Source organism: Streptomyces sp. NPDC096079 (genome assembly GCF_040303145.1).
GTDB lineage: Bacteria > Actinomycetota > Actinomycetes > Streptomycetales > Streptomycetaceae > Streptomyces.
This window is the reverse complement of record NZ_JBEOST010000019.1, coordinates 1-55,728: the sequence shown is the minus strand read 5'-3', so window position 1 is coordinate 55,728 and position 55,728 is coordinate 1. Positions and strand designations below refer to the sequence as shown.

The 55,728-nt window shown below is 73.9% G+C and carries 52 protein-coding genes and 1 pseudogene (1 of these 53 only partly in view); 20 read left to right on the top strand and 33 right to left on the bottom strand.

Features of this window, described 5'->3' with window-relative positions; all coding sequences use genetic code 11:
* The 4 genes from ABTY59_RS29575 to ABTY59_RS29560 form a co-directional block, all read right to left on the bottom strand.
* Positions 1-194: the 5' end (the start) of an acyl-CoA dehydrogenase family protein gene (locus tag ABTY59_RS29575; RefSeq protein WP_352022118.1), read on the bottom strand. Its footprint begins 907 nt before the window's first position; 194 of the gene's 1,101 nt are visible here — the first part of the coding sequence; the start codon lies at positions 192-194; its stop codon lies off the left edge, out of view.
* A complete protein-coding gene (locus ABTY59_RS29570) occupies positions 191-1,372 on the bottom strand; it encodes an acyl-CoA dehydrogenase family protein (RefSeq protein ID WP_352022117.1) in 1,182 nt (393 codons plus the stop codon). Before ABTY59_RS29570 ends, ABTY59_RS29575 begins: the two co-directional genes overlap by 4 nt.
* Positions 1,369-2,337 carry an NADPH:quinone oxidoreductase family protein gene (locus tag ABTY59_RS29565; protein ID WP_352022116.1) on the bottom strand — a complete coding sequence of 323 codons (969 nt, stop codon included), beginning with the start codon at positions 2,335-2,337 and terminating at the stop codon, positions 1,369-1,371. The genes ABTY59_RS29570 and ABTY59_RS29565 overlap by 4 nt, the downstream gene beginning before the upstream one ends.
* 69 nt (positions 2,338-2,406) lie before the next feature.
* Entirely contained in the window at positions 2,407-2,994 is a 588-nt protein-coding gene (locus tag ABTY59_RS29560; RefSeq protein ID WP_352022115.1) for a helix-turn-helix domain-containing protein, read from the bottom strand.
* Positions 2,995-3,061: 67 nt separating this feature from the next.
* Between ABTY59_RS29560 and ABTY59_RS29555 the strand changes: the two genes are divergently transcribed.
* Together ABTY59_RS29555 and ABTY59_RS29550 are read left to right on the top strand one after the other, a co-directional pair.
* The gene (locus ABTY59_RS29555) at positions 3,062-4,024 is read left to right on the top strand and encodes an NAD(P)/FAD-dependent oxidoreductase (protein ID WP_352022114.1); all 963 of its coding nucleotides are present in this window, start codon (positions 3,062-3,064) and stop codon (positions 4,022-4,024) included.
* A gap of 98 nt (positions 4,025-4,122) precedes the next feature.
* Positions 4,123-4,899: a VOC family protein gene (locus ABTY59_RS29550; protein WP_352022113.1), complete on the top strand. Its 777-nt coding sequence runs from the start codon at positions 4,123-4,125 to the stop codon at positions 4,897-4,899.
* A gap of 75 nt (positions 4,900-4,974) precedes the next feature.
* On the opposite strand, the gene ABTY59_RS29545 is transcribed toward ABTY59_RS29550, so the two are convergent.
* From ABTY59_RS29545 to ABTY59_RS29495, 11 genes are all read right to left on the bottom strand, one after another.
* Entirely contained in the window at positions 4,975-5,727 is a 753-nt protein-coding gene (locus tag ABTY59_RS29545; protein WP_352022112.1) for a PIG-L deacetylase family protein, read from the bottom strand.
* On the bottom strand, positions 5,724-6,656 hold the full coding sequence (locus ABTY59_RS29540) for an SIS domain-containing protein (protein ID WP_352022111.1): 933 nt from the start codon (positions 6,654-6,656) through the stop codon (positions 5,724-5,726). The genes ABTY59_RS29545 and ABTY59_RS29540 overlap by 4 nt, the downstream gene beginning before the upstream one ends.
* A 90-nt stretch (positions 6,657-6,746) precedes the next feature.
* A complete protein-coding gene (locus ABTY59_RS29535; protein WP_352022110.1) occupies positions 6,747-7,877 on the bottom strand; it encodes a substrate-binding domain-containing protein in 1,131 nt (376 codons plus the stop codon).
* 92 nt (positions 7,878-7,969) lie between these two features.
* Complete coding sequence (locus ABTY59_RS29530) at positions 7,970-9,277, bottom strand: alpha/beta fold hydrolase (protein WP_352022109.1); 1,308 nt, start codon at positions 9,275-9,277, stop codon at positions 7,970-7,972.
* Between the two features lie 44 nt (positions 9,278-9,321).
* Positions 9,322-10,272 carry an ABC transporter substrate-binding protein gene (locus tag ABTY59_RS29525; protein ID WP_352022183.1) on the bottom strand — a complete coding sequence of 317 codons (951 nt, stop codon included), beginning with the start codon at positions 10,270-10,272 and terminating at the stop codon, positions 9,322-9,324.
* 26 nt (positions 10,273-10,298) lie between these two features.
* Positions 10,299-10,973: an ABC transporter permease gene (locus tag ABTY59_RS29520; protein ID WP_352022108.1), complete on the bottom strand. Its 675-nt coding sequence runs from the start codon at positions 10,971-10,973 to the stop codon at positions 10,299-10,301.
* Complete coding sequence (locus ABTY59_RS29515; RefSeq protein ID WP_352022107.1) at positions 10,970-11,650, bottom strand: ABC transporter permease; 681 nt, start codon at positions 11,648-11,650, stop codon at positions 10,970-10,972. The genes ABTY59_RS29520 and ABTY59_RS29515 overlap by 4 nt, the downstream gene beginning before the upstream one ends.
* A 72-nt stretch (positions 11,651-11,722) precedes the next feature.
* A complete protein-coding gene (locus ABTY59_RS29510) occupies positions 11,723-12,118 on the bottom strand; it encodes a VOC family protein (protein ID WP_352022106.1) in 396 nt (131 codons plus the stop codon).
* A gap of 74 nt (positions 12,119-12,192) precedes the next feature.
* Complete coding sequence (gene nadE / locus ABTY59_RS29505; RefSeq protein ID WP_352022105.1) at positions 12,193-13,023, bottom strand: NAD(+) synthase; 831 nt, start codon at positions 13,021-13,023, stop codon at positions 12,193-12,195.
* A 76-nt stretch (positions 13,024-13,099) separates the two neighbouring features.
* Positions 13,100-14,251: a sulfite oxidase gene (locus tag ABTY59_RS29500; RefSeq protein ID WP_352022104.1), complete on the bottom strand. Its 1,152-nt coding sequence runs from the start codon at positions 14,249-14,251 to the stop codon at positions 13,100-13,102.
* A 199-nt stretch (positions 14,252-14,450) separates the two neighbouring features.
* Complete coding sequence (locus ABTY59_RS29495) at positions 14,451-16,559, bottom strand: ATP-binding protein (RefSeq protein WP_502995442.1); 2,109 nt, start codon at positions 16,557-16,559, stop codon at positions 14,451-14,453.
* Positions 16,560-16,732: 173 nt separating this feature from the next.
* Here ABTY59_RS29495 and ABTY59_RS29490 point away from each other — a divergent pair, with 173 nt between their 5' ends.
* Complete coding sequence (locus ABTY59_RS29490) at positions 16,733-17,953, top strand: GNAT family N-acetyltransferase (RefSeq protein WP_352022102.1); 1,221 nt, start codon at positions 16,733-16,735, stop codon at positions 17,951-17,953.
* Between the two features lie 17 nt (positions 17,954-17,970).
* Here the strand turns inward: ABTY59_RS29490 and ABTY59_RS29485 are convergent, their stop codons facing one another.
* The 5 genes from ABTY59_RS29485 to ABTY59_RS29465 form a co-directional block, all read right to left on the bottom strand.
* On the bottom strand, positions 17,971-19,569 hold the full coding sequence (locus ABTY59_RS29485) for a molybdopterin-dependent oxidoreductase (RefSeq protein WP_352022101.1): 1,599 nt from the start codon (positions 19,567-19,569) through the stop codon (positions 17,971-17,973).
* 56 nt (positions 19,570-19,625) lie between these two features.
* Entirely contained in the window at positions 19,626-20,528 is a 903-nt protein-coding gene (locus ABTY59_RS29480) for an amino acid ABC transporter permease (RefSeq protein ID WP_352022100.1), read from the bottom strand.
* Positions 20,525-21,190: an amino acid ABC transporter permease gene (locus ABTY59_RS29475; protein WP_352022099.1), complete on the bottom strand. Its 666-nt coding sequence runs from the start codon at positions 21,188-21,190 to the stop codon at positions 20,525-20,527. Before ABTY59_RS29475 ends, ABTY59_RS29480 begins: the two co-directional genes overlap by 4 nt.
* Before the next feature lie 10 nt (positions 21,191-21,200).
* Complete coding sequence (locus ABTY59_RS29470; protein ID WP_352022098.1) at positions 21,201-22,046, bottom strand: glutamate ABC transporter substrate-binding protein; 846 nt, start codon at positions 22,044-22,046, stop codon at positions 21,201-21,203.
* A gap of 75 nt (positions 22,047-22,121) precedes the next feature.
* Positions 22,122-22,877, bottom strand: coding sequence for an amino acid ABC transporter ATP-binding protein (locus tag ABTY59_RS29465; protein ID WP_352022097.1), 756 nt, complete (start codon positions 22,875-22,877; stop codon positions 22,122-22,124).
* A 215-nt stretch (positions 22,878-23,092) separates the two neighbouring features.
* On the opposite strand from ABTY59_RS29465, the gene ABTY59_RS29460 reads away from it, so the two are divergent.
* Together ABTY59_RS29460 and ABTY59_RS29455 are read left to right on the top strand one after the other, a co-directional pair.
* Positions 23,093-23,551: a Crp/Fnr family transcriptional regulator gene (locus ABTY59_RS29460; protein ID WP_352022096.1), complete on the top strand. Its 459-nt coding sequence runs from the start codon at positions 23,093-23,095 to the stop codon at positions 23,549-23,551.
* A gap of 130 nt (positions 23,552-23,681) precedes the next feature.
* Positions 23,682-25,025 (top strand): carboxyl transferase domain-containing protein, encoded by a 1,344-nt coding sequence (locus ABTY59_RS29455; protein ID WP_352022095.1) that lies wholly within the window; start codon positions 23,682-23,684, stop codon positions 25,023-25,025.
* Positions 25,026-25,115: 90 nt separating this feature from the next.
* On the opposite strand, the gene ABTY59_RS29450 is transcribed toward ABTY59_RS29455, so the two are convergent.
* From ABTY59_RS29450 to ABTY59_RS29440, 3 genes are all read right to left on the bottom strand, one after another.
* Positions 25,116-25,604 (bottom strand): ATP-binding protein, encoded by a 489-nt coding sequence (locus tag ABTY59_RS29450; protein WP_352022094.1) that lies wholly within the window; start codon positions 25,602-25,604, stop codon positions 25,116-25,118.
* Positions 25,597-25,995, bottom strand: a complete 399-nt coding sequence (locus ABTY59_RS29445; protein ID WP_352022181.1) for an STAS domain-containing protein — start codon at positions 25,993-25,995, stop codon at positions 25,597-25,599. The genes ABTY59_RS29450 and ABTY59_RS29445 overlap by 8 nt, the downstream gene beginning before the upstream one ends.
* Positions 25,996-26,093: 98 nt before the next feature.
* Positions 26,094-27,314, bottom strand: a complete 1,221-nt coding sequence (locus ABTY59_RS29440) for a serine hydrolase domain-containing protein (RefSeq protein ID WP_352022093.1) — start codon at positions 27,312-27,314, stop codon at positions 26,094-26,096.
* Between the two features lie 170 nt (positions 27,315-27,484).
* Here ABTY59_RS29440 and ABTY59_RS29435 point away from each other — a divergent pair, with 170 nt between their 5' ends.
* Positions 27,485-27,871 carry a hypothetical protein gene (locus tag ABTY59_RS29435; RefSeq protein ID WP_352022092.1) on the top strand — a complete coding sequence of 129 codons (387 nt, stop codon included), beginning with the start codon at positions 27,485-27,487 and terminating at the stop codon, positions 27,869-27,871.
* Between the two features lie 121 nt (positions 27,872-27,992).
* Positions 27,993-29,378 (top strand): MFS transporter, encoded by a 1,386-nt coding sequence (locus tag ABTY59_RS29430; RefSeq protein ID WP_352022091.1) that lies wholly within the window; start codon positions 27,993-27,995, stop codon positions 29,376-29,378.
* Between the two features lie 6 nt (positions 29,379-29,384).
* On the opposite strand, the gene ABTY59_RS29425 is transcribed toward ABTY59_RS29430, so the two are convergent.
* Positions 29,385-29,741 carry a hypothetical protein gene (locus ABTY59_RS29425; RefSeq protein ID WP_352022090.1) on the bottom strand — a complete coding sequence of 119 codons (357 nt, stop codon included), beginning with the start codon at positions 29,739-29,741 and terminating at the stop codon, positions 29,385-29,387.
* A gap of 342 nt (positions 29,742-30,083) precedes the next feature.
* On the opposite strand from ABTY59_RS29425, the gene ABTY59_RS29420 reads away from it, so the two are divergent.
* Entirely contained in the window at positions 30,084-31,859 is a 1,776-nt protein-coding gene (locus ABTY59_RS29420; protein WP_502995441.1) for an FAD-dependent monooxygenase, read from the top strand.
* Here ABTY59_RS29420 and ABTY59_RS29415 read toward each other — a convergent pair.
* Together ABTY59_RS29415 and ABTY59_RS29410 are read right to left on the bottom strand one after the other, a co-directional pair.
* A complete protein-coding gene (locus ABTY59_RS29415; RefSeq protein WP_352022088.1) occupies positions 31,836-33,485 on the bottom strand; it encodes a glycosyl hydrolase family 8 in 1,650 nt (549 codons plus the stop codon). The two genes, ABTY59_RS29420 and ABTY59_RS29415, sit on opposite strands and share 24 nt — an antisense overlap.
* 120 nt (positions 33,486-33,605) lie before the next feature.
* Positions 33,606-34,658 (bottom strand): AI-2E family transporter, encoded by a 1,053-nt coding sequence (locus ABTY59_RS29410; RefSeq protein ID WP_352022087.1) that lies wholly within the window; start codon positions 34,656-34,658, stop codon positions 33,606-33,608.
* Positions 34,659-34,795: 137 nt separating this feature from the next.
* Here ABTY59_RS29410 and ABTY59_RS29405 point away from each other — a divergent pair, with 137 nt between their 5' ends.
* Positions 34,796-35,494, top strand: a complete 699-nt coding sequence (locus ABTY59_RS29405) for a hypothetical protein (RefSeq protein WP_352022086.1) — start codon at positions 34,796-34,798, stop codon at positions 35,492-35,494.
* On the opposite strand, the gene ABTY59_RS29400 is transcribed toward ABTY59_RS29405, so the two are convergent.
* The 3 genes from ABTY59_RS29400 to ABTY59_RS29390 are packed head-to-tail and all read right to left on the bottom strand — an operon-like array spanning position 35,454 to position 37,225.
* Entirely contained in the window at positions 35,454-36,098 is a 645-nt protein-coding gene (locus ABTY59_RS29400) for a 4'-phosphopantetheinyl transferase family protein (protein ID WP_352022085.1), read from the bottom strand. The two genes, ABTY59_RS29405 and ABTY59_RS29400, sit on opposite strands and share 41 nt — an antisense overlap.
* Positions 36,085-36,315, bottom strand: coding sequence for an acyl carrier protein (locus ABTY59_RS29395; protein WP_352022084.1), 231 nt, complete (start codon positions 36,313-36,315; stop codon positions 36,085-36,087). The genes ABTY59_RS29400 and ABTY59_RS29395 overlap by 14 nt, the downstream gene beginning before the upstream one ends.
* 52 nt (positions 36,316-36,367) lie before the next feature.
* On the bottom strand, positions 36,368-37,225 hold the full coding sequence (locus ABTY59_RS29390; protein ID WP_352022083.1) for an aminoacyl--tRNA ligase-related protein: 858 nt from the start codon (positions 37,223-37,225) through the stop codon (positions 36,368-36,370).
* A gap of 295 nt (positions 37,226-37,520) precedes the next feature.
* Between ABTY59_RS29390 and ABTY59_RS29385 the strand changes: the two genes are divergently transcribed.
* Genes ABTY59_RS29385 through ABTY59_RS29370 form a run of 4 tightly spaced genes read left to right on the top strand, consistent with a single transcriptional unit; the run spans position 37,521 to position 42,901 of the window.
* Complete coding sequence (locus ABTY59_RS29385; protein ID WP_352022082.1) at positions 37,521-38,645, top strand: phytanoyl-CoA dioxygenase family protein; 1,125 nt, start codon at positions 37,521-37,523, stop codon at positions 38,643-38,645.
* The gene (locus ABTY59_RS29380) at positions 38,627-39,943 is read left to right on the top strand and encodes a DUF6271 family protein (protein ID WP_352022081.1); all 1,317 of its coding nucleotides are present in this window, start codon (positions 38,627-38,629) and stop codon (positions 39,941-39,943) included. Before ABTY59_RS29385 ends, ABTY59_RS29380 begins: the two co-directional genes overlap by 19 nt.
* Positions 39,940-41,634 carry a condensation domain-containing protein gene (locus ABTY59_RS29375; RefSeq protein ID WP_352022080.1) on the top strand — a complete coding sequence of 565 codons (1,695 nt, stop codon included), beginning with the start codon at positions 39,940-39,942 and terminating at the stop codon, positions 41,632-41,634. The genes ABTY59_RS29380 and ABTY59_RS29375 overlap by 4 nt, the downstream gene beginning before the upstream one ends.
* Before the next feature lies 1 nt (position 41,635).
* Entirely contained in the window at positions 41,636-42,901 is a 1,266-nt protein-coding gene (locus ABTY59_RS29370) for an MFS transporter (RefSeq protein WP_352022079.1), read from the top strand.
* 6 nt (positions 42,902-42,907) lie between these two features.
* Here the strand turns inward: ABTY59_RS29370 and ABTY59_RS29365 are convergent, their stop codons facing one another.
* A complete protein-coding gene (locus tag ABTY59_RS29365) occupies positions 42,908-43,714 on the bottom strand; it encodes a TSUP family transporter (RefSeq protein ID WP_352022078.1) in 807 nt (268 codons plus the stop codon).
* Between the two features lie 85 nt (positions 43,715-43,799).
* On the opposite strand from ABTY59_RS29365, the gene ABTY59_RS29360 reads away from it, so the two are divergent.
* Positions 43,800-44,567, top strand: a complete 768-nt coding sequence (locus tag ABTY59_RS29360) for an AraC family transcriptional regulator (RefSeq protein ID WP_352022077.1) — start codon at positions 43,800-43,802, stop codon at positions 44,565-44,567.
* Between the two features lie 44 nt (positions 44,568-44,611).
* Here the strand turns inward: ABTY59_RS29360 and ABTY59_RS29355 are convergent, their stop codons facing one another.
* Together ABTY59_RS29355 and ABTY59_RS29350 are read right to left on the bottom strand one after the other, a co-directional pair.
* On the bottom strand, positions 44,612-45,874 hold the full coding sequence (locus ABTY59_RS29355; protein WP_352022076.1) for an RICIN domain-containing protein: 1,263 nt from the start codon (positions 45,872-45,874) through the stop codon (positions 44,612-44,614).
* Positions 45,875-46,006: 132 nt separating this feature from the next.
* Complete coding sequence (locus ABTY59_RS29350) at positions 46,007-47,188, bottom strand: alginate lyase family protein (protein ID WP_352022075.1); 1,182 nt, start codon at positions 47,186-47,188, stop codon at positions 46,007-46,009.
* 255 nt (positions 47,189-47,443) lie between these two features.
* Here ABTY59_RS29350 and tpx point away from each other — a divergent pair, with 255 nt between their 5' ends.
* Positions 47,444-47,944: a thiol peroxidase gene (gene tpx / locus ABTY59_RS29345; protein WP_352022074.1), complete on the top strand. Its 501-nt coding sequence runs from the start codon at positions 47,444-47,446 to the stop codon at positions 47,942-47,944.
* A 69-nt stretch (positions 47,945-48,013) separates the two neighbouring features.
* On the opposite strand, the gene ABTY59_RS29340 is transcribed toward tpx, so the two are convergent.
* Positions 48,014-48,424, bottom strand: coding sequence for a Fur family transcriptional regulator (locus ABTY59_RS29340; RefSeq protein ID WP_352022073.1), 411 nt, complete (start codon positions 48,422-48,424; stop codon positions 48,014-48,016).
* 198 nt (positions 48,425-48,622) lie between these two features.
* Between ABTY59_RS29340 and katG the strand changes: the two genes are divergently transcribed.
* The 5 genes and pseudogenes from katG to ABTY59_RS29315 all read left to right on the top strand — a co-directional run.
* Entirely contained in the window at positions 48,623-50,848 is a 2,226-nt protein-coding gene (katG, locus tag ABTY59_RS29335) for a catalase/peroxidase HPI (protein ID WP_352022072.1), read from the top strand.
* A 216-nt stretch (positions 50,849-51,064) separates the two neighbouring features.
* Positions 51,065-53,854 carry a hypothetical protein gene (locus ABTY59_RS29330; RefSeq protein ID WP_352022071.1) on the top strand — a complete coding sequence of 930 codons (2,790 nt, stop codon included), beginning with the start codon at positions 51,065-51,067 and terminating at the stop codon, positions 53,852-53,854.
* 222 nt (positions 53,855-54,076) lie between these two features.
* On the top strand, positions 54,077-54,592 hold the full coding sequence (locus ABTY59_RS29325; RefSeq protein ID WP_352022070.1) for a toxin-antitoxin system HicB family antitoxin: 516 nt from the start codon (positions 54,077-54,079) through the stop codon (positions 54,590-54,592).
* A 97-nt stretch (positions 54,593-54,689) separates the two neighbouring features.
* Positions 54,690-55,532, top strand: coding sequence for a DUF4097 family beta strand repeat-containing protein (locus ABTY59_RS29320; RefSeq protein ID WP_352022069.1), 843 nt, complete (start codon positions 54,690-54,692; stop codon positions 55,530-55,532).
* Between the two features lie 80 nt (positions 55,533-55,612).
* Positions 55,613-55,728, top strand: a pseudogene (locus ABTY59_RS29315) (ABC transporter); the annotation flags it as partial.

Sequence of the window (55,728 nt, the reverse complement as noted above, 5' to 3'; positions counted from 1 at the left end):
TCCTCGGGGACGAGGAGCCCGGCGGCGCCGATGTCGCCCGCGAGGGACTTCCACAGACCGGGGACGTACGGATCGTCCGTCTCGATCCGGTCGAGCAGCACCTGGTGACCGGCCCGGTCGGCGAGCAGGGCGCGGACGGCGGCCCGCAGGTCGTCCTCGGTCTCGGAGTACAGGAGATCGGTCGGTGCGGTCATCGGGCCAGGTCCTTCCAGGCGACGTCCTTGTCGTTGCGGGGCTCCGGGGGCAGGCCGAGGACCCGCTCGGCGACGATGTTGAGGAGCACCTCGGTGGTGCCGCCCTCGATCGAGTTGCCCTTGGAGCGGAGGTAGCGGTAGCCGGCGTCACGGCCGGTGAAGTCGACGAGTTCGGGGCGGCGCATCTCCCACTCCCCGTACAACAGGCCCTCATCGCCGAGGAGTTCGACCTCCAGGCCGCTGATGGCCTGGTTGAGCCGGGCGAAGCCGAGCTTCATGGCGCTGCCCTCGGGTCCGGGCTGTCCGGCGACGAGCTGCTGCCGGAGGCGCTCGCCGGTGAGCCGGGCGACCTCGGCGTCCACCCAGAGGTCGAGGAGGCGCCGGTGCAGGTCGTGGGTGCGCAGTTCGGGACGCTCGCGCCAGGTGGCGGCGAGCTTCCCGATCATGCCGCCCTCGCGGGGGATGCGGGCACCGCCGATGGAGACCCGTTCGTTCATGAGGGTGGTCTGGGCGACCCGCCAGCCGTCGCCGACCTCGCCGAGGCGGTGGGCGTCGGGGATGCGGACGCCGGTGAGGAAGACCTCGTTGAACTCCGCCTCGCCGGTGATCTGGCGCAGCGGACGGACCTCGACACCGGGGTCGGTCATGTCGCAGACGAAGTAGGTGATGCCCCGGTGCTTGGGCGCGTCCGGGTCGGTGCGGGCGATGAGGATGGCCCAGCGGGCGAGGTGGGCGCTGGAGGTCCACACCTTCTGCCCGTCGATCACCCAGTCCTCGCCGTCCCGTACGGCACGCGTGCCGAGCGCGGCGAGGTCGGAGCCGGCGCCGGGCTCGCTGAAGAGCTGGCACCAGACCTCCTCGCCGACCCAGAGGGGCCGCAGGAAGCGGGACGTGACGTCCTCGGAGCCGTAGGCGAGGAGGGTGGGGGCGGCCATGCCGAGGCCGATGCCGATGCGGCGCGGGTCGTTGTCGGGGGCGCCCGCGGCGGCGAGTTCGGCGTCGATGACGGCCTGGAGGGACCGGGGCGCGTCGAGCCCGCCGAGGCCCACGGGGTAGTGCACCCAGGCGAGTCCCGCGTCGAAGCGGGCCTTCAGGAAGTCGGTGCGGTCGGTCGTGGCCGGCGGGTGCTCGGCGAGCAACGTGCGGACGAGGGAACGGAGTTCCTCGGCGTCGGTCATGCGTGGACTCCTTCCGGGAGGACGACCAGGCGGCCGGTCGTGGTGCCGTCGGCGACGCGCTGGACGGCGTCGGCGGCGCCGGCGAAGGGGACGCGCTCGCCGATGAGGGGCTTGACGATCCCCTTGGCCGCATAGGCGGTGAGGGTCTCGTGGCAGCGGCCGATCGAGGCGGGGTCCTTGGCCGCGTACAGGCCCCAGTGGAGGCCGAGGACCGAGTAGTTCTTCACCAGGGCGTGGTTGAGGGCGGGGGCCGGGACGGTGCCGCTCGCGAAGCCGACGACCACGATCCGGCCCTCGAAGGCCACGCACTTGGCGGACTGCCCGTAGGCCTCGCCGCCGACGGGGTCGTAGATCACGTCGGCGCCCCGGCCGCCGGTCGCGGCCTTGACGGCGGCGACGACGTCCTCGGAGCGGCGGTCGACCACCACGTCGCAGCCGAGGGCGCGGGCGACGGCGGCCTTCTCCGGGCCGCCGACGACGCCGATGACGGTGGCGCCGGCCGCCTTGCCGAGCTGGACGGCGGCGCTGCCGACGCCGCCGGCCGCCGCGTGCACGAGGAGGGTCTCGCCCTCCTGGAGGGCGGCGCGGCGGTGCAGGCCGAACCAGCCGGTCTGGTAGCCGATGTGCAGCGCGGCGGCCTCCGCGTCGTCGAGCGCGTCCGGGGCGGGCAGGAGCCCGGCGGCGTCGGCGAGGACGTACTCGGCGAAGCCGCCGTGCGGCAGGGCGGCGGTGGTGATGACCCGGCGTCCGCCCTCGGTCTCGGCGCAGACCTCGACGCCGGGGGTGAAGGGCAGCGGGGGCCGCACCTGGTAGTGGCCGCGGCAGAGCAGCGCGTCGGGGAAGTTGACGTTGGCGGCGCGGACCCTGAGGAGGACCTGGCCGTCACCGGGCACGGGCGGTGCCACGTCCTCGCGGCGCATCACCGCGCCCGGTTCGCCGTTCTCGTACACACGCCATGCCTGCATCCGGAATGCCTCCTCCGTACCGAGCGGTCGGTGGCATACTAAGCGGTCGCTTGCCCCTGGCGGAACCGGTCAGCCGGACTTCTTGGGGCGCGCCCGCACGTGCATGCGCTCGCCCTGCGGCCCGAAGAGGCTCAGGAACTCCACCGGCCCGTCCTCCGTGGGCCCGAACCAGTGCGGGACGCGGGTGTCGAACTCGGCCGCCTCCCCGGCGGCGAGCACGACGTCGTGCTCGCCCAGGACGAGCCGGAGCCGCCCGGACAGCACGTACAGCCACTCGTACCCCTCGTGCACACGGGGCTCGGGGGCCTCGTGCGCCTTCTCCTGGATCACCTTGTACGCCTGGAGCCCGCCGGGCTGCCGGGTCAGCGGGTACATCGTCCGGCCGTGGCGCACGATGGGCTTCGCCTTGACGCGGGGGTCGCCCACGGGGGGCGCGCCGACGAGCTCGTCGAGGGGGACCTGGTGGGCGCGGGCGAGCGGCAGCAGCAGTTCGAGGCTGGGCTTGCGCTGCCCGGACTCCAGCCGGGAGAGGGTGCTCACGGAGATGCCCGTGGCGGCGGAGAGCTCGGCCAGGGTCACCCCGCGGTCGCGGCGGACCCGGCGGAGCCGGGGGCCGACCTCGGTGAGGACGGCGTCGATGCGGTCGTCTTCTGTCATGGCTCCAGTCTTGCAGAAACGGCAAGATTCCTTGCGGTGCCGCCGGAAGCGGAACGAGGCTCTCCTCATGAAGACACACACACGGAACGCTCCCGGCCGGTACGACGCCGTGGTGGTCGGCGGCGGCGCGGCCGGGCTCAGCGCGGCGCTGGTCATGGGCCGCTCGCGGCTGCGCACCCTGGTCGTCGACGCGGGTGAGCCCCGCAACGCCCCCGCCGCCCACATGCACGGGGTCCTCTCCCGGGACGGGACGAGCCCCGCGGACTACCTGGCGGCCGGCCGGCGCGAACTCGCCGCGTACGGAGTGGACGTGCGCGCGGGCCGGGTGGCCGGAGCGGCACCCGACGGCGACGGCCTCCTCCTGTCCCTGGCGGACGGCACGGGCGTGGCCGCGCGACGGCTGGTGGTGGCGACCGGCCTCGTCGACGAGCTGCCGGAGATCGACGGCCTGGCCGAGCGCTGGGGCCGGGATGTCCTCCACTGCCCGTACTGCCACGGCTGGGAGGTCCGCGACCTGCCGTTCGGCGTGATCGCCCACCCGGCGATGCCCGCGCACCAGGCGCTCATGGTCTCGCGCTGGTCGAAGGACGTGACGCTCTTCCTGCACACGGCCGACGGGCTCTCCCCCCATGACACGGCGCTGCTCGACGCCGCCGGGGTCGAGGTCGTGACCGGCGAGGTCGCCGGACTCGCCGTCGAGGACGACCGGCTGACCGGCGTCCGGCTCGCCGGCGGGCGGATCGTGCCGCGCTCGGTGGTCTTCGTCGCGGCGCGTCGGCTCGCGGCGCGGGACGGGGTGCTGAGGGCGCTGCGAGCGGAGCTGCGCGCGACCCCGTTCGGGGAGTTCGTCGCGGTCGACGAGACGGGCCGGACGAGCGTCCCGGGCGTGTGGGCCGCCGGGAACGTGACGGGCCCGCAGGAACAGGTGGTCAACGCGGTGAGCCGGGGCTACCGGGCGGGCGTGGCGATCTCCCACGAGCTGCTGTTCGCGGATCTGGAGGAGGCGGCGGCCCGTCCGCCGGCCGGATGAAACGCGCCGGCTGGGGCTGCGCCGCGGGGGCCCACGGGTGAGGATCGGCCATGGTGGCCACATGCGGCCACGGACGACCTAAGGACGGGACACCTCCCATGCTCGGTACGGATTTCACCAAGGGCTCCCCCAACTGGATCGACCTCGGCAGCCCGGACACCGACGCGGCGGCCGCGTTCTACGGTGCCGTCCTCGGCTGGGAGTTCCGGTCGGCGGGTCCGGACGCCGGCGGCTACGGCTTCTTCCAGCAGGACGGCGCCACGGTCGGCGCCCTGGGGCCGCTCACCGAGGAGGGCGCGAAGAGCGCCTGGACGGTGTACTTCCAGACCCCGGACGCGGACGCCACCACCCAGGCCACCGAGCAGGCGGGCGGCACCGTGCGCGTCGCGGCCTTCGACGTCATGGACGCGGGCCGCATGGCCTGTCTCACCGACCCGGCGGGCGCCGAGTTCGCCGTCTGGCAGCCCGGGAGGATCAAGGGCCTGGACCGGACCTCCTCCGCGAACACGCTCCTCTGGGCCGAACTGCACGTCCCCGACCCCGAGTCCACCCTCGGCTTCTACCGGACCCTCTTCGGCTGGCGGTGGGCGTCGATGGACGCGCCCGGCATGACCTACCGGGTGATCTCCACCGCCGAGGGGGACCAGGAGGACACCTCCTTCGGCGGCGCGGCGGAGGCCCAGGAGGGGAGGGAACCGCGCTGGGTCCCGTACTTCGCGGTGGAGGACGTCGACGCGGTCGCCCGCACGGCCCAGGGCAGCGGAGGTTCGGTCGTGATGCCCGCCGCCGACGTCCCGGACGTCGGCCGCATCGCCTGGCTCGCCGACCCCTTCGGCGCGGTCTTCGCCGTGATGAAGCCCTCGCCGAGGGCATAGGGGGCGCCCCGGCCGGGGCGCCGCAGCGGCGTCGCGGACGGTCGCGGGGGATCGCCCCGCCCCGCCCGACCGGCCCTAGCGGGCGAAGAGTTCGAACGTCACCGCCGGGCGGTCGCCGAAGCGGCCCGAGGCGCGGGACGTCGCCGTGGTCAGGAAGTCGCGGACGTACGTCTCCGGGTCCTCGTCCGTCAGCGCCTCGATGTAGGCGCGGTGGCAGAGGAGGGAGCGGATCGCGCGGTCCAGGCCGGGCGCCGCGTCGACCGCGTGGGTCGGGGTGCTGGAGGCGGCCACCGCGACCCAGCGGACGCCGTTCCAGGGGTCGAGGCCCCGCTCGGTCAGCTCGGGGAAGATCCAGCGGTTCCCGGCGTCGGCGGCCGCGTCGAGCGTGGCCCGGCCGACCGCCAGGTGGTCGGGGGTGTTCCAGGGAGCGCCAGGACCGCCGCCCCAGGTGTCGCGGTGGTTCAGGGTGATCACGAGCTCGGGACGGTGACGGCGGATCGCGGCCGCGAGGTCACGGCGCAGCCCGAGCCCGTACTCGATCACGCCGTCGCGGTGGTCGAGGAACTCGACGGTGTCCACGCCGACGACGGCGGCGCTGTCCCGCTGCTCCTGCTCGCGGAGCGGACCGCAGACGTCGGGGGCGAGGGTGTCGATCCCGGCCTCGCCGCGGGTCGCGAGGACGTACGTGACCTCCTTGCCCTGGTCCGTCCAGGCGGCGACGGCCGCCGCGCAGCCGTACTCCAGGTCGTCGGGGTGGGCGACGACGGCGAGGGCGCGCGTCCAGTCGCCGGGCATCTCCAGGAGGTCCTGGGCATCTGTGTCGATCATGAGCGCAGGATACGTGTCGCGTCCGAGACCGTCGGGCGGAAGGCCCCGGCGAGGATCACCGAGCGGGAGACGTGGCGCGGGCGGTCGGGGTTCAGGCCGCGCCGCGCGGCGAGGGCCACCGCGAGCCGCTGGACGCGGACCAGGGCCGCGACCGGGTCGATCGCGTCGGCGGCGAACAGGGCGCCCGTGGACTCCACTTCGTCCCGCAGGCCCGAGGGCGCGGGGCCGAGGCAGCAGACCAGACTCGCCCGGTCGCTGATGCTGATCGGACCGTGCCGGTACTCCATCGCCGCGTACGACTCCGTCCAGGCGCGGGCCACCTCGCGCAGTTTGAGCGCCGCCTCGTCGGCGAGCCCCACGGTCCAGCCGGTGCCGAGGAAGGTGAACTGGCCGCGCCGCTCCCAGGCTTCGGGCAGCCGCTCGTACAGCACGAGTTCGGCGTCGGCGATCGCGGGGCCGAGGTCCACCCCGAGCCCGGCGCGCAGCAGTTGGAGGGCCGTGGTGGCGAACCGGGTCTGGACGACGGAGCGTTCGTCGGCGAAGCCGAGGTCGACGATCCGGTCCGCGAGCCGCCCGGCGGGGCTGTCGGGGACCCCGGTGACGACGAGGGTCGGGACGCGGCCGGCGGCGTGGGCGAGCAGGTCCACGACCTCGGTGGTGGTGCCGGAGCGGGTGAGCGCCACGATCCGGTCGTATCCCCGGCCCAGCGGAGTGGGGTCGGACGCGGGGAACGCGTCGGTCTCGCCCGCTCCGAGGGACTCCCGCAGGGCGGCGTAGGCGCGGGCGATGAAGTACGAGGTGCCGCAGCCGACAACGGCGACGCGCTCGCCGCGGGCCGGCAGCAGGCCGGTGTCGCGGGCCGCGATCTCGGCGGCGCGGCGCCAGCAGTCGGGCTGGCCGGCGATCTCCGCGCTGACGTGGGTGCTCATGGTCCGGGTCCTCTCCTCGCACGGGCCCCTCGCGGGTCCGGACCGAGTTGTATCCGTGCGCGACCAGAGCACACCATGAGCAATCCGTACTCATCGCTTGGACTTTTGTGGGTCCCCCTCCGTCCGCCCGCCGCAGGAGGCCCGGACCACCAGGCGCGGCCGCAGCTGCACCTGGTGCAGCGGGGACGCCTCGCCCTCGGCGAGCCGCCGGAGCAGGATCTGCGCGGCGAGCCGGCCGAGCTGGTACTTGGGGGGCGAGACGGCCGTGAGCGGGGTCTCGGCGACGTCGGCGAACTCGTTGTCGTAGCTGATCAGGGCGAGGTCCTCCGGCACCCGCAGCCCGGCGCGGCGGGCCGCGCCCAGCAGCAGGGCGGCCTCGCGGTCGCCGAAGCAGAGCGCCGCCGTCGCCCCGCCGTCCCGGAGCCCGGCGAGGGCCCGGTCGGCGCGGTCCGGGTCCCAGCGGGCCATGACGTCCCGCTCGTACGTCGCGGCGGGCAGACCGAGGTCGCCGAGGGCGCGGGCGAAGCCGGACTCGATGGGCGCGGTGGTGGGCGCGTCGGTGCGGGCGACCAGTCCGAGCCGCTCGTGACCGAGGGCCCGCAGATGGCGCACGGCGTCGTAGGCACCGCCCTCGTGGTCGGTGCAGACGTGCTCGGTGGGGTCGCCGGGCCCGTGGGCGGCGAGCCGGCGTTCGACGAGGACGGCGGGGACGGGCAGGGCCAGGAGTTCCTCGGCCCGCCGCCCCGGATCGGTCGCGGTGTGCAGGCTGGGGACGAGGAGCAGCCCGTGGACCCCGGCGGAGAGGAGCCGTTCGACGGCCGCGTCCTCCTCGGCGGGGTCGTAGTGCGAGCAGGCGAGGACGAGGCGGGCGCCGGCCGCCGCGAGCTCCTTCTCGATGCCCTGGAGGACGCGCGGATAGTAGAACGTGGTGTCGGGGACGAGGACGCCGACGATCCGGCGGTCGGCCAGGGCCCGCTCGGGCCGGTGGGCGGCGAAGGTCCCCGCGCCCTGGCGCCGCTCGACGAGTCCGAGGGCGACCAGGTCCTCGTAGGCGCGGCGGACCGTGGTGACGGACAGGCCCGTCTCGGTGGCCAGGGCCCGCTCGGTGGGGAGCTTGCTGCCGGGCGGCCAGGTGCCGTCGAGGATGCCGCGCCGCAGCTCCGCCATGAGGGCCCGGAACTTCAGCTCCCGGCCGGATGCCGGTGTCTCGCGTGCCGCCATCCGGGCCCCCTCGCGCGGCCGGGGCGCGCGTCCCCGGTGTCCTCGTGCTGTTCGATTGCGCGCCGAATCCTATGCCCGTCCGGGCGCGGCGGTCAGGCCTCGTCCCGGGCGAGCGCGAGCAGCCGGTCGAGGACGCGCGGGCCGCCGGCCCGCACCCCGTCGTGCTCGAACTCGTCGGTCACCCAGGTCCGCAGGCCGCGCACGGCCCGCGCGGTCTCCAGGGAGTGCGCGGTGTCGACGTACATGTCGTCGTGGTAGACGGCGGCGGCCACCGGGACCTGGTTGGCGGCCAGCCGCTCGGGGTCGTACAGCGGGGTCCAGTCGGTGCGCGCGGCGAGCAGTTCCGCGGTCTCGCGGAGCGGGCGCAGCGCGGGGTCGGTGGTGAAGTGCCAGGGGTGGACGGTCTCGCCGGTGAGGAGCGGGGTGGCGCCCTCGGCGAGCGCCGCCCTGGCGTCGAACTCGGGGTGTTCCGCGCGGACCCGTTCGGCGGCCCAGTCGGTGGGCCCCTGGCCCTGGGCGTAGATGGCCTCGTGGAGGACGGCGTAGAGCGGGTGGCCCGCGTACGAGAGGTGTGCCTGGACCTGTTCCAGGAAGGTGTCGGAGAGCGCGGGCCCGCCGGGGGTCGGCACGAAGGCGCCTTCCAGGAGCAGATGGAGCTGGTGGGTGCCGTCGCCGGAGCCGAGGAGGATGCCGAGCGACTGGAAGGCCTCGACCGTGAGGATCCCGCCGCCGGGCAGCGTGACCTCGTGGCCGAGGAGGTGGGCGGCGATCGCGCGGACCCGTTCGGCGTCCTGGGGGTAGCGGGTGAAGTGGGCCTCGTTCTTCCGCCGGACGCGGGGGTAGGCCGCCCGGTAGACCTCGTCGGCGGTGGCGTCCAGGGAGGGCAGACCGCCGGTGACGAGGACCCGCTCCAGGCCCTCGGGGGCGGTGGAGAGGTAGTGGACGGCACAGAAGCCGCCGAAGCTCTGGCCGAGGACGGTCCAGGGGGCGCCGCCGGTGAGCCGGCGGCGGATCAGTTCGCAGTCCCGGACGATGGAGTCGGCGCGGAAGTGCGCCAGGTAGTCGGCCTGCTCGGCCGGGCCGCCGCGCAGCGGCAGGGTCTGGCGGTTGGCCGGGGTGGAGCGTCCGGTGCCGCGCTGGTCGAGCAGGAGGACCCGGAACTCCCGGACGGCGCGGCCGAGCCAGGCCTGCGGACCGATGAAGCGACGGGCCCCGAAGCCGGGCCCGCCTTCCAGGTAGACCAGCCAGGGGAGCTTCTCGCGGTCCGGTCCGGTGTGGCCGCTCGCGACGACCTCACGGCCGAAGACCTCGATGCGCTCGCCGTCGGGGCGGTCGTGGTCGAGGGGGACGGGGAAGCGGTGGTCGGTGAGGACGAGTCCCGGCTGACGGTAGGTGGTCAACGCTGCTCCTGCTCCTGTTCGTACGCCCCCGCGAGGACAGTGGATCACATGGGGTGCGGCGATCGGCGCGGGAGGAGGCCCTTGTCCCTGAGGTAGGTGCGCGCCACGTCCTCGGGGAGCCGCCGCCAGCTGTCCACCTGCTCGTTGAGGTGGGCGAGGTCGGTGGTGGTCAGGACCGTGTTGAGCCGGGCGAGCGCGCGGGTGACGCCCTCGGTCCCGGCGCGGGCGCGGTTGACGACGGGCACGATGAAGTCGGCGTTCTGGAGGTCCTTGTCGTCGGCCAGCAGCACGAGCCCGAACTCGTCGAGCGTGGCGTCGGTCGTCGTGGTGAGCATCAGCTGGTTCCGGCCGCTCCGCACGGCCTGCTTGGCCTGGGTGGTGCCGACGCCCTTGGGGTCGACGGCCGTCACGTCGATGCCGTAGACCTCCTTCAGGCCCGGGGCGCAGTACGGCCGCCGGACGCATTCGTCGCCGGCGGCGAGGCGGACGGGCAGCCGGGCGGCGCCGAGGTCGCTCAGGGTCTTCAGCCGGTGCTCGGCGGCGTAGGCGGCGGTGACGGCGAAGGCGTTCTGGTCGACGGCGCGGCCGGCGTCGAGGACCGCGAGCCCCCGCGGCCGCGCCAGCGCGCGGAGCGCCGTCATGGTCGCGGTGAGGTCGGGCGAGCCGACGGTCGGCGCGTCCGCCCCGTGGACCTTGGCGTTCAGCCAGTCGGCGAAGGTGGCCGCGTACTCCGGTACGACGTCGATCTGGCCGTTCTCCAGGGCGGGTTCGTACAGTTCGCGGTTGGTGACGGAGAGGAGCTTCGTGCGGTAGCCGGCCTCCTGGAGCAGCAGCGCGTACATCTGGGCCAGCAGGTCGCTCTCCGTGAAGCCGGCCGAGCCGACGACCAGCCGACGGCTGTCGCCGGGCGGCCCCGTGACCGCGTCCCGGTCCTCCAGGGCCGGTCCGGTGGCGCAGCCGGTGAGACCGCAGGCGGCGAACAGCGCGAGGCACAGGGCGACGGCGGCGGTTCCGGTTCCCCTCACGCGCCGCTCCCCCGCTCCCGCGCCGGGCGGGCGCGTCCCAGGCCCTCGAAGAGCCCCTCGACGAGGAGCGCGAGCACGGCGACGAGGAAGGCTCCGGCGACGACCTGCGGGGTGGACGCGAGGTTGAACCCGGCGGTGATGATCCGGCCGAGCCCGCCGCCCCCGGCGAGTGCGGCGACGGTCGCGGTGGCGACGAGCTGGACGGCGGCGATCCGGACCCCGGTGAGGATCATCGGGAGGGCCAGCGGCAGTTCGACCCGGGCCAGGGTCTGGCGGCCCGTCATGCCCATGCCCCGCGCGGCCCGTACGACGTCGGGGTCCACCCCGCGCATCCCGACGTACGCGTTGGTGAGGAGCGGGGGCACGGCGAACAGCACCAGGGCGATGATCGTCGGCCACTGCCCGTAGGGGCCCAGCGGGCTGAGCAGGAGCAGGACGAGGACGGCGAAGGTGGGGACGGCCCGCCCGGCGTTGGCGAGGTTGACGGCGAGCGCGCCGCCCTTGCCGAGGTGCCCGAGGACGAGGGCGACGGGCAGCGCGATCACGCAACTGAGGACGAGGCAGACGACGGTGAGGAAGAGGTGCTCGGCGAGCCGGTGCCAGGCGCCGTTCTCGCCGGACCAGTTCGAGGCGGTGGTGAGCCAGGACCACGCGTCGGCGACGGTGCTCACGCGGCCCGTCCCCGGGTCCAGGGGGTGATGAGCCGCCCGGCGCCGAGGAGGAGCAGGTCGGCGGCGACCGCGATGACGACGCAGAGCAGGGAGGCGGTGAGGACCTGGGCCTTGAAGTAGGTGTTCATCCCGGAGTAGATGAGGTTGCCGAGGCCGCCGTGGCCGACGATCGCGCCGATGGTGACGAGGGAGACCGCGGAGACGGTGGCGATGCGGAGGCCGGCCATGGCGGCGGGCAGGGCGAGGGGCAGTTCGACGGCGAGGAGCAGCCGGATCGGCCCGTACCCGAGGCCGCGCGCGGCCTGCCGGGTCTCCTCGGGCACCGCGCGCAGGCCGGCGAGGACGTTCCGTACGAGGAGGGTGAGGGAGTACAGGACGAGTCCGGCCACGACGAGCGCGGCGGACAGCCCGTACACGGGGAGCAGCAGCGAGAACATCGCGAGCGACGGGACCGTGTAGAGGAGGGTGGTGATCCCGAGGACGGGTCCCGCCGCCCAGCGCCAGCGGCGGGCGGCGAGCGCGAGGGGCACCGCGAGCAGCACGGCGAGGGCGAGGGCGGCGCCGGTCAGCTGGAGGTGCTGGACGACGGCGTCGGAGAGGATCTCGCGCCGGGTGGAGAGGTAGTCGCCGCAGATCCACTCGTTGCGGGCGAGGCAGTCGTCGGGCGGCGCGGTCACCCTCCCATTCGAGACGGTGGCCGGCCCCGGCGCACCCCGGCCGGGCCGTTCGGGGCTGCCGCGGCGGCGGGGTCAGCCGGTGGAGAGGAGCGCGACGACGTTGCCCGCCGGGTCGGTGAACCAGGCGATGGCGGGCCCTTCGCCGCCTCCGGAGGAGCGCACGACGCCCTTCTCGTCGGCTTCGAAGCCGGGGTAGCGCGCGAAGGTCACCCCGCGCCCCGCGAGCTCGTCCACGGCCCGGTCGATGTCGTCGACCTCGAAGTTGAGGATCGTGAAGGTGGCGGGCGTGTGGTTCTCCTTGGGGTACACGAAGACCCGGGCCCCGCCCGGCAGGGTGAGGTTCAGCATCCGCATCCCCTCGGGGCCGGTCTCCTCCACCGTGAGGCCCAGGACGTCACCGTAGAAGCCGCGCGCGGCGTCCAGGTCGTCGACCGAGAAACCGCTGTAGGCCTTGGTCACGCCGATCATGTCGTGCTCCCTTCCGAGGGGCCCGGTGCCCGGGCGCCCCTTCCAGGATCCTCCGCTTCCGCCGCGCCGTCCGCTCAGGGAGCGATCGGCAGCTGCCGCTTGTGCTCGGTGAGCGCGTAGCGGCGGGCGATCGTGGCGTACGCGGCCTCGGCGACGGGCTTCCCCTCCAGGAAGTCGTCGATGTCGTCGTAGGTGACGCCGAGGGCGTCCTCGTCGGCCTTGCCCGGGTCGAGGGTCTCCAGGTCCGCGGTGGGCGTCTTCCACACGAGCGAGGCCGGGGCGCCCAGCGCGTCGGCGATCGCGCGGACGCGGCGCTTGGTCAGGCCGGTGAGCGGGACGACGTCGGCGGCGCCGTCGCCGAACTTGGTGAAGAAGCCGGAGACGGCCTCGGCGGCGTGGTCCGTGCCGACGACGAGCCCGTCGTGGGCGCCGGCGACCGCGTACTGGGCGATCATCCGCTGCCGGGCCTTGATGTTGCCCTGCACGAAGTCCTGGTGGTGGGCGTCGCGGAAGGTCACGTCGCCGGCGAGGCAGGCCTCAAGGGCCGCGTCGCTGGACGCCTTGACGTCCACGGTGAGGACCCGGTCGGCGCGGATGAAGCCGAGGGCGGTCTGCGCGTCCTGCTCGTCGGCCTGGACGCCGTACGGCAGCCGCATCGCGTAGAAGGTGGCGTCGTGGCCGGCGGCGCGGGCCCGCTCCACGGCGAGCTGGCAGAGCCGGCCGGCGGTCGTGGAGTCGACGCCGCCGCTGATGCCGAGGACGAGGGAGCGCAGCCCGGTGGAGGTGAGGCGCTCGGTGAGGAAGGCCACCCGGCGCTCGATCTCCGCCGTCGGGTCGAAGGTCTCGGCGACCTGGAGGTCCCGGGCGATCTGCTGCTGGAGGGCGGTGGGCGCCGGGTCGGTCACGGAGGTCTCCTCGTCGGGGTCGGTCGGCGGTGCGCGGGAGTCGCCCCAGGTGTACGGGGGTGCACCGGGGTCGACTCTACGCGTCGCCCGGCCGGGCGGCGGACCCGTCCGGGGTGCACAGCACCTCGACCCGCTGGACGTGGTTGTTGGCGAAGCCGCCGCGGTTCCACGGCTCGGTGAGCGGCTGGACGTTCCCCGCGGCGTCGGTGGCCCGCACGGTGAGGTGGCGCAGTCCCGGCGTCGCGGTCCACAGGTGGCGCCAGGCGGCCCACGCCCAGGGGTGGTCGGGGTCGTTGAGGTGCTCGGCGTCGGTCCAGACCACGCCGCCGTCCTCGCTGACCTCGACCCGGGTGATCGGTCCGTGGCCCGACCAGGCGCGTCCGACGAGCGAGACCTGTCCGGGCCGGACGACGCGGGTGCGGGACATGAAGTCGGGGAAGCCCGGCGGCACCATCAGCGCCCGGGGCGCGATGAGGGTCACGGGCTCTCCGGGGTCGTCCGCCCGCTGTCGCAGCCGGTAGGCCACGCTCTGCTGGAAGCCGGTGTACGGGGTGTCGCCGAGCGTGATGTCGCGGAGCCACTTCACGTGGGCCATGCCGTACCAGCCGGGGACGATCAGCCGGAGCGGGCTGCCGTGCTGCGGCGGCAGGGGCGCACCGTTCATCGCGTACGCGACGAGGACGTCCCGCGCCGGGTCGGCGGCCGTCGTCAGGGGCAGGCTGCGGCGGTAGTCCTGCTCGACGCCCCGTTCGACGCCGTGGTCGGCGCCGGTGAACACCGCCTCGACCGCGTCCTCGGCGATCCCTGCCTCCGCGAGGAGGGCGGCGAGCGGGACGCCGGTCCACTCGGCGGTCCCGACGGCCTCGACCAGCCAGGGCTGGCTGACGGGCCGGGGTGTGAGCAGGGCGCGGCCGTTCCCGGCGCATTCGAGGGTGACCCGGCGGGTGACGGCGGGCCGGGCCCGGAGCGCGTCCAGGTCCAGGTCCAGGGGCCGGAGCACCCGGCCGCCGACGGTGAGCCGCCATCCGTCCGTGATGCCCATGGGGATGTCGTAGTGCGCCAGGACGTAGTGGAGGCCGGGCGGGGTGACCGGGTTCAGCATCGCTTCGAGCGGGAGTCCGTGGTTGCGGGCGGCGAGGGCGAGCTCCTGTGCGCTGATGCCCTCGTCGGGGCCCGCCACGCGTCCCGGTGCGCTGATGTCGCTCAGACCGCTCAGGGATCCGTCCATGTCCTCATCGTCCGCCCGGCAGCGGGGCCCGGCACGTCGGGTTCCGTGCGCGCGTGCGGGGTGAGAGCCGGGTGGCGGGCCCGCACGTCGGGTTCCGTGCGCGCGTGCGGGGTGAGAGCCGGGTGGCGGGCCCGCGCGTCGGGTTCCGTGCGCGCGTGCGGGGTGAGAGCCGGGTGGCGGGCCCGCGCGTCGGGTTCCGTCAGTCCTGTCCGGGCCCGCGCAGGGCGCGGTCGAGGCCGTCCTGCGGGAGGCCGGTGAGGGCACGGACGAAGATCTCCTCGTAGGCGGGTTCGCCGATCGCGGCGCGCGCGGTGTCGGTGTACCGCTCGCGCAGGGCCCGCAGCCCCGGCAGGCCGCGCCGGGGCTGGCCGGTGGCCCGCCAGTACGCCTCGCCCGTGCCGCTCACGTCGGCCGCGCCCTCGATGTCGCCGGCCGCCGCGAGGGCGGTGGCGAGGACGTCGAGGCCGAGGGCGACGCCGAGGCTCGCGCCGAGGGCGCGGGTGCCCGCGAGCATGGCGCGGGCGTGACCGGCGGCGGCCGCGGGGTCGCCTTCCAGGAGGCCGGTGAGGGCGAGCTGGTACTCCAGGGCGGTGCGGGTCCAGTGCTCGTCGAGTTCCTCGCACAGGGCGCGCAGGCGGAGCGCCCCCTGCCGGGCCTCGGCGAGCCGGCCGAGGCCGGTGAGGGCGAAGACCCGCACGAGGTGGCAGCGGAGCCGGGCGGCGGAGTCGGCGGGCCCGCCCCGGGCGGAGTCGAGGACGTGACCGACGACGACGTACGCGGCCATCGGGCGGCCCGTGGTCAGCGCGAGGAGTCCGGCGAGGGCCGCGGCGTCGAGGGTGAGGTCGCCCGGCCGGTCCCGGCCGTCGCCCGGGGCCTCGGCGGGCTCGGCGGGCTCGGCGTACTCCGTGTACCTGGCCTCGCGTGCGCAGCGTTCGCTGACGTCCTGGGCGGGTCCGAACTCGCCCTGGAGGACCAGGGTGACGCCGAGGGCCCACAGGGCGCGGGCCCGGACCCGGCCGCGGGCGTCGCCGAGGAGCAGGGCCTGTTCGAGGCCGTCGCGGGCCTCGCGCAGGCGGCCGCGGCAGGACCAGGCGAAGGCGACGGAGCCGATGAGGTCGAGGGCGGCGTCGGGGTCGGTGCGCAGCAGCCGGTCCAGGGCGGTGCGCAGGTCGGTGTGGTGGGCGTCGACGGTGCGGTACCAGCGGAGCTGGCGGGGGCCGTGCCACTCGGTCTCCGCCCGGCGGGCCAGGTCGCGGAAGTGGGCGGCGTGCCGGTCGGCGACGGCCGCGGTCCCGCCGGTCCGGTCGAGCCAGGTCGCCCCGTACTCGCGGATGGTGTCGAGCATGCGGAGTCTGCCGCCGGCGTCCGGCGGGCGGACCACGGAGGAGCGGACGAGTCCGTCGAGGGCGGTGGGCAGGGTCGTGCCGTCCAGGGGTCCGCCGGCGCACACGGCGGTCGCGGAGGCGAGGTCGAAGGGGCCGCGGAAGACGGAGAGCCGGGCCCAGAGGAGGCGTTCGAGGGGGGTGCTCAGCTCGTGGCTCCAGCCGATGGCGGCGCGCAGGGTCTGGTGGCGGCTCGGCCAGACCCGCTCGGTGTGGGCGAGCAGGTCGAAGCGGGCTTCCGGCGAGGCGTCGAGGCGGCTGCCGAGCTGGTCGCGGACGGCTTCGGCGCCCTGGACGCGGATCTGCGCGGCGGCGAGTTCCAGGGCGAGCGGGATGCCTTCCAGGCGTACGCAGATCTCGCCGGCGGGCCCGGCGGCGGGGAAGTCCTGCCCGGTGGCCTGGCGGAGCAGCTCCAGGGCGTCGCCTCCGGCGGGCGGCAGCGGGTCGAGGGGGACGACCCGCTCGCCGTCGACGCCGAGGGCGCGGCGGCCGGTGGCGAGGACGGTGAGTCCGGGGGCGGCGGCGAGGAGTTCGGTGACGAGGCGGGCGCAGGGTTCGGCGAGGTGTTCGCAGGAGTCGAGGACGAGCAGCAGCCGGTCGTCGGCGAGGCGGTGGCAGAGCCCGGTGGTCGCCATGCCGGGGGTGTGGTCGGCGAGGTCCACGGAGTCGGCGACGAGCGGGACGAGCAGCCGCTCGCCGTCGAGCTGGCCGAGGTCGGTCCACCAGGCGCCGTCCGGGAAGCCGTCGGCGGCGCGGTGCGCGGCGCGCAGCGCGAGCCGGGTCTTGCCGACGCCCCCGACGCCGGTCACGGTGACGAGGCGGTGCTCCGCCAACGCGGCGGAGAGGCGCTCCAGTTCCGTGCGGCGTCCCACGAAACCGGGGTTCTCGTCCGGCAGATGTCCACGCACGGGAGCAGTCTCCCTCATGCGGGGCCCGAAGGGACCTGTGGAGCCGTGTTCGTTACGAGGCCGCGGCACTCTCCGCGGCGGGGGTCGCGGGTGACCTGCCGAAAATCGTTTGACCGGGCCGTGGGCGGGCGCTGCACTGTGGCGGGATGCCACGGACGTGGTGCCGGTACGACGGGGAGGCAGCAGCACCGATGGAGATCCGTTCCACGACCGTCCAGGACCTCGGTGTCTTCGTCGACACGCTCCACGCCGCGTTCGGCCGCTTCCCCGACAGGCCGGCCGAGGACGGCGGCGGGGTCTGGTGGTCGGCGTTGGAGATGGACCGGGGCCTGCTCGCCCTGGCGGACGACGGGCAGCCCGTCGGCACGGCCGGCGCGTACTCCTTCGAACTCACCCTGCCGGGCGAGGTCCTCGTCCCGGTCGCCGGGGTGACCGCCGTCGGTGTGCTGCCGTCGCACCGGCGCCGGGGCACGCTCTCCGCGATGATGCGGCATCAGCTGACGGAGCTGCGGGCCCGGGGGGAGCTCCTCTCGGTGCTGCTGGCCTCCGAGGCCACGATCTACGGCCGGTTCGGCTACGGTCCCGCGACCTACACGGGACGGCTGACGGTCCCGCGCCATCAGGGCGCCCTCGGCCTTCCCCGGGCGCGGGGCGCGGCCGACGCGGACACCGGCTCGGTCGAAGTGCTGCGGCGCGCCGAGTGCGGGGAGCTCCTGGAGGAGGTCTACGACCGGTACCGCCGTGCGCAGCCGGGCGCGCTGTCCCGGCCGCACCGCTGGTGGGAGCGCGGCGCCGGGCAGCCGCCGGTCTCCCCGGCGCCGCGCTACGTGGCCGTGCACCGGGACGCCGCCGGTGTCCCGGACGGGTATGCGAGCTACTCGATCGGCGATGCCGAGACCCTGACGGTCGACGAGACCGTCGCCACGGACGACACCGTCTTCGCCGCCTTGGCCCGGTTCCTGCTCGGACACGACCTGGTCTCCCGGGTCGTGTTCAAACACGTCCCGGCCGACCACCCGCTGCGCTGGCGGTTCGCGGACTTCCGCGCCGCCGAGGCGGGCGGCGACACGGACTGGCTCTGGGTGCGCCTGCTCGACGTCCCGGGGGCGCTGACCACACGTGGCTGGTTCACGGACGGCGAGCTCGTCCTCGACGTCGACGACCCGTTCCTCGGCGAGCGGGGGCGCCACCTGCTGACCGTCAGGGACGGCAAGGCCGAGTGCGTCCCGACGGACCGGGAGCCGGACCTGTCCCTGGACGTGCGGGACCTGGGCTCGGCGTACCTCGGCGGTACGGCCCCGAGCACGCTGGTGCGCGCCGGGCACGTCCGGGCCCACCGGCCGGGCGCCGCCGCCCTCGCCGACGCCCTGTTCCGGGGGGAGCGCGCGCCGCACTGCCTGCACTGGTTCTGACCGCGCGCCGGGCGGGGTCACCCGCCCGCGACCGTCACCTCCACCGAGTGCCACCCCTGTGCCCCGTCGGGCATGGTGTCGGTGCGGCGCTCGGGCTGGGTGGTGCCGGTGCCGTCGGTGGCGCGGACGGTGAGGGTGTGGCGGCCGGGGGCGGCGGCCCACGGGTGGACCCACTGGCGCCAGGTGTCGGCGCTGTCCTGTGCGGCGAGCCGGGCGTCCTGCCAGGGGCCGTCGTCGACGCGCACCTCGACGCGGCGGATGCCCCGGTGCTGGGCCCAGGCGACGCCGGCGACCATGACGGTGCCGGCGGCGGGGCGGGCGAAGGGGCGCGGGGTGTCGATGCGGGACTCGGTCTTGACGGGGGCCTGGGCGGCCCAGCCGCGCGGGACCCAGTAGGCGTCGTAGGCGTCGAAGGTGGTGAGTTCGATCGACTCGATCCATTTGCAGGCGGAGACGTAGCCGTAGAGGCCGGGGACGACCATGCGGACGGGGAAGCCGTGGGCGAAGGGCAGGGGTTCGCCGTTCATCCCGAAGGCGAGGAGGGCGTCGCGGCCGTCCATGACGGTCTCGACGGGGGTGCCGATGGTCATGCCGTCGACGGAGCGGGCGACCAGCTGGTCGGCGGGGCCGCCCTCGGAGGGCGGGCGGACGCCGGATTCGCGGAGCAGGTCGGCGAGGCGGACGCCGAGCCAGCGGGCGTTGCCGACGTACGGGCCGCCGACCTCGTTGGAGACGCAGGCCAGGGTGATGTCCCGTTCCACGGCCGGCCGGGCCGTGAGGTCCCGCAGGGTGAGGACGCGTTCCTCGCGGACGCCGCTGCCGTGGAGGCGCAGCCGCCAGCGGTCGGCGTCGATCCTGGGGACGATGAGCGCGGTGTCGACGCGGTAGAAGTCCGGGTTGGGGGTGATGAAGGGGCTGATGCCGGGGACGTCGAGCTGGGCTCCGGGCGGGACGGCCGGTGCGGGGGACGCGGGCCGGGGCAGGCGCAGGGCCGCGCGGGAGGCGGCGGCGTTCTCCTGTACGGGGGTGCCGGCGGCGCGGCCGAGGGCGGCGGCGCCGGTCGCGGCGAGGCCGCTGGAGGCGGCGAGGATCAGGAAGCCGCGGCGGTCGGCCCGGTCGGTGCCGGGCCGGGGGGTGCGGAGCCGGCCGACGAGGACGTACAGCAGGAGCGCTCCGGCGGCGGCTCCGGCGAGCGAGGGTACGGCGTCGACGGCGGAGTCGGAGTCGGGGCGGGTGACGGCGGCGAGGGCCCCGAGGACGCCGAAGGCGGCGACGGCCGCCGCTCCGAGCGGCCGGTGGCGCAGGGCGAGGAGTCCCACGCCGAGGGCGAGGACGGCGAGGAGCAGCAGGATGCCGAGCTGGAGGACGGTCTTGTCGCTCTCGCCGAAGGCACGGATCGCCCACTCCTTGAGGGCCGCCGGTGTCCGGTCGACGACGGCGCCGCCGACGGCCGGGACGGGGCCCGCCTCGGGGCGCACCCGGGCGGCGACGAGGTCGGCGACGGCCAGGGAGACGTACGCCGAGACGAGGCCGCCGAGCGCGGCGAGGAGCCGGTCGGTGCGGGTGGGTTCGTACGGTTCGGGGCGCGGCTCGGGCGCGGTCCTGGTGGCGTTCATGAGGGGAGTGTCGGCATGCCCGGCCGTCCGGGCGGGCCGCGTCACCCGTATGGGTCTCAGCGCGTGTCCGGATGCTCGCCCGGGGTCGCCAGGTCCTCCACGGCTCCGACGCCGACGACCGCGCCGGTGGACCTCCTGCCGCGGCGCAGGCGGCGTTCGAGCCAGGAGGCGAAGGTGGTGAGGGCGAAGTTGAGGGCGACGAAGACGACGGCGACGACGGTGAAGCAGGCGATCGTGTTGGCTCCGTAGTTGGCGCTCATCGGGCGTACGGAGGCGAGGAGTTCGGAGAAGCCGAGCATGGCGCCGCCGAGGGCGGTGTCCTTGACGATGACGACGAGCTGGCTGACGAGGGCGGGGAGCATGGCGGTGACGGCCTGCGGCAGCAGGACGTACGTCATGGTCTGGCCCTTGCGCATGCCGATGGCCTGGGCGGCGTCGGTCTGGCCGGCGGGGAGGGCGAGGATGCCGGCGCGGACGACCTCGGCGAGCACGGAGGCGTTGTAGAGGACGAGGCCGGTGACGACGGCGTACAGGGGGCGGGTGTCGGGGCTGATGTCGGTGAACTCGGAGTAGGCGGCGTTCGCGAAGAGCATCAGGATCAGGACGGGGATGGCCCGGAAGAACTCGACGACGGTGCCGGCGGTGGCGCGCACGGTGCGGTGGTCGGAGAGCCGGAGGATGCCCAGGAGCGCGCCGAGGGGCAGGGCGATGACCATGGCGAGCGCGGCGGCGATCACGGTGTTCTTCAGGGCGGGCAGGAGGTACGTCTCCCAGACGCGGGGGTCGGTGAAGAACGGCGCCCACTTGGACCATTCGAGCTGGCCCTTGTCGGCGAGGCTCGCCACGACCCACCACACGACGGCGGCGAGGGCGACGAGGAACAGCAGCGTCCAGAGGAGGTTGCGGCGCCGGGCGCGGGGCCCGGGGACGTCGTAGAGGACGGTGGGCTTGTCCTTCACCGTTTCACCGCCGCCTTCTTGGCGACCCAGCCGAGGAGGAGGCCGGTCGGGAGGGTGAGGCAGAGGAAGCCGACGGCGAAGATCGCGGAGATGAGGATGAGCTGGGCCTCGTTCTCGATCATCTCCCGCATGAGCAGGGCCGCTTCGGCGACGCCGATGGCGGCGGCCACGGTGGTGTTCTTGGTGAGGGCGATGAGGACGTTGGCGAGGGGGCCGACGACGGAGCGGAAGGCCTGCGGGAGCACGATCAGCCGCAGCACCTGGGGGAAGCTGAGGCCGATGGCGCGGGCGGCCTCGACCTGTCCGAGGGGGACGGTGTTGATGCCGGAGCGGAGGGCCTCGCAGACGAAGGCGCTGGTGTAGGCGGTGAGGCCGAGGACGGCGAGCCGGAAGTTGATGGCGGTGAACCGGTCGGCGCCGAGGGTGACGCCGAGGGTCTGGAAGAGGCCGAGCGAGGTGAAGACGATGATGACGGTGAGGGGGATGTTGCGGACGATGTTGACGTAGACGGTGCCGAAGCCCCGCATGAGGGGGACGGGGCTGACCCGCATCGCGGCCAGCAGCGTCCCCCAGACGAGGGAGCCGATCGCGGAGTAGACGGTGAGCTGCACCGTCACCCAGAAGGCTCCGAGCAGGTCGTACCCCTGGAGGAAGTCGAACACGGCGGCCTGCTCACTGGACGATGACGCCGATCTTCGGGGCGGGTTCGTTCTGGTAGCCGGCGGGGCCGAAGTTCTTCTTGACCGCCGCGTCCCAGGAGCCGTCGGCGACCATCTTCTCCAGGGCGGTGTTGATCTTGGCCTTGAGGTCGCTGCCCTTCTGCACGCCGATGCCGTAGTTCTCGTTGCTCATCTTGAAGCCGCCGAGCTTGAACTTGCCCTTGAACTCGGGCTGCGCGGCGTATCCGGCGAGGATCGAGTCGTCGGTGGTGACGGCGTCGATGACCCCGTTCTCCAGGCCGGTCAGGCACTCGGAGTAGCCGCCGTACTCCTGGAGCTGGGCGTCGGGGGCGATCTTGTCCTTGACGTTCTGCGCGGAGGTGGAGCCGGTGACCGAGCAGAGCTTCTTGTTGTTCAGGTCGGACGGCTTCTTGATCGAGTCGTCGTCGGCGCGGATCAGGACGTCCTGGTGGGCGAGGAGGTAGGGACCGGCGAAGTCGACCTTCTCGGCCCGCTTGTCGTTGATCGAGTACGAGGCCGCGATGAAGTCCACGTCGCCGCGCTGGAGCAGCGTCTCCCGGTCGGCGCTCTTCGCCTCCTTCCACACGATGTCGGACGGGTCGTGGCCGAGCTGCTTGGCGACGTACGTCGCCACGTCCACGTCGAAGCCCGTGTAGGTGCCGTCGGGGGTCTTCAGGCCGATGCCGGGCTGGTCGAACTTGATGCCTACGGTGATCTTGTCGCCGTCGTCGTGGTCGCGGAGCGCCGCCGCCCCGTTCGCGAATCCGGCGGAGGTGAAGGAGAGGACGACGGCCGCGGCCACGGCGACGGTGGCCCTGCGGGTCCTGAGCGGGTTCATGAGGATCACCCCTGGAAGCTGCTGGTCGGGCGACCGGGCGAACGGCCGCGGCTCGGTGACGAGGTCTCGGACGGGTCAGTGGTGGAGGATCTTGGAGAGGAAGTCCTTGGCGCGCTCGGTGCGCGGGTTGCTGAAGAACTCGTCCGGGGTCGTCTCCTCGACGATCCTCCCGTCGGCCATGAAGACGACGCGGTTGGCCGCGGAGCGGGCGAAACCCATCTCGTGGGTGACGACCACCATCGTCATGCCGTCCCGGGCGAGCTGCCGCATGACCTCAAGGACCTCGTTGATCATCTCGGGGTCGAGCGCGGAGGTCGGCTCGTCGAAGAGCATCACCTTCGGATCCATGGCGAGGGCGCGGGCGATCGCCACGCGCTGCTGCTGGCCCCCGGAGAGCTGGGCCGGGTACTTGTCGGCCTGCGAGGCGACCCCGACCCGGTCGAGGAGGGCGCGGGCCCGCTCCTCGGCCTCCCGCCGGTCCTTCTTCCGGACCTTGATCTGGCCCAGGGTCACGTTGCCGAGCACCGTCTTGTGGGCGAAGAGGTTGAAGGACTGGAAGACCATGCCCACGTCGGCCCGCAGGGCCGCCAGTTCACGGCCCTCGGCGGGCAGCGGCCGCCCGTCGACGACGATCTCGCCGGCGTCGACGGTCTCCAGGCGGTTGATCGCCCGGCACAGCGTCGACTTCCCCGAGCCGGACGGCCCGATGACGACGACGACCTCGCCGCGGTGGATCGTGAGGTCGATGGCCTGGAGCACGTGGAGGGGGCCGAAGTGCTTGTCGACCCCGCGCAAGACGACGAGCGCGTCGCCGCCGTCCGGGACGGGCATGGCACCCTCCAGGGTCACGCCCCCGCTTGCCGCTCCCTCCTCACGTTCATGCTCCGCCCTCGGCCCGGCGCGCGCACTCCGGACGACGGGCGTACGGAAGGTGACCGGGCGCCCACCCTTCGCTCCGGCACCCGGTCGGTCCTCCCGGATCCTGCGTCCGGGGGCGGGCGGGCCCACACTGGGGGTGGGAGCCGAGTGCGCGAGGAGGGTCCGCCATGAGCAGAGCCGCACCCAAGGTCAGCACGTTGCCGCAGGAGCACCGGGAGCGCCTGATGGCCTTCGCCGAGGACGTGTACTTCGATTCCGGCCACCGCCTCTTCGAGGAGCAGCAGCACGCCGACCGGTTCTGGATCGTCAAGACGGGCGCGGTGACCCTCGACGCGAAGGTGCCCGGCCGGGGGGCGCCCGTGATCGAGACCCTGCGCCACGGTGAGTTGGTGGGGCTGTCCTGGCTGTTCCCGCCGTACCTGTGCCAGTCGGGTGCCGAGGCGATGACCCCGGTGCGGGCGTACGAGTTCGACGCCCCGGCCGTCCGGTCGATGTGCCACTCCGACACGGAGTTCGGCGCGTCGGTCACGTTCTGGGTGGGGTCGATCCTCGCCCACCGTCTCCATGTGACCCGGGTCCGCCTCCTCGACCTGTACGCCCCGCACGGGAGCGGCATCCTGGCCTGACCGGCACCCGCGGGAACGGCCCCGGCCCGGGCCCCTCGGCCCGGGCCCCGGACGGTACGGTGGAGGCGCAGCACTGCACGCCCCCGTACGATCCCGTACGCGGACTCCGGCGAGGAGCGGCGAGGCCCGCATGAGCGACCCGACGACGGCCCGCGAGGCGATCGCCCTCGTCACCGACGACTTCCGCGAACTGCTCTTCGACGAAGGCCCCTTGACCGGTGACGGGCCGATCGGCTGGCCCGGCTACTCGGCCGCGCACGCCCGCGCCGGCGAGCGCACCGGCGAGACCGAGTCGGTGGTCTGCGGCACCGCCGTGGTGGGCGGGGTGACGGCGGTACTGATCTCCTTCGAGTTCCGGTTCCTCGGCGGGTCCCTCGGGGAGCGGACGGGCGCACGCGCGGCCGCCGCCCACGCCCTGGCCCGGGAGCGCCGGCTGCCCGTCGTCGTCCTGCCGGCCACCGGCGGCAGCCGGATGCACGAGGGCATGCGCGCACTGCTCCAACTCCAGTACCTGGCGCGCGAGTCGGAGCTGACCCGGGCCGCCGGGCTGCCGCAGGTCGCGGTCCTGCGGGACCCGACCACGGGCGGCGGCTGGGCCACGCTCGGCGCGGGCTCCGACATCGTCCTCGCCCTGCCCGGCGCCCAGGTCGCCTTCGCCGGCTCCCGGGTGCGGCCGCCGGACGCGGACCCGGCGGCGTACACCGCCGAGGCGCAGCTCGCCCACGGCCACGTCGACGCGATCGTGCCGCCCGCCGCGCTGCGCGAGACCCTCGGGCGCTGGCTCTCGCTGCTGGTCCGCCCCGCCGAGGGCCCGGTCGCGCCACCGTACGCGCTCGGGGACCCGGGAGCGCCGCCCGCGCCGAGCGGGCGGGAGGCCGTCGCGCGCGCCCGGCACCCGGACCGGCCCCGCGCCGCCGCGTACCTGGACGCCCACTTCACGCTGCGCGAGGAGATCTCGGGCGACCGCTGCGGGGGCGTCGACCCGGGCATGCGGTGCGGCTTCGGACGGCTCGCCGACGGCCGTACCGTCGCCTACGCGGCGCAGTGCGGCACCGCGACCCGCCCGGCCGGTTTCCGCACGGCGGCCCGCCTCGTGCGCCTGGCCGGCCGCCTCGGCGTCCCGGTGCTCACGCTCGTCGACACCCCGGGCGCCGCGAACGACCCGGCGGCGGAACGCGCGGGCGCGGGGACCGCGATCGCCGACCTCTTCGCCGCGGTCGCCTCGGCCCGGACCCCGCTCACGTCGCTGCTCATCGGGGAGGGCGGTTCGGGCGGCGCGCTCGCCCTCGCGGCACCGGGCAACACCTGGGCCACGCCGGACAGCTACTTCTCCGTCATCGCCCCCGAACTGGCCACGGCGATCCTCAAGCGCCCTCCGGAGGAGTCCCCGACGACGGCCGACCATCTGCGCCTCCGCCCGGCGGACCTGGCCGCGCTGGGGGTGGTCAGGGGCATCGTGGGAGCGGCGGGGTGAGCCGCGACGGGTGAAGGGAGCCGTCGGCCAGCGGCCGGTCGACGAGCTCCGTCACGCTGCTCCTCCCGGCTGCGCCACACCGGTCGAGGCTCACACCGCGCCACGCCCGTCCCGGCTCTTCTCCTCCCGGTCCTCGCGGCTGCCGGGAGGGCGGTCGATCTCCAGCCAGACCACCTTGCCCACGGCTCCCGGGCCCTTGTCGCGGCTGCCCCAGGCGCCGGCGAGCCGGTCCAGGACCAGCAGGCCGTGCCCGCCGGGCAGTCCCGGCGACCGTGGGGTACGGACGCGCGGATGGTCCGGGCTGCCGTCGGACACCTCCACCCGCAGCCGCCCCGCCGTGTGGCGCAGGACGAACTCCTCGGGGCCTCCGGCGTGCAGACAGGCGTTGGTGACGACCTCCGAGACGAGCAGCAGGACGTCCTCGACCCGCTCCTCCGCCTCCTCGCCGTCCGCCGGGATCCACCCCCAGTCGGTCAGGGCCCGCGCCGTGAAGTCCCGGCAGCGCGAGACGACGCCGCGCGTGCCGTGCAGCACGAGCCTGCGGATCTGGTCCGGGGGCCCCGCAGCGCCGTCAGCCATGGGCTTCTCCCGTGTCCCGCGGTCCGGCCTGCTCGTCGGCCAGCGCCTCGGCGGCGTCCTCGTACACCCGGAACACGGTCCGGGCCCCGGTGATCTCGAACATCCGGGACACCGGCGGCCGGAGCCCGGCGAGGTCCAGGGTCCCGCCGGTCTCCCGCAGCCGCACGCGCGCCCTCAGCAGTTCGTTCAGACCGGTCGAGTCGCAGAAGGCGAGGTCCGAGCAGTCGACGACGACCCTTCGGGCGCGGGCGCAGTCCTCGAGCGCGCGGCGCAGCGGGGCGACGGTGTCGTGGTCGAGCTCGCCGCCGAGGCCGAGGACCACGACCTCGTCGGACGTCCCGGCCCCGACCCTGACGACGAACCGCTGCCCCGTGCCCCCGTCGGCGCCCATGGCCACGCGCCCACCTCCTTCTCTCCCCACCCAGTCTCGGCCACGCGTGCGGAATCGACCTCCGCTGGGCTCCGGCCGGGCGTGTCCGCACCCCGCCGTCAGCGGGGCTGGACCGCGCCGTCGTAGACGTGGTCCGGGGTCACGACCGACGTGATCGCGCGGGCCAGCAGCGTGGAAGGCTCCTGCCCCTGGCTGAGGCTGTCCGTGTTGATCATGATCACCAGCGTGGCGTCCTTCTCCGGCAGGTACACCGTGACCGTCTCGTACCCCGGAATCGAGCCGTTGTGCCCGATCCAGCCGTTGGCGTCGAAGATGCCGAGGCCGTAGCCGAGGCCGGGGACGCCCGTGGGGATGAACCGGAGACGCTGCGCCTGCGTCTCGGGGCTCAGCAGCTCGCCGGTGGCGAGGATCTTCGCCCAGCGCCGCAGGTCGCGCTGGTCGGAGATCATCGCCCCGGCCGCCCACGCCCAGCTGGGGTTCCAGTCGGTGCTGTCCACGGTCGAGCCGTCGAGCGTCTGGTTCGTGTAGCCGCGGGGGTGCGGCTCGGGGAACTCGGGCCCGCTCGGGAGGAGCGTGTGGCGCAGGTGGGCCGGGCGGAGCACCCGGTTGCGGAGGAACTGCGCGAGGGGCTGTCCGCTGACCTTCTCGACCACCAGGCCGAGGAGCACCAGGTTGCTGTTCGAGTACTCGAACTTCTCGCCGGGCCGGAAGGTGTTCTTGTGCTTGAAGCCGTACGCGAGCGACTGCTCCGGCGTGAAGTAGCGCTGCGGGTCGCTGAGCAGGTCGTGGATGAAGTCCGGGTCGGAGGTGTAGGGGAAGAGGCCGCTGCGCATCTCGGCGAGGTGCCGCAGGGTGATCCGGTGACCGTTCGGCACGCCGTGGACGTAGCGGGCGATGGGGTCGTCCAGCCTGATCCGGTGGTCGTCGACGAGCTTCAGGAGCGCCGTGACGGTGAAGGTCTTGGTCTCGCTGCCGATGCGGATGTAGCCGTCGGTGGACATCGGCTCGCCGGTGGTCTTGTCGGCGACGCCCGTCGCGCGGACGTAGCTGCCCTGGCCGGGGATCCAGAGGCCGACGGCGACCCCGGGGATGCCGGCCTGCGCGCGGACGTCCGCGATGGCCTTGTCGAGCCGGGCGGTGAGCTCGGGGCCGAGTCCGCCCGGCGGGCAGTCGTCCTCGCCGTGCCCGTCGACGCCCACGGCGGGGGCGGCGACCGGGGCCGCGTGCACGGCGGCGGCGGGCGTGGCCGCGATCGGGGCGAGGACGGAGGCCACGAGCAGCGTCGCGGCGAACAGCCGCCGGGAGGGGGTACGTCGCATGAGGGGGGAGCCTCTTCCGGGTCAGGAGAGCTTCGGGACGGCCACATCACCACCGGAGCCGCCGTGTCGGCCCCTCCTCGGGGCGGCCCTGCGGCGAGTCCACCCGTACGGGGGCGTCGGATGCCCGGTGCCGGATAATGACAGCCCCGACACCTGGAGACGAAGGACCGATGACGCTCACAGTGGGCCGCAGGGTGAGACTGACGGCCGATCTCCGGCTGGCCGGGCACGTCGTCCCCGCCGAGGCCGCGGACACGGAGGCGGGCGCGGGCTTCCTGGTCCTGCCGGCCGGCGTCGAGGGCACGGTCGAGCGGGTCGACGAGGACCGGCCGCAGAGCCAGGAGGTCCGCGAGTACGAGCGGCTCAAGTCGCTGCTCGACGACTTCGGCCACCAGATGCCCCCCGGCAGCAGGCAGCAGCTGGAGGAGCAGGTCGGCTCCCTGGAACCCGCGTGGGTCGCGTACCGGGATCGGAAGCTCCGGCTGACGGTCCGGGTCCGGTTCGACAACTGGTTCGTCCTGGACGACGCCCCCGGGGACCTCTTCGTCTCCCTCTGACGCCGGTTGCCTCTCTCCGGCTTCGACCGCCGGTTTGCGGGTTCCGCAAGTTTCTTTGCCACTCCTCCTCCCCCGGGCCGAGTCTGGACGGCGTCCGCACTTGTCGAAGGGGGAGATTCACGTGCTCACGACGTCCCTGCCCGCCCCACCCGCCCCACTGAGTCCACGCAGGCGCTGGACGGTGCTCGCGGTCTGCGCGCTCAGCATGTTCCTCGTCGGCGTCGACGCCACCATCGTCAACGTGGGCCTGCCCGAGATCGGGCGGGGCCTCGACGTGGGCACCCGCGGCCTCGAATGGGTCGTCGACGCGTACACCGTGGTCATGGCCGGTCTGCTCATCGTCGCCGGCGCCCTCGCCGACCGCCTCGGCCGCCGCCGGGTCTTCCGGTACGGGCTGCTCGTCTTCGGTCTGGCCTCCCTCGCGTGCGCCCTCGCCCCCTCGCTCGGCGTGCTGGTGGCCGCCAGGGCCGTCCAGGGGATCGGGGCCTCGATGCTGAGCCCGGTGGCCCTGGCGATCGTGGTGAACGCGATGCCCGACCCCCGGGAGCGGGCCCGCGCGATCGGCGTGTGGGCCTCGGTGTTCGGGCTGAGCATGGCGGCGGGCCCGGTCACCGGCGGGGCGCTGATCGGCGCGTTCGGCTGGCGCGCGGTGTTCTGGTTCAACGTGCCGGTGGTGCTCCTCGCCCTCGTCCTGGTCGCGCTGTTCGTGCCGGAGTCCCGTGGGCAGCGCGCCCGGCGCCTCGACCTGCCGGGCCAGGTGCTCCTCACCGCGGTGCTCGGCCTCACCGTCGGTCTGCTCATCGAGGGCCCCCACATCGGCTGGACGTCGCCCACGGCACTCGTCGGGTACGTGCTGACCGCGGCGGCCGCGGCCGCCTTCGTGCGGGTCGAACTCCGGCGCGACGAGCCCCTGATGGACCTCGGCCTGTTCCGCCGCCCGCCGTTCGTCACGGCGGTGCTCGGCGCCACGGCGGTGTTCGTCGCCCTCAACGTGACGCTGCTGCTCAGCACCCTCTACCTCCAGCAGGCCCGTGGCTGGACGCCGCTCGCGAGCGGCGCCGCGACGCTGCCCATGGCGCTCGGGGCCACGCTGTGCGCGCCCTGGTCCGGAGTCCTGGTGGGGCGCGTCGGGCCCCGCCGACCGCTGCTCCTCGCGGGCGGGTTCACCGCCGCCGGCGGTCTGTGCCTGGCCCGCCTGGACGGCCACACGGACCTGCGGCTGCTCCTGGTGGCCTTCCTGCTGATCGGGATCGGGTTCGGGTTCGCCAACGCCCCGCTGACGAACGCCGCGGTCGGCGGGCTGCCGCCGTCCCGGGCCGGAGTGGCGGGGGCGATCACGTCCACCTCGCGCCAGGTCGGCGTGGCGGTCGGCATCGCCGTCGCCGGCGGCCTCGTCGCGGGCGCGGACCCGGCGGGCCTCGCCGCGGCGAGCCGTCCGGGCTGGCTGATCGTGTCGGCGTGCGGGCTCTTCCTCCTCGTCGCGGCCCGCACGGCGCCCCGGCCCTAGGGACCGTCAGATGCCGGGCCCGTAGCCGGGGTCCGGCTGTCGCGGATGCCACCAGGCCGCGAGCCCCCACAGCGCGAGGCCCGCGACGGCGACGCAGACGAGCGCCGCCACCCAGGGCCGGAGCCGCCGGACGGCCGCCGCCCAGGTCAGCGGCGGGACGACGAGACCGGCGAAGAGGATGAGCGGCAGGTCGACGAGGATCACGCCCCAGTCGCGGGCGTGCGCCTCGAAGCCGCCGTCGATGCTGTACGCGGCCCTGGGCAGCGCGAAGGCGCCCGCGACCGCGACGCCGACGACGGCGAGCAGGCAGCCGACGGCGCTCTCGGCCCGGTCCCGTGATTCCTGTGACGGGTTCTCGCTCATGCCCGGGACGGACGCCGGAGGGCGGCGCCCGGTTCCGTGTTGTACCGGTGCGTCCACCGGGCCGGGACGACGGCCGTGAGCACGAGTCCGTCGCGTACGAGCCAGCGGCCGGCGAAGTGGTCGTGCCGGGTGCGGCCGGCGACGAGGAGCCGGGCGGTGAACGAGCCTCCGGGGTCCTGGCCAGGGCGGCGGCGCGGTGGCCCGCGCGGTGCGTCATGCTGCCGGCCCCGGCGGACGCGCCCTCATGGCGGGCCCGCTCCCCCGCGCCTCCGGACGGCCGTACCGCTCCCCCGCGCCTCCGGACGGCCGTACCGCTCGCCGACGCGACGGACGCGGGTCACGATGGCTTACGGGAACCTGCCGGGGGGCGAGCCAGTGCTGGAGGCACGCGTGGCGCACCACCGCACCACCACCGACGTCCTGATCGTGGGCGCCGGCCCGGTCGGCCTGAGCGCGGCCGCCGAGCTGCGCCGGCACGGCGTGCACTGCCGTCTCGTCGACCGGCTGCAGGCCCGTCTCCCGTACGCCAAGGCGGTCGGGATCCAACCGCGCACCCTGGAGCTCTGGGACCGGATGGGTCTGGTCCGGGACGTCCTGGAGGCCGCCGTGCCGCTGCGCGGCCAGCTGCTGTACGTCGACGGCCGCGAGCAGGGCCGCATGGAGCTGGAGATGCCGCCCGAGGTGCCCTATGGGTTCGCCGCGCTGCCGCAGTACGAGACGGAGCGGCTCCTGGAGCGGTACGTCGCCCGGCTGGGGACGGTGATCGAGCGCGGCACCGAACTGGTGTCCTTCACCCAGGACCGGGACGGGGTGACCGCGCGACTGCGGACGGCGTCGGGCACCGACGAGGAGCTGCGGGTCCCGTATCTGATCGGCTGCGACGGCGCGCACAGCGTCGTGCGGAAGACGCTCGGCCTGTCCTTCGGGGGCGGGGCGTTCCAGGAGGCGTTCATGCTCGGCGACGTCGTGGCCGACTGGGACCTGCCGCACGACTACGGCGTCCGCTCGGTCCGCCGGGCGCCCGACGGTTCCCCCGGCGACACGCTGGTGTGCATCCCGCTGCCGGGGGCGGGGCGGTACCGGATGTCGATGAGGCTCCCGCAGGAGCTCGCCGGGGATCCGGGCGCGGACGCGCCGGACGGTGTGGCGCACGGTGTGACGGGCGGCCGGGTCCCGGGGCTCGCGGACCTCCAGGCGGTCGTCGACCGTCTGGCGCCGCGCCCCGCGCGGCTGTCGGGGCTGCGCTGGTCCTCCGTGTTCCGCATCAGCCACCGCATCGTCGACCAGTACGGGCGGGGCCGGGTCTTCGTGGCGGGCGACGCGGCGCACATCCATCCGCCCACCGGCGCGCAGGGCATGAACACGGGTGTGCAGGACGCCTGCAACCTGGCCTGGAAGCTCGCCCTGGTGGTGCGGGGCGACGCCGGGCCCGAGCTGCTCGCCACCTACGACGCCGAGCGCCGCCCGGTCGGCGAGGAGGTCGTCGGCCGGACCGTGCGGCACGCCGTGAAGGGGATCGACGCCGATCCCGAGGACCGGCGGACGCTGCTCCTGCGCGAGGCGCAGCTGCTCGTCGGCTACCGGGGCGGGCCGCTGTCCGGTGCTCCGTACGGCCCCGAGGACGCCCCGCAGCCGGGCGACCGCGCCCCGGACTGCGGGGGCCTGACCACCCCGGTCGCCGTCTATCCGCTGCGGCTCCTCGACGTGCTGCGGGGGCGCCCGGGGCACGTGGTGCTGCTGTACGGGTCGGACGGGGGCGAGCTGGCGGCGGCGGCCGAGGCCGTCCGGGCGACGGGCGGCGCCCCGGCCGTGGTGATCCTCGCGGGCGGGACGGGGCCGGCCAGGACCACCGGAGCGGACGGGACCGGGACGGACGGGTCCGTCCCACCGGACGGTTCCGCCGGTCCCCCGGCCCCCGCCGTGCCCGTGTACCTAGACGCCGCCGGGGAGTTCGCACGGCTCTATCTCCCCGACGGCGCCACCGGTTTCCTGGTCCGTCCCGACGGGCAGCTGGGCGCCCGTTTCCCGCTCGCGGGTACCGCCGCCGCCCTGAGCGGCTTCCTCAGGGCCCTGTCCGTGCGGCGGGACGCCCCGCTACGGGACCCAGTGGTTGCCTGAGGCCGTGATCATGACCTGGAGCTGGATGCTGGCCGAGAAGTAGCTGCTCGTATCGACCGGGGTCGCCACCATCTTGTTCCACAGGGCGTCGAGCCAGGCCTGGCTGCCCGGGTCGGTCATCGCCGCCACCGCGAACGGGGCGAAGAAGGCGGCCTCGCTGCCCGAGGAGATCTGGGTGCCGTTGAGCTTGTAGCCGACGGCGATCTTGTTCGGGTCGCCGCCGGTCTTCGTCTTGATCCAGCCGTTGACCTTGCGGGCGGCGGCGAGGGAACCGGTGTCGCCGCTGGTCACGGCGTCGTCGGCGATGCGCCAGGGCGTGCGGCAGGCGTTCCACCAGTAGGCGCCGTCGTTCGGGTCCTCCAGGACCTCCCCGGGGGCGGGCTTGGGCGTGGTGTTGGTGTCGACGACGAAGTCGGGCAGGAGTCCGGTGCCGGAGGCGTACGTGGACTGGAGGCGGGAGATCTGCGTCTGGTGGGCGCTGCGCACCGCGTCCCAGGTGGTGTCGCCCGAGGCCGCGCGGAAGGCGCGGAAGTGGTCGATCATCCAGTCCGAGGTGCGGGAGATGTAGTAGTACTGGTCGCCCGAGCTGCTCCAGTCGCCCAGCTTCAGGAGCTTGGTCGTGGAGTTGACCTCGTCCTTCTTGATGGCGGCGATGTGCTTGAGCGCGAGGTCCTTGTAGTTGTACGTGCCGGTGCTGCCCCACTGCTTGTCGGCGAGGAGCAGGCCGTAGGCCACGTCCATGTCGCCGTCGGTGGCGCCGTCCCCGCCGTTGACGCTCTTGCAGGCGGTGTCCTGTTCGGCGGCGAGGAGGTTCGGGTTGACCGAGGAGGGGTGGTCGATCTTCCACTTGACGAGGCCGTCGAAGATCTTCTTGGCGTCCGGGTCGGCGCCCGCCATGGTGGCGGTGACGACCATGCCGTACCCCTGCGCCTCGGCAACGTACGGGTGGTCGGCGTCGGGCGAGATGATCTGGTACCAGCCGTTGCCGCAGTTCTGGCGGACGAACGCGGCCTTCCACTTGTTGTAGTAGTCGACGACCTTCTGGTCGAGGGCGGACTGACTGCCGGTCGGCTTCAGGATGCCGGCGGCGTAGGGCTTGAGGTGGCTGCCGAACGGGACGGCCGGTCCGCCGCCTCCCCCGCCGCCGGTGGTGGGCGCTCCGTACACCTCGAACTCCCAGAGGGAGTAGCCGTACGCCGTGCCGCGGCCCGTGCCGTACATCCGGACGTACCGGCCGCTGCCCGAGACCGTGAGGTCGTCGGTGGCGCCGTCACCGGCGCCGGTGGAGTAGACGTCCGTCCAGGTCGAACCGTCGGCGGACGTCTGGATGCGGTACGCCTTGCCGTACGCGGCCTCCCAGTTGAGCTTCACCCGGGAGATCGTGTGCTGGGTGCCGAGGTCGATCCGTATCCACTGCGGGTCGACCCCTTCGACGCTCGCCCAGCGGGTGGCCGTGCTGCCGTCCACGGCGAGGCCCGGGCCGAAGGCCGAGGTCTCGACGGACGAGGCCGCCACCTGCTTTCCGCCGGACACCAGGCCGTCGGCGGCCTGCGCCTGCGGCATGACCGTCAGGGGCAACGCCAGCAGACCCGCGAGTCCGAGAAGCGTGACGCTTCGTCGACGCATGTCAACTCCCTTTCCCTCCATGGTCCCTCCCTCGCCAATGGTTAGGAAATGTTCCTAACCATCGGGCACGGAGAGTAGAGAGACCGTCCGCCCCGCGCAAGACCCCCGGCACCGGTGAACTCAGCCGCGCGCGGCCCGCAGCGCCGTGTGGACCGACCAGACGACCGAGACCAGCGGCACGGCCACCACCGCGCCCACGACGCCGGCGGCGATCGAGCCGGCGATCACCGAGATGGCCACGACCAGCGGGTGCAGCCGCACCGCCCAGCTCATGACCAGCGGGTGCAGCAGGTGCCCTTCGATCTGGCCGATGACCACGATCAGGGCGACGACGATCGCCGCCACCAGCGGGCCCTGCGAGGCGAGCGCGACGACGGCGGCGACCGCGAGGGCGATCGGCGAGCCGATCAGCGGGATGAAGGCGGCGAGGAACTCCAGGAGGGCCAGCGGCACCGCGAGCGGGACGCCGAGGGCCCAGAGCGCGATCCCGACGAGCACCGCGTTCACCGCGGCCACCAGGACGATGCCGTGCGTGTAGCCGGTGAAGGTGCGCCAGGCCGCACGCCCGCCGATGCCGACCCGGTCGCGCACCGACGCCGGCAGCTGCTCCTGGAACCACGCCCATTGCCGGTCGCCGGAGTGGATGAAGAACACGGCGGAGAACAGGCCGAGGGCAAGGGTGGTGAGGACGGCGACGACGTGTCCGGCCCCGCTCATCGCCTCGCTGAGCAGGGTCGAGCGGTGGCTGGAGAGGAAGTCCCCGATCTTCGACTGCAGGCCGGAGAGCGCGTCGGGGTCGAGGCGGAACGGCGGGCGTTCCAGCCAGTCCTCGATCCGGCCGATGCCGTCCCGGAACTCGCGCACCAGCGTGGTCCGCTCCCCCGCGACGGCCTCGCCGACCAGCGCGAGCACCCCGAGGACGAGCACGATGCCGCCGAGCAGGGTGAGGGCCACCGCCAGGGCGCGGGGCAGTACCCGGGCGACCAGGTCGGCGACGGGCCGGAGCAGCGCGGTGATCACCAGGCCGAGGAAGACGGCCACTCCGATCTCGTGGAAGCGCCCGAGCACCGCGAACAGGGCGTAGACGAGGAGGCCGACGACGAGCACCCGCCACGCGTAGGCGGCGGCCGTACGGAGGAGGGGGGAGACCGTCGGGGGTGTGGCTGGCAGCATGGCCATCGACGTACCACCGCCGGACCGTCGGGCCACGCGCGGAGCACGGGATTCCCCCGACCCGGTCCCGTCATTCGGCCGTCCGGTGTGCACAATGGTCCCCGATTCCGGCGTCTTCACTTTCGGGGGAACGTGACGTGTCCAGACTGAACCGGTGGTGCCTCGTCCTCGCCGTGGCCGCTCCTCTCGCGCTCTCGGGGTGCAGCAGCGAACCGCCGCCCCTCGAGTTCGGCGCGGCGAAGCCGTCGGGCCCGCGGCTGGCCGCGCGCCCGCCCGCGAACGCCTCGCTGACGCTCGGTCAGTGGCCGAACGCCTGCGAGGTGCTGAGCGACGAGGAGATCCGGGCGATCCTCCCGCAGGCGAAGGACGTGGCGCGGGAGCCGGTGAAGGTCACGATCATCGACTTCAGCCCCCTCTCCGAGTCCGCGCCGGGCACGACCGGCGACGTCCCGGCGGGCGGCTGCGAGTTCAGGTTCGGGCTGCCGGCCGCGTACGAGAGCGCCCACAACAGCAGCGTCAAGGTCACCTTCACGGCCATCGCCGATCCCGCGCTCGTGGAGCGGAACTACGCCGAGGACCTGACGTCCGCGAAGAAGCGGGCGGCCGAGGGCACGTACAAGAAGGAGTTCCGGGACCTGGGCACCTCGCTGGGCACCGAGGGCTGCTTCCTGCCGGACGTCTCCGACGGTCCCACCTGCCACCAGGGCCCGTACCAGTTCGAGGTGAGCGGCCTGTCCACCGCGGACGGCGTCGGCGAGTACCCCGAGTCGGAGCGCAACTGGAGCGCGAAGGTCCTCACGGAGGTCGTACGGACCCTGGGTCCCCGCATGCGATGACGGTGACGGGCCCGGTCCCGGCGACCGCCGCGACCGCGTCCCGGTCGTGGTCGGTCCACTCCAGGAGGCGCAGGCCCTCGTGGCCTCCGGCCTTGAACCGGGCCTCGCCGCGCACCCAGAGGCGCAGCAGCGCCGCGCCGGGGTCGGGCCCCGCCTCCGCCTCGCGCAGAGCGCCTCCGGGGAGGAGCCGCCGCAGCACGGGGAGGGGGCCGGGCCTGCGCGCCGCGGGTTCCACGTCGATGCCGAGCGGGCCGGGGCCGACGGCCGCCGCCGCGAGGCCGTCGGCGTGGCTCAGGCTGACGCCGGTCCCGGGCCGGCGGCTCAGGTACGGGCGGCCGTGCCCGGGCCGGCGGCACTCCTCGCAGAACTGGTCCGGGCCCGAGGCCCGTGGCGGGAGCCCGGTGAACCGGGACACGCAGAGCCGGACGAGGAGACGGGCCGCGAGGACGTCGTCGCGGCGGCTCGGTACGCGTATCCGGTCGAGCCGTCGGCGTTCCCAGCGGGCGAGCAGGCCTTCGTGCAGGTCGGGATGGTCCAGGACCTCCCGGGTGGTCGCCACGACGGCCAGGGCCGTCACCGGCGGCGCGGGGTCACGGCGCGGCACTCAGGAAGCGCTCCTGGACGCGGCCGATGGTGCGGAAGTCGTCGATGGTGACCTCCTGGAGGTCGATGGAGCTGCCGGAGAGCTCCTCCAGGAGGTCGATGAACTCCAGGAAGTCCATGGAGTCGATGAGCCGGGCCTCGATGAGGTCCTCGTCGGCGTCGATCGGCCCGTCGAGACCGGGGTTCTTCTCGTGGAGCCACGCGGCGATGGGATCCATGGGGTGGTGACGCTCCTTGCTGTGGGACGAAGGGGGGCGGTACGGGGACGGGCTAGACGCTCGCCTCGCGCAGCCGGTCGAGGGCCTGTTCGGGGGTGCCGTGGGCGAGGATCATCGCGTGCACCCAGCGCTCGACGCCGAAGGCGACGCAGGCGCTGTACGCGGGGCCTGCGGAGCCCGCGCGGATGCCGAGGCGCTCGCCGAAGAAGTTGCGGTGCCGGTTCACGGAGGCGATGGCGGTGCCGTCGGGGGCACTGAACTCGTGCTTGACGGGGTCGAGGGCCATCAGCCGGGCGCGGGAGCCGCCCTTGTCGTAGAACGGGTCGTCGGCCACGGCCCTGGTCAGTTCGAGGCCGAGGCGTGCGGCCGCCTCCTGGACGAACTCGGCGCCCTGGTCCAGGTGGTCGAGGGAGCCCTGCTGGGTGCCGAGGTAGAGGACCTCGCGCATGTGGAAGCCCCACAGGCGGCGCAGTCCGTCGTAGTGGGTCTCGTTGCGGAAGCAGCGGCCGGCGGCGGAGAGCCGGAGCCCGTCCTCGCCCACGTCCCGGCCCTCCAGGGAGAGCAGCAGGCCGTAGCAGGTGGCGGAGGGCAGGAGGTACCCGGTCGGCCGGAGCGGCAGTTCGCCGGGGGACTCCCCCGTCGCGAGCCCGTCGAGCGCGTCGGGGGCGAAGCGTCCGGCGGAGACGCCGAGGTGGGGGAAGTTGCGGAAGAAGTCGAGGCGCGCGAGGCCCTCCACGGAGAGCAGCGGCGGGCCCACGACCTCGGGGGCGGAGAGCCGCGTGGCGAGGCCGGTGAGGAGGGCGTCCAGACCGTGCAGCAGGGCGGTGCGGACCGGGTCGAGGGTGATCAGGCCGGCGCCGGGGCTCTTCAGGCCGCCGTCCGGCAGGACCGCGGTGCTGGGTGTGCTCATGGAAACGCTCCCTCTGGGCGTGGGCGAACAGTCAAGGCGTGGGGTCCTCGTCGACCACGGCACGGCGAAGAAGCCGCCTGATGCGCCATCAGGGACCGGACTGCGCATGGGGACACTAAGCCAGCTCACCGATGGTTGTCTAGACCAAAGCAGTCGCCACAAAGAGGCACGATCCAGCCCATCGGACCCTTGACTCCCCATATCGATGGGGCACTTGACAGAAGCGTTGGTCTAAACCAATTCTTCTGAACGACGTGGCCGCCTGACCTCCGGCCACCGCCTCTGGAGGGACTCCATGACGACACCCGCTCCGCACCGCCCCCCTCGCCGCCCCTATCTGCACCGGGCGGCGTCGGACCTGCCGTACTTCAGCGCGGACGGCGAGTCGTACCTCGCCCAGACGACCTTGCGGGAGCTGGGGAAGTCACGGCCGCTGCGGGTGCTGTCCGAGGCGGACTTCGCCCACTGGCAGACGTACGGTTACGTCGTCGTGCGTGAGGCGATCCCCGCCGAGGCCGCACGCCGCCTGCTCGACTTCACCTGGGACTTCCAGGGCCTCGACCCCGAGCGGCCGGAGAGCTGGTACGAGGACCGGCCGTTCCGCTCCGAACTGGACCAGCAGCTGCACGTGTACGGCTTCGTGGAGGCGTACCACCACCAGCTGCTCTGGGACAGCCGCCAGGCCCAGCGGGTGTACGACGCCTTCGTGGACGTCTGGGACTGCGAGGAGCTGTGGGTCACCCAGGACCGCCTCAACCTCAACCCGCCCAACGTGCGCAACCGCGACCGCGCGCTGATCGAGCCCACCGACCGGGGCTTCGACATCGAGCTGCACTGGGACATCGACACCACGCTCGGCGTCCCCCCGCAGCGGGTGCAGGGGATCATCGCGCTCAACGACACCACCCCCGAGTCCGGCGGCTTCCAGTGCTGCCCGGAGCTCTTCCGGCGCTTCGAGGAGTGGAAGCTCGGCCAGGCGGCCGACCGGGACCCGATCCGCCCCGACGTCGACCGGGCCGAGTTCCCCGTCGTACGCCCCGATCTGCGCCCCGGCGACCTGCTGATCTGGAACGGCCTCCTCGCCCACGGCGTGGCGCGCAACACCTCGGCGGACCAGGTGCGGGCGGTGCAGTACCTGTCGATGATGCCGGCCCTGGAGGAGCACACGAAGCTGCGCAGGTCCCGGGTGGAGTCCTGGCGGCACCTGCGCACCCCGCGCTGGAACCGCACCCTGGTGGGCGACCCCGTCCTGCACGAGTCCAAGCGCTACCCCACGGCCACCCTGAACGCGCTCGGCAGCCGCCTCCTCGGACTCACCTCCTGGCACGACACGGACACGGACACCGCGACCGGCGGGGACGAAGCCGCGCGCGGGGCCGAGGACTCGGGCGAGGAGTCGGCGTGCGCCGTGTCTGCCTGACCCTGCCCACCCACCGCTCCTGCCCCGAGACGATCCGGGCGGTCGCGGCGGAGGCCGCCCACGGCGCCCGCCACTTCGACGTCGAGGTCCACCTCCTGATCCTGGACTCCTCCGAGGCCCCGGTGCTCGCCGAGCACCGCCGCACGGTCGCCGCGCTCCCCCCGGCGCCCGGAGTGGTCGTCCACCACCTCGACGAGAGCGCGCAGCGGGACTTCCTGGGCCAGGTGGTCACCCGGTCCGGCGCCGCCGACCCGGACCGGCTCCTCGGTCTGATGCTGCCGAGCCGCGTCTCCTACGGGGCCTGCACCAACCGCGCCTTCCTGTTCGCGGAGGCGCTCGGCTGCGCGTCCACGCACCGGCGGGACTCCGACAGCCGCTACCAGCGGCTCGACGGGGAGCCGGTCTTCCCGTTCCACCACGAGCTGACGGCCCTCGGCCGGCCGGCCGCCGAGGTCGCGGGGCTCGTGTCCCGCAGCCGGCTCGACCCGGCGTGCGCCCACCGGCCGGTGGCTCTGGTCGGCGCCTCCTTCGTCGGCGAGATGTCCGTGGACGTCGCGGAGATCCACCGGCTCGACCCCCTCGTCTACGAGGACGTCATCGGCCTGTCCGTACCGGACGGCTATCCGGAGATCTGGCGCGGCAACCTGATCGCCGAGGCCTTCCGGGGTGCCGGGACCGCCGCGTTCACGGGTGACCTGACGACGCTCACCACCGTCAGCCCCACGCGGGTCGACATGTGCAACGTCGCCCTGGCCCGCGAGGTCTACGGCCGGGTGCCGCTGCCGCCCGCCACGGACACCATCGGCAGCGACTACTTCCTCCTCCATCTGGTGCACGACGCCCGGCTCCCCGGTGTTCTACACAACCGTCACATCGTCAACTTCCATACGGAGAAGCGCCGTTCGGACAGCGGTTTCCTCGCGTACCAGCTGCGGTTCGCGAAGTTCCTGCTCGCGGCGCCCCATCTGCACTCCGTGTACGCGGGGACGGCGGCGGCCGGCGACACCCTGCTCGACGGCGGCGGCGGGCTCCGTGCCTCCGCCGTCGCCGGCCTGGTCCGGGAGAGCACGCGGATCGACCCCCGGGAGAACGCCGGGCGTCTCGACGTCGTCGACCGCTCGTACCGCAAGCTCGGCGGCCGCTACGCCGAGGCCGCCGACTTCCTCTCCGCCCGCCGCGAGCGGCTCGTCGACGAAGTCCGTGCGGACATGGCGGAGTTCGGTCGGCTCATCGACGCCTGGGCGGACCTCGTCCGCGCGAGCCGGCACCACGGGGCGCTCACCGGGGGTCCGGCGTGACGAAGACCTACGCGATCACCGTCCGCCACTCCGGCGGGCAGGAGCGGCGGGGCCCCGTCACCATGGGCCAGGCCAACATGATCCGCTGCATGCTGCGGGACGAACCGGAGCACATCAACATCCACGCCGTGTGGCCGGTCCCCGACGGCACCCCGACGGAGTCCGTGATCGACGCCCTGCGCGCCCTCGTCGTCCGGCACGAGGCGCTGCGCACGACGTTCCCGCACGTGCCGGGCGAGGCCCCGCGCGAGCAGATCGTGGCGGCCGAGGGCGAGTTCACCGTCACGGTCCTCGACCACGCCGAGCACCCCCCGGAGGGGTACGCCGACGACGTGGCCCGCGGGGCCCGCGTCGACCGCTTTCATCTCGACCGGGACTTCGGGCTGCGGATCTCGCTCGTCGCCGTGGCCGGGGTCCCCCTGTACGTCGCGCTGGCGGCGAGCCACGCCGTCACCGACATCAGCGCCCTCTCCGTCCTGGAGGAGGACTGGCGCGAGCTCCTCGCCGGCCGCGCGCTTCCCGAGCCGACGGCCTTCACGCCGCTCGACCTCGCCGCCGAGGAGGCCACCCCGCGCGGGCTCCGCAGGTCGGAGGCGTCCCTGCGGCACTGGGAGCGGATCATCCGCACCGGCCCGCAGGCGATGTTCGCGGAGCCGGGAGCCGTCGGCACGGAGGTCGCGGCGGAGCAGCTGACGCTGCGCTCGCTGCGCGGGGCGCGGGCGCTCGCCCGCGTGGCCGAGCGCACCGGCGGCCTGCCGTCCACGGTGCTGCTCACGGCCTGGTGCGCGCTGGTCGCCCACCGCGCCGGCCAGTCCTCGTGCGTCGCCGCGGTCCCCACCTCCAACCGGTTCCTGCCGCGGCTCGCGCGCTCGGTGAACACCGTGTCCCAGGACGCGCTGCTCTCCCTGGACGTGCGGGTGCCGTCCTTCGACGCGCTGCTGCGCACCGCGTGGGGAGCGGCGCTCAACGCCTACCGGCACAGCCAGTTCGACGCGGTCCGGCTCTGGGAGATGATCGACGCCGTCACCCACGAGCGGGGCAGCCGCTTCGCCCGGGACGTCGTCTTCAACGACGTCAGCGCACTGCCGGCCGCGCGGTCCGGCGAAGAGGCGGAGGCGCCCGAACTCGACGTGGTCCGGGGGCCGGAGCAGGTGCTGCCGACCCGTGTGCTGACCTTCGTGCACGAGACGGCGCCGGTGCTGCGGCTCGGGATGTGGGTGGATCCCGCCCTGTTCTCCCCGGAGGAGGCGGAGGGCTTCCTCACGGGTCTCGTACGGCTCCTGGAGGCTGCCGCGACCGAGGACGTGCCGCTGGCGGCGCTCACCGGCGTGACGGGCGTCCGTCCGGTCGAGCGCGGCGCCGGGTGGAGCCGGGTGGACGGGTCCTGGGTGTCGCCGCCCGAGGTGGCGGAGGTGCTGAGCGGGGCGCTGGGAGGCGTCCCCGTCCATGTCGCCGTGGGCGGCGAGGGCGAGGAGGAGGGTCTCACGGCCTTCGTCGCCTGCGGGGACTCCCCGCTCACCCCGGCGGAGGCGCACGGGGCGCTCATGGGCGCCCTGCCGGGCCGTCCGGGTGTGCTCGCGCCGCGCCGGTACGTGATCGTGCGGGACGCGCCGGCGCGGACGGACCGCACCGACGCGTGGCTCGGGCAGCGGATTCTCAGGGAAGGGGCCGGCCGGGACCGGCGCATGTGACATGACGACGAATGACGTGACCGTGGACCGGGAGCGCGACTCCCTGCCGAGCCCGTGGCGTTCACAGCGCTTCCGGCTGTTCTTCGCCGCCCGCAGCACCTCGCTGCTCGCCGACGGCATGCTGATGGTCTCCCTCACCACCGCCGTGCTCGGCGCGGGGTACGGGGCGGCGGGCGTGGGCTACGCGCTGGCGGCGTGGATGGCGCCGATCGTCCTGCTCGTGCTGTTCGGCGGCGTGCTCGCCGACCGGTTCACGCCGCAGGTGATGATGGTCGGCGCCGACGTGGTGCGGATGGTGGCCATGCTGGCGCTGGCGATGCTCCTCGCCGTCGGCGACATGCGCTTGTGGCACATGATGGCGCTGCTCGCGCTCAGCGGCGCCGCGACCGCCATGTTCCAGCCGGGTCTGGCGAGCCTGGTGCCCCGGGTCGCCGAGGACATCCAGCGGGCCAACGCGCTGCTGCGCATCTCCGAGTCGATCTGCACCCTGCTGGGCCCGGGCCTCTCGGGCCTGCTCGTGGCCTCCTGGGACGTCGCCGGTTCCTTCGTGGTCATCGCGGCCTTCTACGCGTGCAGCGCGCTCGGTCTCGCGCCGCTGCGGAAGCTCGGCACGGCCCGGGACGACAGCGACGAGCCGATCCTGCGGCGCCTGGCCACCGGTTGGCACGAGTTCCGGTCCCGTTCGTGGCTGTGGGGTGTCATCGCGGTCTGGGCCGTCTACGGCCTGTTCGTCTTCGGCCCGGCGCTGCCGCTGGGCGCGGCGCTGCTCACCGAGCAGCACGGCGCGAGCGGATACGGCTGGATCGCCTCCGCCGACGGCGCCGGCACGATCGTGGGCGGGCTGCTCGGCATGCGGGTCCGGCCGCGCCGGCCGCTCGTCGCGGGCGCGTGCGCGATGTTCTTCTTCTCGCTCAACCCCCTGGCGCCCGCGCTCGGGTGGTCGTTCCCGGTCGCCGCGCTCACCGGGATCGTGGCAGGCTGCGGCTTCGCCTTCTGGGGCGTCATGTGGGCGACGAGCGTGCAGTCGCACATCCCCCTGGCCGTCCTGAGCCGGGTGTCCGCCTACGACGTGGCCGGCTCCATCATGGTCATCCCGCTGGGCCGTGCGCTGTCCGGCCCGGCCGCCGACAGCGTGGGAGCCGACCGGGTGCTGCTCTTCTCCTCGGTGATGGGTCTCGTGCTGATCGCCGTCATGCTGTCCGTACCGGCCGTCCGCGCCCTGCGCCGGGCACCGGAGGGGGCCGGCGGGGCCCCGGGCGCGTCCTGAGCCGTCTCAGAACGCCGTGAGCGCCATCGCCAGCGCCACCGCCGTGAGCAGCGCGAGGTACGCGCACGCGTGGACGCGGTCCGGGATCCGGGGCGGCCGGCGGCGCAGGACGGTGATCACCGGCAGCGCTCCGAGGAGCAGCGCGCCCGCCGCGTACGGGTCGACGAGGCCGACGAGTGCGGTGCCGGTGACCGTGGAAGCCGGGGGCGCGGCGGCGAGGGAGACCGCGACGGCGGGGAGCGCGACGGCGAGGGTGAGGGGGTTGGCCAGGGCGGTGGCCACCCGCATGGGGTGACCGGCCCGGCGCAGCGCGGGGACGGTCATCACGCTGCCGCCGACGCCGAGGAACGCGGCGACCGCTCCGATCGGTGCGCCCGCGGTGGCCGGCAGCGGCCTCGCGGCCCGCGTCGCCTCCCCGCCCGGGCGGGGAGCGGTGCGCAGGAAGCCGGGCCGGAGCAGCAGGTCGAGCGCGGTGAGGGCGGTGTACGCGACGAACGCCCAGCGGGTCAGGGCCGGTGGCGCGAGACGGGTCGCGTACGCCCCGGCGCAGGCGCCCGCGGCGAGGAGCGGCAGCAGCGCGCCCGTGCCGCGCAGGGAGCGGAGCACGGACCGCGGGGTGACGGCGGTGGCGAAGGCGGCGTTCACGACCATCACCAGGGCCGAGGTGGCGGTGGCCACCGGGAGGGCGTCCGGTCCCATTGAGGCGTCCGCCCACACCACGACCGGCACCGCCACGAAACCGCCGCCGAACCCGAACAAGACCGTCGTCGCTCCGGTGAGGAGCCCGATCGCCATCAGCATCACCACGTCCATGGGGACAAGACCACCAGGTGGGCACCGGTGCCCGCATGCGATGGTCGGCCGTATTCCTTCGCGTCTCGGCCGGTACGGTGGCCGGGTGAGGAACATCCCGCTCGACGACGTCGACCACCTCGACCGCGCGGTCCTGCCGATCGGCACCGACTATCCGGCCGGGCACGTCCTGGAGTGGCATCGGCACCGGCGGGCGCAGTTCCTGTACGGGGCGACCGGGGTGATGGTCGTCGACACCGCCGACGGCACCTGGACGGTGCCGTCCGAGCGGGCCGTCCTCATCCCGGCCGCGACTCCGCACCGGGTCCGGATGCTGGGGGTGAGCACGCGCAGTCTGTACGTGGAGCCGGGTGCCGTCCCCTGGTGGCCGGCGCGGTGCACGGTGGTGGACGTGCCCCCTCTGCTGCGCGAACTCCTCCTCGCGGCCGTCGAGTTCGAGCCCGACTACGGCCTGTCGGGGCGGGAGGGGGCGATCGCGACGCTGCTGCTGCACGAGATCGCCGCGCGCTCCCCGCTCCCCTTCCACGTGGGGATCCCCGCCTCGGGGGACCTGGCGGTGCTGTGCCGGGAGTACCTGGCCGCACCGGACGCGTCGGTCACCAACTCCGCGTGGGCGACGAGGACGGCGCTGAGCGAGCGGGCGTTCACCCGTCGCTTCCGTTCCGAGACGGGTGAGAGCCCCGCCGCCTGGCGGTCCCGGGCGCGTCTGCTCGCGGCCGTGCCCCTGCTCCGTACCGCAACCGTGAGCGAGGTCTCCGGGCGTCTGGGGTACGCGTCCCCGGCCGCTTTCACGGCCGCCTTCACGCGGGTGTTCGGCGTGCCGCCGTCCCGTTTCGCCGCGGGCCGGGGCTGACGCGGCGGGCCGGGGCGGAGCGCCCCGGCGCCGTCCTCAGCTGCTCAACGGGTCACCGTCCACTTCTGGTTGGCGCCGCCGGAGCAGCTCCAGATCTGCAGCCGGGTGCCGTTGGCGGAGCTGTTGCCGGTGGCGTCGAGGCACTTGCCGGACTGCGGGTTCACGAGGTTCCGCGCGGCGTCGGCGGTCCAGTGCTGGGCTCCCGTGCCGTTGCAGTCCCACAGCTGGACGGGGGTTCCGTCGGCGGTGCCGGCGGAGGTGACGTCGAGGCACTTGCCGAGGGCGCGGACGCTGCCGTCGGCGGCGAGGGTCCACTGCTGGGCGGCGGTGCCGTTGCAGTCGTAGAGCTGGACGGGGGTGCCGTTCGCGGTGTTCGCCCCGGCCACGTCGACGCAACGGCCGCCGATGCCCGTGATCGGTCCGGCGCCTGAGGGGGCGTCCGCGGTGGTGACGCGGACGTGGTCGACGACGAGCTGGTTCGGGAAGGCGGTCGAGCCGTCCGGGTCGCCGGGCCAGTAGCCGCCGACGGCGAGGTTGAGGATGAGGAAGAAGGGCTTGTCGAAGACCCAGGTACGGCCGCCGAGGTCGGCGGGCGTGCGGGTCTGGTAGACCGCGCCGTCCACGGACCAGCTGATCCGGTTGGGCGACCAGTCGACGGCGAAGGTGTGGAAGGCGTCCGCGAAGGCCTGTCCGCCGGGCAGGGTGTAGCCGGCGCCGATGCCTCCGGAGCCGGAGTAGCCGGGGCCGTGCAGGGTGCCGTGCACGGTGGACGGTTCGAAGCCGACGTTCTCCATGACGTCGATCTCGCCCGAGTTCGGCCAGCCGACCTGGCCGATGTCGTCGCCCAGCATCCAGAACGCGGGCCACATGCCCTGGCCGCGCGGCACCTTCATGCGGGCTTCGACGTGCCCGTACCGCGTGGTGAACCGTCCGGCGGTGTTGAGCCGGGCGGAGGTGTACTCGCAGCGCCCGTACCAGCACTGGTAATTGCCCGGGTTCTCCTTGCGGGCGGTGATCACCAGGTGGCCCTGTCCGTCGAGGGCGGCGTTGGCGGTGCCGGCCGTGTAGTACTGCCGTTCGTGGTTGTTGACGTTGTCGCCGGTCTCGGTCTGCCAGCGCGTGCCGTTCACGGCGGCACCGGCGGGGCCGTCGAAGTCGTCGGAGAAGGTGACGGCGGCCGTCCCGGCCACGGGCCGGAGCGTGTCCCGGGGTTCGGTGGCCGGGGCGAGCGCGGCGACGCCGAGCGCGAGGGCGAGGGCGGTCACGGCGGTGGTCAGGGGGCGCAGGCGTGAGCGGGGGGAGGTCATGGCTGTCTCTTCCGTCGACTGTGGGGGGCGCGGCGGCAGGGGCCCACTTCGCCGCCTCCATGATTCAAGGCGTGAAGGAAGGGGGCGTCAAGAGGTGCGACACTCCCGACACCCCCTTCGACTCGGCGCGGATCAGCGGGAGTTGCCTGCGTGGGTGAGGGTCTCCCAGGCGGTGAAGAGGTTGTTCGTCCCCGCGGGGCGCCCGGCCTCGGTGAGGTTCCGGGTGTTCGTCATCGCGTATCCCATGCGGCCGGCCAGGGCATTGAAGCCGACCTCGGTCACGGGGCCGAGGTGGTCCTTGAGGGTGCCGCCGCAGAGCCAGGACGGGACGGGCGTGCCGAGTTCGTACTTCGCCTGGAGGCCGAGGGCGTGGCGCAGCCGGTCGGCGATCTCGGGGTAGAGGTCCTGGCCCTGGATGCGGCTGGTCTCGGCGATGTGCGAGATCGCGGACAGTCCGTAGCCGGTGTGGGTGAGGTCGCGGCAGGTCTCCTGGGTGAGCCCGTCGACGAAGGTGGTCTGCCCCTGCCAGTACCGGACGAGCTCGTCACGGGTGTCGAGTCCGCTGCCCGGCGCCGCCTTCGGCAGGGCGCCGTCGCTCGTGAGGTAGATGTACGCGGGGACGCGGCCGCGGAACTTCGCGACGGCCTTGTCGTAGGCGGCACGGTCCTCCAGGAAGACGGCGATGCCGAGGGCGGCCTCGGTCATGCTGAGCTCCCAGTTGCCGTTGGAGTGGGAGCCGCCCGCCACCTCGGGCAGGTAGACGGTGCGGAGCATGGCCTTGAAGCGGTCGACGCGGGCCTGCGGCCAGCCGGTGTAGGTGTAGCGGATGATCTCGGCGGCCCGCGGCCAGGAGGAGCCGGCCCAGCCGGTCTGGAGGGGCGCGTTGGAGTTGGTGTGGTCGGCGATCACCCCGGACCAGGCGTCCATGATCTCGATCGCCTTCTCGGCGTACCGGCTGTCGCGGGTGACGTACCAGGCCAGCGAGAGCGTGTACGCGGCGAGGGCGTCCTCGCGTTCGTCGGTGCAGCCGTTGTTGGGGTTCGAGTACGAGCCGCACTCGACGACCGCCCGGGGCCTGGGGACCCGGGAGAGCGAGGCGTACTTGCTCGCGGCCATCTGGTCGTAGGCGCCCTTCCAGGGCTGCGCCCCGGCGAGGACCTTCTCCCGGGTGAAGTCGAGCTGCCCCCGGGAGACGAGGACGCCGGGGTGGACGAACGCGGTCGGGGCGGCCTCGGCGCGGCCGCCTCCGGGGACGGCGACCAGCGTGGCCAGGAGGCCGGCGAGGAGCAGGGGGGCGGTGAACCATCGGGTCATGGTGTTAACCCTTCTTCACGTACGTGAACGGATGACGGTTGTCGAGGGTGGAACCTAAAGGTCTGCACCAGTGGCGTCAAGAAGGCGAGTTGGGGACGGACACACCGCATGGTCGACGCCCACCGCCGTCGGCGGAGCACCGCGCGTTCATACTGGTGAATCGACCGGAAACCACCGCGACGGCCCGTGTCGAAGGGACGGGCCGGTCTTCCGTACGATTCCCCCGTTGCCACTCATACGTCTGAAGGAGATCCCATGGCCCAGGTCACGCTGAAGGGCAGCCCCGTACAGGTCAACGGCGCTCTGCCGGCCCCCGGCAGCCAGGCCCCCGACTTCACGCTCGTCGCCGAGGGGCTGGCGGACAAGTCGCTCAAGGACTTCGCCGGCCTGCGCAAGGTCCTCAACATCTTCCCGAGCGTCGACACCCCGACGTGCGCCTCCTCGGTCCGCGCGTTCAACGAGAAGGCCGGGCAGCTGGACAACACGGTCGTCCTCTGCATCTCCGCCGACCTGCCCTTCGCCCAGGCCCGCTTCTGCGGCGCCGAGGGCCTCGAGAACGTCAAGAACCTCTCGACGCTCCGCGGCCGCGAGTTCCACACCAACTACGGCGTGGAGATCGCCGACGGCCCGCTGGCCGGTCTGACCGCCCGCGCCGTGGTCGTCCTCGACGAGAACGACACGGTGCTGCACGCGCAGCTCGTGGGCGAGATCGCCGACGAGCCGGGCTACGACGACGCGCTCGCCGTCCTGAAGTAGTCGCCGCCGCGGCACGACACACCGAGGGGCCCTCCACCGACACCGGTGGAGGGCCCCTCGCGCATGCGCTCAGGCGCAGCCGGGACAGAGCCCCCGGTACGTCACGTCCGCCTTCGACACCGTGAAGCCGAAGCGCTCCTCGGGCGGCAGGACCGCGAGCGGGTCCCCCGCCGGGCGGACGTCACGGATGAGCCCGCAGTTCGAGCAGACCAGGTGCTGGTGCGGGTGGTGCGCGTTCGGGTCGTAGCGCTTGGCCCGCCCGTCCGTGGACAGCTCCACGACCTCCCCGAGGGCGACCAGCTCGCCGAGCGTGTTGTAGACCGTCGCCCGCGCGATCTCCGGCAGGCGCTCCACCGCGCGCGCGTGGACCTCGTCCGCCGTGAGGTGCACGTGGTCCCCGGCCAGGACCTCCGCGACCACCCGGCGCTGGGACGTCATCCGCCAGCCACGCGCACGCAGGCGCTCCAGCAGGTCACTCATGTCTCACCTCTTCCGCATCGGCAAACTTGACGTGGTTCTTGACTTGGACAAGGTCCATCGTAGGATCGGATTCGAAGATGGCCAAGGGACAGGAAGACTCCAGCACGGCGGGAGAAGCACACGTGACACCCGCGCCAGGCCCGTCCGCCGAAACGCACTTCCTGAGCACAGTGATCCGCCAGGTCCGGAAGGATTCCCATGTCTGAGAACCACGACGCAATCGTCACCGACGCGAAGGAGGAGGGCGCAGGCGGCTGCCCCGTCGCGCACGGGCGCGCCTCCCACCCCACCCAGGGCGGTGGCAACAGCCAGTGGTGGCCGAACAGGCTGAACCTGAAGATCCTCGCCAAGAACCCCGCCGTGGCGAACCCGCTCGGTGAGGACTTCGACTACGCGCAGGCCTTCGAGGGCCTCGACCTGCCCGCCGTGAAGCAGGACATCGCCGAGGTCCTGACCACCTCCCAGGACTGGTGGCCCGCCGACTTCGGCCACTACGGCCCGTTCATGGTCCGCATGGCCTGGCACAGCGCCGGCACCTACCGCATCAGCGACGGCCGCGGCGGCGCCGGCGCCGGTCAGCAGCGCTTCGCGCCGCTGAACAGCTGGCCGGACAACGGCAACCTGGACAAGGCCCGCCGTCTGCTGTGGCCGGTGAAGAAGAAGTACGGCCAGAGCCTCTCCTGGGCCGACCTCATGATCCTCGCGGGCAACGTCGCCCTGGAGTCGATGGGCTTCGAGACCTTCGGCTTCGCCGGCGGCCGCGCGGACGTGTGGGAGCCCGACGAGGACGTCTACTGGGGCCCCGAGACCACCTGGCTCGGCGACGAGCGCTACACCGGCGACCGCGAGCTGGAGAACCCGCTCGGCGCGGTCCAGATGGGCCTCATCTACGTCAACCCGGAGGGCCCGAACGCCAACCCGGACCCGATCGCCGCGGCCCGCGACATCCGTGAGACCTTCCGCCGCATGGCGATGAACGACGAGGAGACCGTCGCCCTCATCGCGGGCGGCCACACCTTCGGCAAGACCCACGGCGCCGGCCCGGCGGACCACGTGGGCGCGGACCCGGAGGCCGCCTCGCTGGAGGAGCAGGGCTTCGGCTGGAAGAGCACCTTCCGCTCCGGCAAGGGCCCGGACGTCATCACCAGTGGTCTGGAGGTCACCTGGACCACCACGCCCACCCAGTGGGGCAACGGCTTCTTCAAGAACCTCTTCGAGTACGAGTACGAGCTGACCAAGAGCCCGGCCGGCGCCCACCAGTGGGTCGCCAAGAACGCCGAGGCGATCATCCCGGACGCGTACGACCCGGAGAAGAAGCACCTCCCGACCATGCTCACCACCGACCTGTCGCTGCGCTTCGACCCGGTCTACGAGCAGATCTCGCGCCGCTTCTACGAGAACCCGGCCGAGTTCGCGGACGCCTTCGCCCGCGCCTGGTACAAGCTCACCCACCGTGACATGGGCCCGGCCGTGCGCTACCTCGGCTCCGAGGTCCCGTCGGAGGAGCTCCTCTGGCAGGACCCGCTGCCGGCCCGCACCGGCGAGCTCGTCGACGCCGCGGACATCGCCTCCCTCAAGGAGAAGATCCTCGGCTCGGACCTCACGGTCACCCAGCTGGTCTCCGCCGCCTGGGCCTCCGCCGCCTCCTTCCGCGGCAGCGACAAGCGCGGTGGCGCCAACGGCGGCCGCGTCCGCCTGGAGCCGCAGCGCAACTGGGAGGTCAACAACCCGGACGAGCTGGCCCAGGTGCTGCGCGTCCTGGAGGGCGTCCAGGAGTCCTTCAACTCCGCGCAGAGCGGCGACAAGCAGGTCTCCCTCGCCGACCTCGTCGTCCTCGCGGGCGTCGCGGCGGTCGAGAAGGCGGCCACGGACGCCGGTCACGACGTCGAGGTGCCGTTCACCCCGGGCCGCGTCGACGCCGCCCAGGAGCAGACGGACGTCGAGTCCTTCGCCGCGCTGGAGCCGGCCGCGGACGGCTTCCGCAACTTCCTCGGCAAGGGCAACCGCCTCCCGGCGGAGTACCTGCTCATCGACCGGGCGAACCTGCTCACCCTGAGCGCGCCCGAGCTGACGGTCCTCGTCGGCGGTCTGCGCGTCCTCGGCGTCACGCAGCCGCAGTCCTCGCTCGGCGTCCTCACCGAGACGCCCGGCAAGCTGACCAACGACTTCTTCGCCAACCTGCTCGACCTGGGCACGGAGTGGAAGTCCACGTCCGAGGACCAGACCACGTTCGAGGGCCGTGACACGGTCACCGGCGCGGTCAAGTGGACGGGCAGCCGCGCCGACCTGGTCTTCGGCTCCAACAGCGAGCTGCGCGCGCTGGCCGAGGTCTACGCGAGCGACGACGCGAAGGCGAAGTTCGTGCGGGACTTCGTGTCGGCGTGGGACAAGGTCATGAACCTGGACCGGTTCGACATCGCCTGATCCCCACCGGACGCCGGGGCCGGCCCGGGTGGCTCCACGCCACCCGGGCCGGCCCTTCCGCGTACCGACACCCGCCTCCGGTCTCCTTTCTGACGCCGCATGAGACAACCGACCGATGCCCCGCACCGTCCTCACGGAACGAGAGGGGCAGCGGGAGGGCCGGGTGTCCGGCCTCCTCCCGGTGTCCCGACGACACCGAACGTGAGGAAGACCGTAGTGATACGTGTCACACGCGGCGTGACCACCGCCGCGGCGTTACTGGCGCTGACGGCGGCATCGCCCTGGCCTGCGTCCGCGCAGCCTTCGCCCCCGCCGACCGCGCCCCAGGCGAACCGGCTCGGCGCCCTCGGCCTCCCGGAGGGCTGGCGGATCACCGACGGCGCCGCGGGCGCGCGACTCGTCTGGACGGCGCCCGAGCGCATACCCCCCGGCGACGCCCGCGTCGAGTTCCACGCTGGCGACCGGCTCCTCGGCCGCCCGCTCGCCCAGCCGGACGGACGCTCCTTCGCCCTGCCCCTCGCCGGCGTCCGGCTCGACGAGGGCACACAGCTGCGGGTGACGGCCGGCGGACGCCGCCTCGACACCCCGGGCCGCGCCGGCGCCGCCGCCGAACGCCCCCTCGCCCCCTCCCCCGTACCGCCGGCCCCGCTTCCCGTGAACGCGGTCGATCCCGGGGTGCCGGGCCCCTACCGGACCGTCAGCGGCGCGTACGCCCTGCGGTCCGTACGGCTGCCGGGCTTCCCGCAGCCCGTCGAGATGCGCGCCACGGTCGTCGGCCCGGCCGGAGCACCGGGGAAGCGGCCGGTGGCCCTCTTCCTGCACGGCCGCCACGCCACCTGCTACACCCCGGGTACCGAGGACGTCCGGATGACGTGGCCGTGCCCGGCGGGCACCCGGCCGATACCCAGCGAGCAGGGATACCTGCGCGCCCAGCGGCTCCTGGCCTCCCAGGGGTACGTGACGGTGTCCGTCGCCGCGAACGGCGTCAACGGCCAGGACGAGAACGCCGAGGACGCCGGAGCCCAGGCCCGCTCCTCACTGGTCCGGCTGCACCTCGCCCGCTGGGCGGACTGGTCCGCGCACCGCTCCTCCGCCCCCGCGGCCGTACGGAACACCGCGCCCGCCGACCTCTCGCGGGTGCTCCTCGTCGGGCACTCCCGGGGCGGCGAGGGCGTCAACCGGGCCGCGCTCGACAGCCTGAACCCGCCGCCGGCCGCCCAGGACGGCTACCGGGGCCCCGTACGGTGGAAGATCCGCGGCAACGTCCTCATCGGGCCCACGGTGTTCGGCCAGAACCCGGCCCCCGACGTGCCCTCCACGACCCTCCTGCCGGGCTGCGACGGCGACGTGTCCGACCTCCAGGGCCAGATCTACGTCGACGGCACCCGCGGCGTCAGCCGGGGCACCGCCCTGCACAGCGCGGCCTACGTGGTCGGCGCCAACCACAACTTCTTCAACAGCGAGTGGACCCCGGGCCAGGCGAAGGCCCCGGCCTTCGACGACTTCTCCTCCGAGGACGGGAACGACCCGGTCTGCTCCCCCGGCACGGCGACCCGGCTGACGGCGACGCAGCAGCAGGCCGCGGGCGCCACCTACATCGCGGCCTCCGCCCGGCTGTTCGTGGGCGGCGACGACGGGGTCCGGCCGCTGCTCGACGGCACCGGCCGCCGCGCCCCCTCGGCCGGACCGGCGCGGGTCCTCACCCACGCCCTCGGCGGGCACCGGACGCCGGCGTTCCTGCCGGGTCCCTCGGTCGCCGTCTCCGGCGGCGGACGGCTCTGTGCCCAGGTCGACCCCGACGCCGCGCGCGCGTGCCTGCCGCCCGAGGCCGGCGGGTCACCGCACTTCGCGTACTGGGAGACCTCTCCCGAGCCGGGCCGCGACGCCGTGGCGATGACGTGGACGGGCACGGGAAGCCGGGTCGTGGTCCGCCCGTCCCGGCCGGTCTCGCTCGCCGGGTCCCAGTCCCTGGCGCTGCGCGTGATCGTCCCGCCCCACAGCACCGGCACCGAGCTGGACGTCGCCGTGACCGACGCCTCCGGGCGCCGCGCCACCCTGGGCCGTGCCCGTGTCGACGGACTGCCGGGCAGCCCGCGCACCACCGCCCACTGGGGCCGCGAGATCCGCGTGCCGCTCACCGCCGCGGCGCGGGCGGGCCTCGACCCGAAGCGGATCGCCGCCCTCGAACTGACCCCGCGCGGCGGCTCCGGCAGCGCCTGGCTCCTGGACGCCTGGGGCTGGCGCCCCGGCACCCCGGCCGCGAACGCCGCCCCGCTCACGCGCGTCGACATCGGCCGCCTGACCGTCGCCGAGGGCGACGCCGGAGTCCGGACCTACCGGGTGCCGGTGACGGTCTCCGGACGGGGCAGCGGGCAGGTCCGGCTGTTCGTCCCCGTGCCCGGCACCGACGAGGTCCGGACCCGCACGGTGACGGTCCGCCCGGGACGTCATGACATCGACGTGCCGGTGGAGGTGCGGGGCAACACGCGCTACGGCTACGACGTGCGGCACGACGCCTTCGTGAAGGCCGTGCGCGGCACCGTGGTCGGGGCGCACCGGGGCGGCGTGACCGCCCGGAACGACGACGCGATGCCCGCCATGCGCCTGACGCCGGTCGCCGACGACGTGACCGAGGGCTCGGCGCTGAGCTGGCGGGTGACCCTGTCGGAGCCGGCCGACGTCGAGATCTCGGGGGGAATCCTCCTCAAACCGGTGACGGACGGACCGGAGCTCTCCACCGCGGACCTCGATCGGGCCTGGCTGGAGGCGCAGTTCGGCGAGGTGCCGCAGCCGGCCCGGCCGCTGTCCGGGGTGATGGAGGGCGGCACCAGCCTGTGGCTCTCCGTCCCCGCCGGCGAGACGACCGCGCGGGTGACCGTTCCCACCGTCCGGGACGGGGTCGCCGAGCCGACGGAGTCGCTGCGCGCGGCGCCGTTCACGTACGACGACTCCTGGGAGCCGGTCCTGGGCCCGGAGTTCACGGGCAGGGTGAGGGACGCCGCCTGACGCTCTGAGGCGCGCTCCTCCCCATGGCGCCATGTGGCACCCCCCTGGTGCCACATGGCGCCTTTCCTTGTCACGGACCCCACTGGTGCACGCCTGATGCCACGATCACCCAGGCATCCATCGCCCCATCATCGCAGGTCAAAGCGGGTTTCGCGGGTCCGGACGCGGACGGCTCGCCACACCCGCTTGCACATGGCGCCATAGTGGTGCCATGATGACGTCATGGACCTGACCCCGTATGTCGAGACCCTCCGCCGCGAACTCGCGGTGGCCGCCGAGGCCGGCGGCGAGGAGGCCCGCGAGCTGGCCGAGCGGCTCACCGCCCCCCTGGAGTCGGCGGCCCGTCTGACCATGCTCAACGTGCTCTCCGCCGCGACGGACGAGATCACCCGTGAACTCGCGCCCGGTTCGGTCGACGTACGGCTCCGGGGCCTCGACCCCGACTTCCTGGTGACGCTCCCGCCCGGCGGCGGCGCCCCCACGGAGCCGGACACCACCACCGAACCGCTCCCGGCGCCGGCCCTCGCCGACGGCGACGAGGGCGGCACCGCCCGCGTCAACCTGCGCCTGCCGGCCCACCTGAAGACCCGCGCCGAGGAGGCGGCGGCCCGCGAGGGCCTGTCGGTCAACGCCTGGCTGGTCCGCGCCGTCTCCGCCGCGGTCGGCGGCGGCACCCGACCGCGCACCCCGGAGAAGCCCCAGAGCGTCGGGCAGAGCATCACGGGCTGGGTGCGCTAGCAACGGCCGCGACCCCCGGCGCTCCACCCGCACCACTTCACCCACACCGCGTCCCACCTGCGGGGACGACCTGAAGACCCAAGAGGACGGGACAGCCATGCCTTCTTTCGACACCCCCGAACCGATCTCGGCCACGGCGCGCGTGGAGGCCGGTTCCCTCCAGTTCATCGCGGGCGACCGCGCCGACACCGTCGTCGAGGTGCGGCCGCGTGACCCGAAGAAGGACCTGGACGTGAAGACCGCCGCCCAGACCGAGGTCTCGTACGCGGGCGGCGTCCTCACCGTCAGGACGCCGAAGTCCAACCTGTTCGGCCGCACCGGCGTCGTCGACGTCACGGTCGAGCTGCCCGCCGGCTCGCGGGTCGAACTCACCGGCGCCTGGACCCAGGTGCTCGGCGAGGGCCGGCTCGGCGAGGTCCGTGTGAAGACCTCGTCCGGTGACGTCCGCTTCGACACCACGGGGCCGCTGCACCTGACCGCCTCGCACGGCTCGATCACCGTGGACCGGGTCGAGGGCAAGGCCGAGATCACCACCAGCTCCGGCAGCCTGCGCGTCGGTCTGGTCGACGGCCCCGCCGTCCTGAAGAACTCGCACGGCACCACCACCCTCGGCGCCGTCACCGGAGACGTGCGGGTGAGCGGCGCGAACGGCGACATCGAGATCGGCCGCGCCGACGCCTCGGTCGCCGCCACCACCGCCCACGGCACCCTGCGCGTCGGCGAGGTGTCGAGCGGAGCCGTCCAGCTGGAGACCTCCTACGGGGCCATCGAGGTCGGCATCCGCGAGGGCGTCGCGGCCTGGCTCGATGCCCACTCGACCTCCGGCCAGGTGCGCAACACGCTCACCGCCTCCGAGGCCCCCGCGGGGACCGAGGACACGGTCGAGGTCCGCGCCCGCACCCGGCACGGCAACATCGACATCCGCCGCGCCAGGGCCTGAGACCCACCTGCTCGAATCCTCTCCTCCCCTTTCCCCTCACCCTTCCTCAGGAGGGCCCCATGCCTTCTTCTGTCATGCCCATGAAGACTCTTGCCATCGCGGCGAGCGGGCTGCGCAAGTCCTACGGCGACAAGACCGTCCTGGACGGCATCGACCTGACCGTCCCGGAGGGCTCCGTCTTCGCCCTGCTGGGCCC

Coding starts and splice junctions, on each gene's coding strand:
- ABTY59_RS29435 (WP_352022092.1), top strand. CDS start 27,485: ATGACGCTCACAGTGGGCCGCAGGGTGAGACTGACGGCCGATCTCCGG.
- ABTY59_RS29370 (WP_352022079.1), top strand. CDS start 41,636: ATGACGACGAATGACGTGACCGTGGACCGGGAGCGCGACTCCCTGCCG.
- ABTY59_RS29385 (WP_352022082.1), top strand. CDS start 37,521: ATGACGACACCCGCTCCGCACCGCCCCCCTCGCCGCCCCTATCTGCAC.
- ABTY59_RS29415 (WP_352022088.1), bottom strand. CDS start 33,485: ATGCGTCGACGAAGCGTCACGCTTCTCGGACTCGCGGGTCTGCTGGCG.
- ABTY59_RS29495 (WP_502995442.1), bottom strand. CDS start 16,559: ATGAGGGAGACTGCTCCCGTGCGTGGACATCTGCCGGACGAGAACCCC.
- ABTY59_RS29555 (WP_352022114.1), top strand. CDS start 3,062: ATGAAGACACACACACGGAACGCTCCCGGCCGGTACGACGCCGTGGTG.
- ABTY59_RS29365 (WP_352022078.1), bottom strand. CDS start 43,714: ATGGACGTGGTGATGCTGATGGCGATCGGGCTCCTCACCGGAGCGACG.
- tpx (WP_352022074.1), top strand. CDS start 47,444: ATGGCCCAGGTCACGCTGAAGGGCAGCCCCGTACAGGTCAACGGCGCT.
- ABTY59_RS29395 (WP_352022084.1), bottom strand. CDS start 36,315: ATGGATCCCATCGCCGCGTGGCTCCACGAGAAGAACCCCGGTCTCGAC.
- ABTY59_RS29570 (WP_352022117.1), bottom strand. CDS start 1,372: ATGACCGACGCCGAGGAACTCCGTTCCCTCGTCCGCACGTTGCTCGCC.
- ABTY59_RS29390 (WP_352022083.1), bottom strand. CDS start 37,225: ATGAGCACACCCAGCACCGCGGTCCTGCCGGACGGCGGCCTGAAGAGC.
- ABTY59_RS29540 (WP_352022111.1), bottom strand. CDS start 6,656: ATGAGCACCCACGTCAGCGCGGAGATCGCCGGCCAGCCCGACTGCTGG.
- ABTY59_RS29425 (WP_352022090.1), bottom strand. CDS start 29,741: ATGAGCGAGAACCCGTCACAGGAATCACGGGACCGGGCCGAGAGCGCC.
- ABTY59_RS29420 (WP_502995441.1), top strand. CDS start 30,084: ATGGCTTACGGGAACCTGCCGGGGGGCGAGCCAGTGCTGGAGGCACGC.
- ABTY59_RS29355 (WP_352022076.1), bottom strand. CDS start 45,874: ATGACCTCCCCCCGCTCACGCCTGCGCCCCCTGACCACCGCCGTGACC.
- ABTY59_RS29340 (WP_352022073.1), bottom strand. CDS start 48,424: ATGAGTGACCTGCTGGAGCGCCTGCGTGCGCGTGGCTGGCGGATGACG.
- ABTY59_RS29485 (WP_352022101.1), bottom strand. CDS start 19,569: ATGAACGCCACCAGGACCGCGCCCGAGCCGCGCCCCGAACCGTACGAA.
- ABTY59_RS29510 (WP_352022106.1), bottom strand. CDS start 12,118: ATGATCGGCGTGACCAAGGCCTACAGCGGTTTCTCGGTCGACGACCTG.
- ABTY59_RS29560 (WP_352022115.1), bottom strand. CDS start 2,994: ATGACAGAAGACGACCGCATCGACGCCGTCCTCACCGAGGTCGGCCCC.
- ABTY59_RS29410 (WP_352022087.1), bottom strand. CDS start 34,658: ATGCTGCCAGCCACACCCCCGACGGTCTCCCCCCTCCTCCGTACGGCC.
- ABTY59_RS29440 (WP_352022093.1), bottom strand. CDS start 27,314: ATGCGACGTACCCCCTCCCGGCGGCTGTTCGCCGCGACGCTGCTCGTG.
- ABTY59_RS29470 (WP_352022098.1), bottom strand. CDS start 22,046: ATGAACCCGCTCAGGACCCGCAGGGCCACCGTCGCCGTGGCCGCGGCC.
- ABTY59_RS29450 (WP_352022094.1), bottom strand. CDS start 25,604: ATGGCTGACGGCGCTGCGGGGCCCCCGGACCAGATCCGCAGGCTCGTG.
- ABTY59_RS29465 (WP_352022097.1), bottom strand. CDS start 22,877: ATGCCCGTCCCGGACGGCGGCGACGCGCTCGTCGTCTTGCGCGGGGTC.
- ABTY59_RS29320 (WP_352022069.1), top strand. CDS start 54,690: ATGCCTTCTTTCGACACCCCCGAACCGATCTCGGCCACGGCGCGCGTG.
- ABTY59_RS29545 (WP_352022112.1), bottom strand. CDS start 5,727: ATGATCGACACAGATGCCCAGGACCTCCTGGAGATGCCCGGCGACTGG.
- ABTY59_RS29500 (WP_352022104.1), bottom strand. CDS start 14,251: ATGGACGGATCCCTGAGCGGTCTGAGCGACATCAGCGCACCGGGACGC.
- katG (WP_352022072.1), top strand. CDS start 48,623: ATGTCTGAGAACCACGACGCAATCGTCACCGACGCGAAGGAGGAGGGC.
- ABTY59_RS29490 (WP_352022102.1), top strand. CDS start 16,733: ATGGAGATCCGTTCCACGACCGTCCAGGACCTCGGTGTCTTCGTCGAC.
- ABTY59_RS29455 (WP_352022095.1), top strand. CDS start 23,682: ATGAGCGACCCGACGACGGCCCGCGAGGCGATCGCCCTCGTCACCGAC.
- ABTY59_RS29460 (WP_352022096.1), top strand. CDS start 23,093: ATGAGCAGAGCCGCACCCAAGGTCAGCACGTTGCCGCAGGAGCACCGG.
- ABTY59_RS29535 (WP_352022110.1), bottom strand. CDS start 7,877: ATGGCGGCACGCGAGACACCGGCATCCGGCCGGGAGCTGAAGTTCCGG.
- ABTY59_RS29565 (WP_352022116.1), bottom strand. CDS start 2,337: ATGCAGGCATGGCGTGTGTACGAGAACGGCGAACCGGGCGCGGTGATG.
- ABTY59_RS29445 (WP_352022181.1), bottom strand. CDS start 25,995: ATGGGCGCCGACGGGGGCACGGGGCAGCGGTTCGTCGTCAGGGTCGGG.
- ABTY59_RS29350 (WP_352022075.1), bottom strand. CDS start 47,188: ATGACCCGATGGTTCACCGCCCCCCTGCTCCTCGCCGGCCTCCTGGCC.
- ABTY59_RS29325 (WP_352022070.1), top strand. CDS start 54,077: ATGGACCTGACCCCGTATGTCGAGACCCTCCGCCGCGAACTCGCGGTG.
- ABTY59_RS29550 (WP_352022113.1), top strand. CDS start 4,123: ATGCTCGGTACGGATTTCACCAAGGGCTCCCCCAACTGGATCGACCTC.